Below are 52,494 nucleotides of genomic sequence, written 5' to 3'. Positions count from 1 at the left end.
CGACGCAGCCCAGAACGTCAAAGCCGAAGGCCAGCACGCCGCCACCGACGTCAAGGACCGCGCCACCGACGCCAAGGACCACGTCCAGAACACCTAAAACGGTGTCCTAGGCAGACAGGACAGGCCGGCTCCCCCACGGGAGCCGGCCTGTTGTCATGTCCGGTTAGCGCTTGCCCTTTTTGCGTGAGCCCTTGCCGCGGCCCTTGTCCGGGTTGGGGGCGTAGCGCTGGGCCACCTTGGGCGCCTTCTTGGTGCCGCTGCCGCGCCGGTCCGGTTTGGGTTCCTTCTTCACCTTGACCGGCTGCGCCGACGGCTGCCGTGAGCTTTGCGCGGTGCGGCCGCGGACGATCCCGATGAATTCCTCCAGCACCTCGTCGGTGGAATCCACCGGCCACACGAGGGCAATTTCGGTTGCGGGTGCGCCGGTAAGCCGTCGCGCCACGGTGTCCTTCACATTGAAATGGCGGGCCACGGACATGGGCAGGATCACCAGCCCGGCTCCGGTGGCAACCACCTCGAGGGCCGGTTCCGGCCCGCCCAGCGCGTCGACGTCCAGGAAGGCTTCCTGCCCCAGATCGTTGTAGGCAACTTCCTCGAACACCGAGATTTCGTGGCCCTTGGGAGCCACCACCACGGGCTGCTCCTCGTACAGGGGGATGACACTGAGGCCGTCGCGCTCGATGGGGAGGCGGACAAAGGCCATGTCCGCGGAACCGCCGCGCACTGCCTCGACGCTCGTGCCGCCGTCGTGCATAAATGCCTGCAGGGGAATGTCCGGCATGCGCTCTTCCCACCGCCGGATCCACTTTCCGGGCGTAACCCCTGCCACGTAGGCGATGCGGAGGGTCCGGGGCGCAGCCTGCTCCGCGGAGTCGTCAGGCTCAGTGGAAGCGTCAGGTGGGGAGATGTTGTCGGAGGGCACGTCTTCACAGTACCGTCCGCCCGGATACCCTTGAAGCATGACCTCTGCAAACTCCCAGTCCATGAAGCCGGCCACCGTTGCCAAGAAACTTGGCATCTACCTGCCCGCAACACCCCGGGAGTTCCAGGAATCAACCATCACCCGGGAAGAATTCGCCGAACTCCAGGCCAACCCGCCGGAATGGCTCGCCGAACTGCGCCGCAACGGCCCGCACCCCCGTCCCGTGGTGGCGCAGAAACTGAACGTCTCCATCAGCGGCCTGGCCCGCGGCGGCGTTGAGGAAGCGCTGACGACGGCGGAAATCACCGCGCTGCTGCAGGCTCCCCCGCAGTGGCTGGTCACCGAGCGCGCCACACACGCCGCGGTGCGCGCCGAAGCCCAGCGCGTGAAGGAAGAAGCCGCCAAGAAGGAAGCGAAGAAGGCCCGCGCCAAGGCGGAGTAGCCCTCCTCCTATCAGAGGCTTGTTCGCGGATCCGGACCTTAAAGGGTGGGATCCGCGAACAAGCCTCTGGCGTTTAACGGATCAGTCCTGGTGCAGCTGGACGAAGTTGCCGCAGCCGTCGTCGAACACGGCGCTGATGCCGGACGGGTCCTCGGCCGGCTCACCCTTGAACACCACGCCGGCTTCCCGCAGCCGGTCATACTCCGCCTGCACGTCCGGGACGCCGAAGACGATGGCCGGCATCCCGGCGTCATGGAGGGCATTCATGTAATTGGCGCCGATCGGGTTGTCGCTGGGCTCAAGCAGAAGGCCCACGGACCCGGCGTCAGCACCCTGTTCGTTGGTGCCTGGATCCTTGATGATGAACAGGTTGTACTCCGGCATGGCCATCAGGGTCTCGAAGCCCAAGGTGCCGGTGTAAAAGGCGTGGGCTGCGGCGGGGTCCTTGACGTGGATGCTGCACATTTTAAGTCTCATGGACCCCACGGTACGCGGCAGCACTGACAGCGGAAAGGGTGCCCCGGCCGGGTGCAGGCTTGGAATCCGCCAGCCCATTGACGCTGGTTCCCGGACACTGTGCAATGGAATGACCAGCCCGGGAATCCGCGGCCCGGGCGTCCGCTGGAGGTCAGGTGGCAGCCATGGGGGAAATGTTCGAGGGTTTGATCCAGGGAGCCTGGGCGCTGCTGCTCTGCGGTCCCGTACTGGTGGCCAGCATTGCCGCGACGGTGTTTGTGGTCCGCCGCCGTGCCCTTGCCGGCGGGGACACCCAGGCTGAGCGCTCGGACCAGCTGTTCTGGGACCTGTTCCTGGGGTCTGCCGTTGCGGTTCCAGCCCTGCTGATCCCCACCCTGATGTCGCCGTGGACCGGCCTTTTCCTGGGCGGCGCGGGCGTGGCGGCCGGCATCGCCGCCTACCGGGGCACTCCCCGTTACCTGGCGCGGCGGGCCGCCCGGCGTGACTACCAGGCGCTGGAATCGGCGCACCTGGCAGCGCAGGCGCAGCATGATGCGTTGATTGCCCGGTGGCGGCGCTACGAGCTGGACCCTGCCTGCAGCATCGACTACCCGTCCCTGACGGACGTGCGGCTGCCGGAGACGTCCGCACTCATCAAGGCCATGAAGGCTGCGGACCAGTTGCGCGGCAATCCGCACCAGGGATATCCCGACGCCGTCACCAGCCTGGCCGCCTCCCTCGCCGCTGCGGAGCGGGCAGCGGGAATTCCCGCCGAGCAGGCCTAGGCCGCGGACATCGGGGGCCGGACGTTAAGTGGTGTGTCGGTCCCGGTGGAAGGGGCCGCGGCCGCGGGGATAGCATCCGAAGATGAAGCCAGAGGAAATACCAGCACGTGACCAGTTCGGCCGGCTGCTGGAGGACCGCGGAGTCTGGCGGCAGGCCACCACCCTGGAAGCCGCCGGCGAGCTGACCGCGCGGTGGCTGGAGGGTGGCAGCTCCTACCAGCCGGGTCACCTGGCGGCGGGCTTCGACGAGGAAACGCGTCCCATCGCCGGAGCTTTGGCAGAGCTGAACCGGAACGGCCTTTTCACCAAGGAATCCCAGCCTGGCCTGCTCACGGCTTCAGCGGCCCAGCGGCAGTATGTCACGGGATTCTGCGGTCCCTCCCTGGCCGGCGAATTGCTGGCACTGAGCACCCGGACGGAACTGGTCACCGTGGCCCACGCCCCCGGTGAGGCCAGCAGCGCGGCCATTCCTGTGACGTTGGCCGGAACGGAAGTAACCACCGTGCTGGGGTCCAGCGAGAACCCCGTGGACGACGACCAGATCAGTGACTGGGCCGACGAGACAAATGACGCCCTGGCACTCCTGCTGGCCGATTCCTGGTACGTGGAAATCCTGGACCCGGTCTGGGGACGCAATGACGTGCTGCTGCCGGCAGTCCTCGGGGCGCTGACGGGCCAGGGGTAGCGCAGCCGGCTGTCAGCCCGCCGCGACGCCCGCGCCTTAGCGGAAACATGCGAAAGGCGGGGCAGCATCAGCTGCCCCGCCTTTGTTTCACGTAAATCTACAGCTCTACCGTGCCGCTTTCACCGACGCTCATGCGGCTGTTGGTGACCTTGGACTTCACCCACTGCAGCACGGTTGCGGCGGTGCCGCCGGGGCTGGTCCAGTACTCCGCCGAGTCCGAGTCGATGTGGAGCAGGCACACCTCCGGGGTGTCCGGCCCGTCCGGGAACCAGGCCTCCACCGCCTGGTTCCACAGCTCGTGGATCTTGGCGCGGTCCGTCACAACCTCGGCCCGGCCTGCCACCGACACCCACTCGGTGTTCTTGCCAAAGGCGACGTTGACGCGGGAGTCGGCCCGGACATGCGCAACCTGCGACGTGCCGAGCCCGGTGAAGAACCACATGTCGCCGTCGTCCTTTACTTCCTGGACGGCCAGCGGACGGCTGACGAGGGCACCCTCTTCGTTGATGGTGGTCAACATTCCGATCTTGGAATCGTTGATGATTTCCGTAACCTTGCTGATGCTTTGGGCGTCAGTCATGCCTCACCTCTTTCGTCTGGGGTCGGGGACGTTCCCCATCGGCCAGCCTATTAGTAAGCATGCTTATTTACCACCCGGCAGGAACAGCTACTTTCGCTTTTTCGGCGACCCGGGCGGCGGTGCGAAGGCCCATCCGGATGGCGCCGTCCACGTGCTGGTAGCCCTCCGCCGCCAGGTCGGAGGAGGACCAGTAGATGGGCCCGACCGGGGCGTGCTGGTCCTTGCCATAGCGGTGCAGTCCGCCCAGGTCGTAGCTGGAGGCATAGGCGCCGCGGGTCCATTCCTCCGAGCCCCAGTCGGACTCGTAGTAGACCTCCGGCGTCAGCGCCTCTTGGCCCAGGAAGCCGGCGATGGAGTTGAGGACGGCCTTCTTGCGGTCTTCGGCACTGAGCTCGAACACGGCGTCGGCCTTTTCATCGGAGATGAAGCCCACCAGGGTGCCGCGGGTATCGCCATAGTTGGTGTTGTCGTACACCTCCTGCACCAGGGCGTCGGCGCCGAAGCCGGTGCCTGAGAGCCCGGCGTCACGCCAGAACGGCCTGCTGTAGACGGCGTGGACCTTGATGACCAGCCCCAAGGACTGGTGCTGGTGCATCTGGTGCTGGCGGCGCGGCAGCGGCGGGTTGAAGGAGACTCGTGAGTAAAGGTTGGGCGGCACGGCCATGATCACGAACCGGGCATTGACGGTGGCCTGCTCTGATTCGACGGTGACGCGGTGGCCGCCGTCCGCGTCCGGCCCCCAGTTGATGGTGCGCACGGGGGTATTGAGGACGACGTCGTCGCCGAGTTCCTGCGCCAGCAGCAGGGAAACCTGCTGCATGCCGCCCACCACGCGCCGGTCCAGGATGAAGTCCTCGTCCGTGAGGTGGGTGAAGGAACCGGCCGAGGCTGCCATCAGGACAGCCTGCAGTGCGGAGAAGGCGTGCGCGGGCTTGGTAAGCATGCCGCCGGCGATGAACAGGCCGATGTTCTTGCAGGCCTCCTCGTTGGCGGAGTTCTGCCGCAGCCAGTGATGGAAGGAAATGGTGTCCAGCTCGCGCGCCTTGGGATGCGCCCAGGGTTCGGTGGCACCGATCTCCGCCGCGAGCCCGTCCAGCAGTGCCACCAGCCTGTCCATTTCGACGGCGGTGGCGGGGTCCACCGGGAAGGTGTCGCCGGTGTAGCGAACGGGAATGCCGTCCGAGCCGATGTAGACGGACTCGCCCTGGCGGTACCGGGGGTAGGTCTTGAGGCCCAGCTCGTCCAGGAGCTCCAGGAGTACGGTCTGGTCCGGCGAGACCCATTGGCCGCCGATCTCCAGCATGGCCCCGTCCACGGTGTCGGTCCAGGTGCGGCCGCCCACGCGGTCACGGGCCTCGAGCACGGCGACGGTAAGGCCGGCCTTTTTCAGTTCACGTGCCGCGGTCAATCCGGACGGCCCGGCTCCAACGACCACAACGTCGCGGTTCAGGTTCAGCATGATGTCCTTTCTGCGGCCCGTCAGGTGACCGGGACCACTAAATGAATGCCATTCATTTATTAGAACTATAGCGGCTCTTGGCAGGGACCGGAAGTGCCCGGGTGGAATAATGCTGGAGACCACCAAAGAAAGGGCGGGAATGCCGGCAGTATCAGCCACACAGGGGCGCGCCACCGGGACCGCCGCCGCGAATGGGTCCGGCAATGCCGAGACACGGCGGCGGCGCGCCGGCAGGCCCTCGGCCGCCGTGCTGGACAAAACCGGTATCACCGCCGCCGCATTGGAGCTCGTCAGCCGGAAAGGCTACGACGGGCTGACCATGGCCGCCCTGGCCAAACAGCTGGACGTCGCCCCTTCGGCCCTGTACAACCACGTGGCATCCAAGCGGGACGTGCTGCTCCTGGTGGAGGACCACCTTATGTCCCTGGTGGACGTCTCCGGGTTCGGCGCTTCGGTGTGGGAGGAGGCCGTGCGGACCTGGGCGTGGAGCTACCGGAATGTGTTCGCCGAGCATACGCCGCTGATTCCGGTGATTGCCGTGCTGCCCGTGACGGACGCGCCGCAGACCCTGGCGATGTATGAGGCCATCAGCAAGGGCTTCCTCGACGCCGGTTTTCCCGAGTCGCGGGTTGTGTCATCGATCGTGGCGTTGGAGTCCTTCATCTTCGGCTCCGCGTACGACGTCACCGCGCCGGAGGACATCTTCGAGCCCGGCACCATGGCTGAATCAACCCCGCACTTCACCGCCGCCGTACGCAGCCTGGGCGGGCCGCCGTCGTCGGAACGTCCGGCGGACACGGCGTTCAGCCTGGGACTGGAGGCGCTGATTTCCGGTCTGGGGGCCCTGCGGGGCTGAAGCCTTTTTTACCCGGCCGGCGGACGGGGCGCGGCATCCCGCTCGCTGATGGTGCCGGCGTCGGCGTCGCTGCCGTTACCGGCCGCGGTGTCGCTGGCATTCTCCGCGGCGGCCTGGGCATAGGTGGCTGAAACACGGCGGTACACCGGGGTCAGGAAGGCGAGCAGCGCGGCGGCAATCATGATGATCCCGGCGATCAGGAACACCAGCGCGATGCCGCGTGAAACGCCTTCGCCCAGCAGCGGGGCAAGTTGCGCAGATCCTTCCTCCGACCGCGCGTACGGAATGATCCAGAACTGGGCGATCGGTGCGATGAGGAACGCGGTGATCGGCGCCGCCGCGGACTCGAAGGCCATGGCGAACCCGAACACGCGGCCCTGCCGGTTCAGCGGCACCACCTGCTGGATGACCGTTTGCTCGGCCGCCTCCACCACAGGAATCAGGATCAGGTACAGCCAGATGCCGGCGATGTAGAGCCACGCCCACTCCCGGATGGTGAATACGGCGCCAAGGAACCCCATCACCACCACCGCGAGAAGCAGGCTGCGGAGCGGGTTGGCGCCAAGTCCGAACTTGCCGATCAGGGCGCCGCCGATGATGAACCCGGTGGAACCCAACGCGAAGACGGCTCCCCACACCTCCACGGGGAACATTTCGAGGCCGTACGGATCCATCAGCGCCATGTAGACGCCGCCGATGAAGTTGTTGAACGTGGAGAACAGGATCAGCGCGAACAGTCCGGTGATGGCCATAACGGCTGCGATGGACCCGCGCAGGTCAAACGCACCGTGGGCGTCGGTGGCGGCAACGCGTACTTCCTCCGGCATCCGCAGGGTCAGCAGGTGCGCGAAGGCCAGCACAGTGAGGACGACGGCGACGACCACCGTCCAGCCCATGCCCAGCAGCCCCACCGACAGGCCGGAGAGCACCGAGGTGACGATAAACGCGAGCCCCTGCACCATGCCCACCATGCCGTTGGCGTTGGCCCGGCGGTCCGGTTCGATGAGGATGGTGACCGTGGTGGAGAGGGCGACGTTGCGCATGTTCTCCACCACCGCGCCCACCAGGATGATCATGGTGAAAATCCAGAACCACGGCTGCGTCAGGTCCAGCAGCCGGGGCGTGGGCGTCAGCAGGAACATGACTCCGGACAGCACGAACATCACCAGGGTGAAGCCCGCGGCGAAGCGCATCACGGCCAGTTTCCGGTAGCGGTCCACGAAGGTGCCGAAGCTGATGCTGGAAAGGGCGATCAGGAGCATGTACGCGCCGCCGATTACCCCGGTGGCAATGACGTTGCGGGTCTCCAGGTACACCCAGAATGTCAGGGCGAACCACAGGTAGCTGGTGGTGATGTTGGCCAGCGCGGTGTTCACCAGGATTCCCGTGACGGTGCGGGACCGCTGTTCCGGGCTCCGCAGGGACGTGTCGACGGCGGCAGGATCGGTTGGGCGGTCTTCCCCACCCTGGCTGAATGGTGCCGCCGCTTCCTCCGAAAGGTTCGCGCCGCCGTCGTGAGCTTCAGCGGCCCCGGACGGAGCCGGTTCGTGCCCGGTCATGCGTCCCAGTGTAGTTATCGCCGGCGTCCGGGGACATGGTTATTCCGGCAATTAGGGGTAAGGGCCCTGGAAACACTTGTAATACAAGTTAGTAACTTATATCCTAAGGGTGTGGGCGAAGGAGCCCAGCCCCGCCTTTAGGAGAATCCATGAGCACCGTTGACCTGATCCGGCACGTCAAGCTGTCCACCGCCCGCCTTCCCCTCACTGTTCCCATCAGTGACGCCAAGGTCTTCACCGGCCGGCAGAAACCCATGACCGAGGTGGTCTTCCTCTTCGCCGAGATCACCACCGAACTGGGACACACCGGCGTCGGCTTCAGCTACTCCAAGCGCGCCGGCGGTCCCGCCCAATACGCCCACGCCAAGGAAGTGGCCGAGGGCATCATCGGCGAGGACCCCAACGACATCGCCAAGATCTACACCAAGCTGCTCTGGGCAGGCGCTTCGGTGGGCCGCTCCGGCGTCGCCACCCAGGCGCTGGCTGCCATTGACATAGCCCTTTACGATCTCAAGGCCAAGCGTGCAGGCCTGTCGCTTGCCAAGTTCCTCGGCTCCTACCGCGACTCCGTCCAGACCTACAACACCTCCGGCGGCTTCCTCAATGCCACGCTCGACGAGGTCAAGGCCCGCGCCACCCAGTCCATTGAAGAAGGCATCGGCGGCATCAAGATCAAGGTGGGCCTCCCGGACAGCAAGGAGGACCTCCGCCGCGTTGCTGGGATCCGCGAGCACATCGGCTGGGACGTCCCGCTGATGGTGGACGCCAACCAGCAATGGGACCGCGCCACCGCCCTCCGCATGGGCCGGCAGCTCGAGGAGTTCAACCTCATCTGGATCGAGGAACCCCTGGATGCCTACGACTTCGAAGGCCACGCCCACCTGGCCCAGGTCCTGGACACACCCATCGCCACCGGTGAAATGCTCGCCTCCGTGGCGGAGCACAAGGGCCTCATCACCGCGAACGGCTGCGACATCATCCAGCCGGACGCCCCGCGCGTCGGCGGCATTACCCAGTTCCTGCGCCTGGCCGCCCTTGCCGACGAACGCGGCCTGGGCCTGGCCCCGCACTTCGCCATGGAAATCCACCTCCACCTCGCCGCCGCCTACCCGCGCGAGCCGTGGGTTGAGCACTTCGACTGGCTTGATCCGCTGTTCAACGAGCGCCTCGAAACCAAGAACGGCCGGATGATCGTCCCGGACCGCCCCGGCCTCGGCGTCACCCTCAGCGACCAGGCCCGCGCCTGGACAACCGAGTCCGTGGAGTTCGGCGCGTAATCTTGAAGCCATGAGCCGGAACCTCACCGCGGACCTCGCCGCCGACCTTCGAAACCGCATTGTTGACGGCGTGATCCAGCCAGGCGAGAAGCTTCCGAGCGAAAACACGCTGATCAGTGATTTCGGCGTCAGCCGCACCGTGGTCCGCGCCGCCCTTACCCGGCTCCAGGCCGAAGGGCTCGTGGAAACGGAGCGGGGACGCGGCAGCTTTGCCCTTACTCCGCCCTCCGAAGGGCCCTCGGCAGCGCCGGGGGCCCGTCCGGTAGCCACCACCGAGGACCGGCTGCACATGCTGGAATTCCGGATGGGGGTAGAAACGGAAGCCGCCGCGCTGGCTGCCCGCAACCACTCCGAGCGCCAACTGCGGGCGGTGACCTCGGCGCTTGAGGAGTTCACGGCCAGCGCCGGACATCCGGCCCACGCCATGAAGTCAGACTTCGAATTCCACCGGGCCGTGGCCGCGGCATCGGGCAACCCCTTTTACTCGGACTGCCTCGCCGCGCTCGGCCAGACCATGATCGCCATGCCCCGCACCCGGCTGATGACCGACGTCGAGCATTACGCCCGGGACCACTTCGACCAGGTGGTGCAGGAACACCGCTCCATCGCGGACGCCATTGCCGACGGCGATGAGGCAGCTGCCGCGGCCGCCATGCGCAGCCACCTGGCCAACTCCCGACGCCGGTTCAAGGCTTCCGCGCGCCCCTAGCCTTTGCCGGGGTGAGCCTCCCCTGCCGAAACCTAAGCTTGTTCGCGAATCCGGACCATCAAGGCCCGGATCTGCGAACGAGCTTAGGTCCGGCACCCCTGGAGAATGCAAAAGAGCCCCGGTCCTAAGACCGGGGCTCTTTCATTTGCGTGCGCGAGGGGGGATTTGAACCCCCACACCCTTTCGGATACTGGCACCTGAAGCCAGCGCGTCTGCCGTTCCGCCACTCGCGCGCAACTTCTTTCGCCTGACAATGGTCGGTTTCCCGGATCCGCAGTCTTGCAAAAGCAGCGAGATCAAGCATAACGGACTGATGCGGAAAAACACCAATCGGGGTCCGGAAGGGCTCCGGAAGCCCGGTTCAACGCAACGAAAAGAGGCCCTTTCGTGCCGCGGCAACCGGTGCCAACCCAGGGCCGGCCGTCCAGGAAAACTGAACTTTTCCCGGCGCCCGGCCGTTGTGGATTAAGGTCATTCACAGGCCTGCCCAGTAGTATCGGATGTAGAGGCGGCTGCTGCAGGCAGGCGCACTGTTGAGTTGTGAACTGCACGGCAAGTGGGGTTCCGGTACGCAAACGGCCCCGCACGCGGGGGGAAAGGAGAAGAACCATGGGACTGCTGGACAAAGTTGAACGCGGCATTGAAAAGGCTGTCCGGGGCGTCTTCTCCACCGGCTCAAAGGCCCAGGTTGAACCCGTGGAGATCGCCAGCCGGCTCCGCCGCGAAGTGGACCACAAATCCCTCACGGTAGCGGCTGGACGGACACTGGTACCGAACGTCTTTGACGTCCGGCTCAGTGACGACGACTTCCGCCGGGCCCAGGAATGGGGCACTCCGCTTGCAGAAGAACTGTGCGATGTTGTGATCAACCACGTGCGCAGCCAGGGCTACACCCTGCAGGGCTCCGTGCGGATCTCATTCCGCCGCGATGCGGAACTGCGCGCCGGGGACTTCGAAATCGCCTCCTCGACCGAAAAATCGACAGGTGCCCCCGGCAATCCACCGGCCCGCCCCAACCTTCCGGCCGCCCCCAGCCGCCAGCCCGTCAGGCTGCAGCCCGTACTGGACATCGACGGGCAGCGTTACTCACTGAACGCCCCGTCCATCGTGCTGGGCAGGTCCTCGGAGGCCGACATCCACGTCGAAGACACCGGGGTTTCACGCCGGCACCTGGAAATCCGCACCGCAAACGGCGTCACGAGCGCCGTGGACATGGGCTCCACCAATGGAAGCTACGTCAACGGGCAAAAGGTTTCCGGAAGTACCGAACTTACTGACGGATCCACCATCACAATGGGACGGACAAAGATCATCTTCCGCCTGCTTCCTGCCAGCCCTGGTGGCAACGCATGAGCGACCTGACCATCACCGCGCTGCGGTTTGGCTTCCTGCTGCTCCTCTGGGTTCTGATCTTCAGCATTGTGTCGGCGATGCGCCGCGACCTCATGGTGGGTCGCAAGGCTGCTGCCGGGGCACCCACTGCCCGCCAGGTCCGCAAGAATCCTGAACTCGCCGAGGCCCCGCCGCAGCCCGTAAAGCAGCAGGCCCGGCAACTGGTTGTGGTGGAGGGTCCGCTGAAGGGAACCACCCTTCCGCTGGCTGCCAGCCCCATCCTCCTGGGACGGGCGCAGGAGGCCACCCTGGTACTCGAGGACGACTACGCCTCCGGCCGTCACGCCAGGCTGTTCCCGCAGGGCAGCCGCTGGTTCATCGAAGACCTGGGCTCCACCAACGGAACCTACCTGGCGGACCAGCAACTTACCCGTGCCCTGCCCGTTGAGCCAGGCGTACCTGTGAGAATCGGCAAGACGGTCATTGAATTGAGGCCATAGCCGTGGCCGTCCCCGAGAACCCCGCTAACGGGCAAAAGCCCGCGGAGCGGCCCCTCATCATGCGGTTCGCCGCCCGGTCCGACGTCGGCCGGATCCGCTCCAAAAACGACGACTCCGCCTACGCCGGGCGCCACCTCGCCGTGGTGGCTGACGGCATGGGCGGCCATGCCGGCGGTGATGTCGCCTCCGCCGCCACCGTCCTGGACATGATCCATCTGGACCGCGATGACTACGACGGCGACGCCGGCACCATCCTGGCCGACGAGATCCAGACGGCGAACTCCCTGCTCTCCGAACTCGTGCACATCAACCCCAAGCTGGCGGGCATGGGCACCACGGTCACCGCCCTCCTGCTGGCCGAGGGCAAACTGCACTTCGCCCACATCGGCGACTCCCGGGCGTACCGCCTCCGGGACGGCGAGTTCGAGCAGGTCAGCATTGACCACACCTTTGTGCAGCGGCTCATTGACGAAGGCAGGCTCAAGCCCGAGGAAGCGGAAACGCACCCGCACAAGAATGTCCTGATGCGCGTGCTCGGCGATGTTGATGCCAGCCCCGAGTTGGACCTGGACACCCTGGACGTGAAGCCGGGCGACCGCTGGCTGCTCTGCTCCGACGGCCTCAACTACGTCGCCGGCCATGCCGTGGAGCGCACCGTCAAGGAAACCAAGGACCTCCGCGAGTGCGTGGAAACCCTCGTTGACCTCACCCTTGAAGCGGGATCCCCGGACAACGTCACCGTCGTGATGGTGGAGATCGTGGAGGAAACGCCCGACGACGTCAGCACGGCCGCCGTCGACGTCATCCCTTCCGTCGGCGCCGCCAAGCCCGCTGCCGCGGCTGAGGCTCCCGGCGCACCTGCCGGGAACCAGTCCGAGGACGACGGCGAGCCCGATGCGGACAGCGCAGCGGAGCCGGCTTCGGAAAGGTCAGGGTCCAGCGTTGTGGAGCCGGCTTCCACCGACCCCCACCTGGGTGAACATCTGACCGCAGAGGTCCTCCGGGAAGAATTGTCCTCGCGTCCCCATGAACTTGTGGGGGCTGCGGCCTCGGCGGCCGAGACCGGCTCCATCCCCACCATCGGCGGACGCACCGTCGCTCGACGGGCGGCCACCCTCCTCACCCACAAGGCAGAACCGGCACAGGGCGACGAGGACGAAACCCTCGTCCCGCTGAAGCCCCGCCGGTGGATTACTTGGTCCATTGCCGGCCTGGTCCTCCTGGTTCTTGGCGTCGGACTGTGGCTGGGCTATGCCTGGACCCAGACCCGCTACTACGTGGGAGAGTTCGATTCGCGCGTAGCCATCTACAACGGCGTGTCCCAGCGGCTCGGGCCCATCCAGTTGTCCCGCCTTGAAACTGTCACGGAACTCCCGATGAGTTCCCTGCCTCCGTTCTCCCAGCAGCGGGTCCGCCAGACCGTTCCGGCCAATGACCTTTATGACGCCCAGCGGATCGTAAAGAACCTGGAGCTCACCGGCACCACGTCGCCGGAGGAGGGGTGCCCCACGGCGTCGGCTTCCGCCCCCGCTACGCCGTCCGCTCCCGCCCCAACACCGACGGATCCGGCGGCCAGCCCCGCTGCCGAGGCATCTGCCTCTACTCCGGCAAGCCCGTCCCCCTCACCCACTCCCACTGTTACCTGCGAGGTGGGCCAATGAGCCAGCTCAGCACTACTCCGAAACCACGCCGCAATGTGGAGCTTGCATTGCTCCTGCTGGCCCTCACCATCGGCATCGGCGCGAACATGCTGGTGGGCGTGGACCAGGAGAAGGCCTTTGACTCCGATTTCTGGTTCCAATCCAGCCTCCTGGCCGTAGCCGCGCTGGTCTTCCACGGCGTCCTCCGCTTCCGCGCTAAATATGCTGACCCGGTAATACTTCCGCTGGTGGTCGCCCTGAACGGTATTGGCCTTGCCATGATCCACCGGCTGGACGCGCCGGGCGACGACACCGGCAACAACCAGCTGCGCTGGACCCTGATTGCGATGGCCGTGGCCATTGCCGTGATCTGGTTCCTTAAAGACCACCGGATCCTGCGCCGGTTTACCTTCATCTCCCTTGCGGCCAGTGCACTGCTGCTCATCCTGCCGCTGGTTCCCGGCATCAGCGCCGGCGAGATCCTGGGCGCCCGGGTGTGGATCAGGCTGGGCCCCATGACGTTCCAGCCCGGTGAGGTCGCCAAGATCACCCTGGCCATATTCTTTGCCGGGTATCTTTCCTCGAACCGCGACCTCATCCTGCTGGCGGGCCGGAAGATCGGGCCCCTCCAGTTCCCGCGGTTCAAGGACATGGGTCCCATGATCACGGCGTGGCTGGTCAGCATCGGCGTGCTCATCTTCCAGCGCGACCTGGGCTCCTCCATCCTGTTCTTCGGCCTGTTCATCGTGATGATCTACGTGGCCACCAGCCGGATCAGCTGGGTAGTCATCGGCCTGGCCCTCATCGCGGGCGGCGGGTTCGTGGCAGCCCAAGTGTTCTCGCACGTGCAGCTGCGCATCGACGGCTGGCTCAACGCTTTCACGCCAGAGGTCTACGACCGCTTTCCCGGCGGAAGCCGGCAGATCATCCAGGGGTTGTTCGGCATGGCCAACGGCGGCCTGGTGGGCACCGGGCTGGGCCAGGGGCGCCCCGACCTGGTTCCCTTCGCCAACAGCGACATGATCATTGCCTCCCTGGGCGAGGAGCTGGGGCTGATTGGCCTCTTCGCCGTCGTCCTGATGTACCTCCTGCTGTTCACGCGCGGCTTCCGCGCTGCGCTGGGCACCCGGGACGCGTTCGGGAAACTCCTGGCGTGCGGCCTGTCCTTCGCGGTGGCGCTGCAGTGCTTTGTGGTGATCGGCGGTGTGACCCGCCTGATCCCCCTGACGGGCCTGACCACGCCGTTCCTGGCGGCCGGCGGTTCTTCCCTTCTGGCCAACTGGATCATTGTTGGCCTGCTGCTGATGATTTCGCATACAGCCCGCGGCCCTGTGGACACCACTCCCTTGCCTGCTGGCAAGGGTTCTGAAGCAACCGGCATTGATACTCCTACCGAGGCGGTGAAGCACCTGTGAACCAGGCAATACGGCATTCATGGGTGGCGGCCATCGCCATGTTTGTCCTCATCTTCGGGGCCATCAGCTATGTCCAGGTAATCGGCGCCGACGAACTCAAGGCGAACCCCTGGAACCAGCGCGCTGTCCTGCAAAGCTTCTGCAACGACCGCGGCGCCATCATCGTGGGTGGATCACCCGTGGCAGAGTCCGTGGAGACCGGTTCGGAGACCTGCGCCTTCCAGCGCACGTACCCGCAGCCGGAACTGTACGCGGGCATCACCGGTTACTTCTCGCAGAATTTTGGTGCCACCGCCCTGGAGCAATCGATTGGAAGCGAGCTGGCCGGCGAGTCCGACCAGCTGTTCCTGGACCGGGTGGGGCAGCTGTTCCTCGGCAACCAGCCCAAGGGTGCGTCCGTGGAACTCACCATCGACCCCGAAATCCAGCAGCTCGCCTACAGCCTGATCCCGGACGGGCAGCGCGGATCCATCGTGGTCACCAACCCCAAGACCGGCGCCATCCTGGCCATGGTGTCCAAGCCCTCCTACAATCCGAACCTGGTGGCCACCCAGGACCTCACCGCGGCTGACGCCAGCATGGATGAACTGATCAAGGTTCCCGGAATCAACCTGAACCCGAACGTCAGCGGACCCACCGGTGAACAGCTCGCCCCCGGATCCGTGTTCAAGCTGGTGGACACCGCAGCGGCCCTTGCATCCGGCAAGTACAACAAGGACAGCGTGCTGCCCAACCCTGCGGAACTCCCGTTCGAAGGCATCCAGTACCGCCTGCCCAACTATGCGGGCGGAAACTGCTATACCCGGGACACGGCCAGCTTCGCTTTCGCGCTCCAGCAGTCCTGCAACACCCCCTTCGCAAGCATTGCCCTGGACCTGGGACGGGACGCCATCGCCGAACAGGCGGAGAAGTTTGGTTTCGGCCAGGACATGGGCGACCAGCTGAAGCTGGACTATGCCAGAGGCAACACCTTCCCCGACGACCTCGACGGCCCCGGGCTGGCGCAGTCCGTCATCGGCCAGAAGGACGTCCGTGCCACGCCCCTGCAGGTGGCCATGATGACTGCCGCGATCGCGAACGACGGCGTCCAGATGCAGCCCACCCTCATCAAGACCCTGCGGTCTCCGGACCTGCGGGTGATTGACGAACCGCAGCCGAAGTCCCTGCGGACCTCCACCACCCCGGACATCGCCAACCAGATCACGGAATGGATGGTGAGTGCGGTCAGCGAAGGCATCGCGAACCGGGCCGCCGTTCCCGGTGTCCAGGTGGCGGGAAAGACCGGAACCGCCGAACTGGGCAACGGGAGCAACAACTCCTGGTTTACCGGATTTGCCCCCGCAAACAACCCGCAGGTGGGTGTCACGATCGTCATGGAGGGCGTAGACATCACCACCGGCGCACAGCTGACCAGTCCGAACGCGAAGAGAATTTTTGAGGCGGTGTTGAATAAGTGAGGCCTACAACCGGAATCACCCTCGGCGGCAGATTCCAGCTGACCACGCGGATCGCGATCGGCGGCATGGGGGAAGTCTGGAAGGCGAAAGACCTCGTCCTGGGCCGCATCGTCGCCATCAAGGTGCTGAAGGAGGAATACACGGGTGATCCCGGGTTCCTTCAGCGTTTCCGTGCGGAGGCCCGCCACACAGCACTCCTGAACCATGTGGGCATCGCCAATGTCTTTGACTACGGCGAGGAAGAAGGCTCGGCCTACCTGGTCATGGAACTCGTTCCGGGCCAACCGCTGAGCAGCATCATCGAACACGAGCAGGTGCTGTCCCCGGACCGGACCCTGTCCATCATCGCGCAGACCGCCCGTGCCCTGTCCGTGGCCCACGCCCAGGGCCTCGTGCACCGCGACATCAAGCCGGGCAACCTGCTGATCACGCCCGAAGGGCGAGTCAAAGTCACGGACTTCGGCATTGCCCGCCTTGCCGACCAGGTGCCCCTCACCCAGACGGGCCAGGTCATGGGCACCGCCCAGTACCTCGCTCCCGAGCAGGCAACGGGCCAGACCGCCACGGGATCCTCGGACATCTACTCCCTGGGCGTCATTGGCTATGAATGCCTCAGCGGGCACCGCCCCTTTTCTGGGGAATCGCAGATCGCCATCGCCCTGGCCCAGGTCAACGATGCTCCGCCGCCGCTGCCGGAAACCCTGCCCACGCCGGTACGTGCCCTCCTGATGTCCATGCTGGCCAAGGATCCCAAGGACCGGCCGGCCAACGCCATCAAGCTGGCCGAAGCCGCCGAAGCCATCCGCAACGGCGACGTCAGCGCCGCGCGCGCCGCCGTCCCCGGCATGCTGCTTTTTGACGCCCCGGATACGGGCCCCATTACTGCCCCTGTGGATACAGCCACGGCACCGACCGGAATCATCGGCGCCTCACGGGATTCATCACCAACTCCCACGTCTGCCTTGCCGGTGCTTGGTGCCGGCGCGGCCGGTGCAGCTGCCGGGGTGGCAGCCGGCGCTGCCGGTGCCTCGGCGGTTGATCCGGAGGGCCCCCAGAGCCAGCTGGCCCGCGCGAATGCCTTGGCCGCTGAGCGTACGTGGGTTCCGGAAGAAACAACGTACGACGACGAGCCCGCCGATGAGCCTGAACGTCGCGGCCGCAGCCCGTGGACTTGGCCGCTGATCGCGCTGATCCTGCTGGTGCTGTTCGCCCTGGTGGGGTTTTTCCTGAACCAGCAGGGAGTCCTCTTCCCCTCCAATAACGCCACGTCCAGCGCGCCGTCCAGCAGCCCGCCCGCCACGAGCGCAACCCCCACCAGCGCAACACCAACTCCCACTCCAACCCAAACGCGGAATACGCCGACGCCCACGCAGGAGCCCACGCCGGAGACTGTCAACGTGATACCTGCTGCTTACCTGGGCAAGGATTACCGCCAGGTCCAGTCGGAGCTGTCAAACCTGGGGCTTGCCGTGACGGTGGAGCCGCTGCAAACCAGCGAGGCCGCACCGGGAAGGGTAGTGGGGCTAAACCCGACTGGTCCCTTGCCTGTGGGATCGCCCATCACCGTAACTTACGCCGTGGCACCGCCACCGGCCACGACCAGCAGCGCTCCAGTTCCGGTCCAGACTGCGTCGCCCACCACCGCCCAATCTGCTCCTTCGCCCCGGCTGACCCTGCCCGCTTGTGCCCCCGGCGAGACCCCGGGAACGCCGCCCACCTGCACGCCTTAACCGCCAGGACGATCAGTGAACGAGTCACCGCGCACACCGTTGCACCGTGAGGACAGCCTCCCGGTGGATAACCAGCGTGTCCTGAGCGGCCGCTACGAACTGGGCGGCCTGATTGGCCGTGGCGGCATGGCGGACGTGTACCGCGGTGTGGACACCCGGTTGGGGAGGACCGTCGCCATCAAGCTTCTGCGGCCGGACCTCGCCCGGGATCCGCAGTTCCAGGCGCGTTTCAAACGCGAGGCCCAGGCCGTTGCCGCCCTGAACCACTCGTCCATCGTCGCCATCTATGACACCGGCGAACACCTGGTTCCCGACGGGTCGGCGGAAAACGTCCGGGTGCCCTACATCGTGATGGAGTTCGTTGAGGGCAAGACCATCCGCGACCTCATCCGGGCGAACGACGTCACCATTGACCGGGCCATCGACTACTGCCTCGGGGTCCTCGGTGCGCTGGAATACAGCCATAAGGCGGGCATCGTCCACCGGGACATCAAACCGGCCAATGTCATGTACTGCGAGGGTACCGATTCCGTGAAGGTGATGGACTTCGGCATCGCCCGCGCCATCGCCGATTCCTCAGCCACCATGACCCAGACACAGGCAGTGGTGGGCACCGCACAGTATCTCTCGCCGGAGCAGGCGAGGGGCGAGACCGTGGACGCCCGGAGCGACCTGTACTCGGCCGCCTGCCTGCTCTACGAAATGCTGACGTCCCGGCCCCCGTTCATCGGCGACAGCCCGGTATCCGTTGCGTACCAGCACGTCCGCGAAATCCCCGCGCCTGCCAGCAGCCTGAATCCGGAAGTAACGCCGGCACTGGACACCGTGCTGGCCAAGGCCCTGCAGAAAAACCGGGATGACAGGTTCCAGGACGCTGCCGCCTTCCGGCGTGCCCTGCGCGCCGCACGGTCCGGCGTTCCGGTGCCTGCCGTGGCCGCCTCCGAGGCTCCCACCGACCCGAACGACCATGTACCGGCAGCCGCTCCGGCGACCCAGGCTTTTGCGGCCACAGGAGCCAGCTTCCTGGACGATGCGCCCACTGGCCGGCTGGCCGTCACGGCATACGAGCCCGACGGCGGACCGGCCGTTGGGATGGAGGATCCCCGGGACGCCGAACCGCTGCCCCTGGGCCTTGTTCCGGAACGTGAGCCCACCGCCCGCCAGAAGTCACGCCGTCGTGCGTGGATCGCCACCCTGGTGGTTCTTACCCTGCTGGTCCTGGCCGGGGGCGGGCTGTGGCTGTACAACACGGTAAACCGGCCCGAACCGGCACCGCCCAAGGTGCAGATTCCGGTGGTGGCCACCATGACCGAATCGGCGGCACTGCAGGAACTCTACAACGCGGACCTGAAGCCGCGGATTGTCCGCAGCCAGAACGACACCGTCCCCAAGGGCCAGGCCATCGGCACCGACCCGGCGTCCGGTGTTTCCCTGGATCCCGGCGCCGAAGTGGTCCTGAATATCTCCGAGGGGCCCAGTGCGGTCAAGATCCCGGAGAGCCTGCCGGGCAAGACAGAAGCGGCAGCGCGGGATATTTTGCGGCAAAGCGGCCTGGTGGGCGCGCCGTCTACCACGACGGCCAACAGCGCCTCTGTACCTGCCGGAATCGTCATCACCACCAGCCCTGCCCCCGGGCAGATGGTGGGAGTGGGAACCAGTGTTGAACTGGTGGTGTCCACCGGCAAGGTGGCTGTCCCCGAACTGCGCGGGCGTACCCGTGAGGAGGCCGAGGCTGCCCTCAAGGAGCTGAGCCTGGTTCCCGCCGTCATTGAGGCGGAGAACGCCCAGGTGGAGCCGGGAAGGGTGATGGAGCAGAGCGACCCGGTCAACGCCGCCGTGGAGCAGGGCAAGACCGTGACCATCGTGGTGGCCAAGGCGCCGCCTCCGCCGCCGTCGCCCTCCCCGACACCAACCCCCACGCCCACGCCGACGCCCTCACCCACGTCGTCCCGGAGGGGATGAGCCGGAGCGGGGCGCCCGGGGGCGTGCCAGGGTCAGTGCTGTCAGGTTGGTGCTGCCAGGTTGGTGCTGTCAGGTCAGTGCTGGATCAGCGGGCTCAGTTTGGCTGCCCGCGCGGCCGCGCCCGCCATGCCCAGCGACTCCAGCCAGTTGCCCAGCATCTGGTAGCCGCCCTCGGTCAGGACCGATTCCGGGTGGAACTGCACCCCGCAGAGGGGGGCGGTGCGGTGCTGGAGGCCCATGATGACGCCGGAGGCCGTTTCAGCGGTGACCTCAAGGACATCGGGAATGGACTCCCGGACAGCGGCAAGCGAGTGGTAGCGCGTGGCCGTGACGGGGGAGGGGAGCCCGGCGAAAACGCTGGTGCCAATGTGTTCAACGAGCGACGTCTTGCCGTGCATCAGCTCGGGGGCGTGTGTCACCTTGCCGCCGAATGCCTCCGCCAGCGCCTGGTGCCCCAGGCATACGCCGAACATCGGGACGCTGTTTTCGCCGCACCATTTAATCAGCTCAATGCAGACGCCGGCCTCGGCCGGGTTGCCGGGGCCGGGCGAGATCAGGACGCCGTCGCGGGTGCTGGCCAGCTCGATGGCCTCGGCCAGGGTGACGTCGTCGTTGCGGACCACGGTGGTCTCGGCGCCGAGTTCCTGGAGGTAGCCCACCAGGGTGTAGACGAAGCTGTCGTAGTTATCCACCACGAGGATCTTGGTTGTGGTCATGGCTGGCTTGCTGCACCAATCGTTGAGTCAGTGAACTGGGTGTACTCGGACATCCACGGAAAAAGGAACTGCACCATCAATACCAGTGCGACGGCGATGAGTACCAGTGAGGTGACGATCCTGAGCCACAGCGGACCGGGAAGGTGGCGGAAGATCCAGCCGTACATGCTCAGTCCTTTCCGATCGCTGCGGCCACCTGGGCTGCGATTTCCGCCGGCGGCCCGGCCGACGCGGGGCGCCAGCTGTCCAGCAGGGCGTAGGCAATGATTCGTTCTTCCGCACCGAAGCGCGGGTTGCAGCTGGTCATGGTCAGGAAGCTTTCGGTGGGGGTGACGCCCGGAAGGGTCGGCACCGGTTCCAGGACGTCGGTGCGGGAGGGCATCACGATCTGGTTGTTGCGGAACACGTAGACGTAGTAGCCGTCCTTGGTCTGGACGTAAATCTTGTCGCCGGGGACCAGGGTGTGGATATTGTCCAGCACGGCGCCGTGCGTCTGGCGGTGCCCTGCGACCGCGAAGTTGCCCACGGCGCCCGGCATGGCGGTGTTGGCGTAGTGGCCCAGGCCCAGGGTGTCCAGGACGTCACCGGTGGTTCCCTGCACGATGGGCCGGGTGTAGTTGGCGCCGAAACGGGGGATGTACATGATGCCGATTGTCCCGGCGTGGCCGGGGGCGGCCGTCACTACGGGCGCCCCGAAATCCTCGACGGCCGGCGGAGCGGCAGCATCAGGGCTTTCGGGGGCTGCGCCGCCGAAGTCCTGGGCGAAATCCTTGATGACTTCACTCTGTTTGGCGTCGGATTCCACGTTGGTCCACCACAGCTGCCAGGCGACGAACAGCAGGAGGATGATGCCGGCGGTAATCAGCAGCTCACCGAGCACCTGGATGGTTCCGCGCAGAATCCCGCCGCCGGCAGCCGGCGCAGCGGCTGGCCTCACCTTCTCCTGCAATACCACGCGTTCTCCTCGGGGCGGTTCCGGTGGGCACCGGCGGCCCGTGAACTCCGGCTAGAATTGGCTGCTAGTAAGAATCCAGATTTGACCAAGATCGCGCAGACCGCTGGCAATTTCCTTCTTGCAGGATATCAAGCCCGGGACGCCGAGCTTGCCTCAGCCCGCCAAGGAGAGCCAGTGCCCGAGTCAAAGCCGCGCAAGAAGACTGCCAGCACAGCCGAGAAGGCTTCCCCCCAGGCATACAAACCAAATCCGGTGTGGTTCAAGCCCGTGATGTTTGGCCTGATGATTATTGGCCTGTTCTGGATCATCACGTTCTACATCAGCGAGGGACGTTTTCCCGTCCAGGCGTGGGAATCATGGAACATCGTGGCCGGCTTTGGCATCGCCATCGTGGGCTTCCTGATGACCACGCGCTGGCGCTCCTAGCCTTTCCTCACCGCCCACGGGCCCATTCCGCCGGGAGATACGTATGGCAGCTGACACGTCAGGCGTGGTGGTGGGCGACGACGGCCTGGCCCGGCCGGCCTGGGCATCAGTGGATCCGCTGATGCGGGATTACTACGACCATGAATGGGGCCTTCCGGTCACGGACGAACGTGGCCTGTACGAACGTATTTGCCTGGAAGGCTTCCAGTCGGGGCTTTCCTGGGCCACCATCCTGCGGAAGCGTCCGGCTTTCCGTGCCGCCTTCGCGGACTTTAATCCCGATGCCGTGGCGTTGTTTACCGACGCTGACGTGGAACGCCTCCTGCAGAACCCCGGCATCGTGCGGAACAGACTGAAGATCCTGGCCGCCATCAGGAACGCCCGGGCCACTCTCGCCCTGCGGCAAGAGGGCGGCCTGGTGGACTTCGTCTGGAAATTCCAGCCTGCAAAGACTCCACAGCCGGTGGTACACACCGATATCCCCACCCAGTCCGAGGAGTCCGTAGCGCTCTCCAAAGCCCTCCGCAAAAAGGGCTTCTCCTTCGTTGGGCCAACCACCATGTTCGCCTTGATGGAAGCCATCGGGATGGTGGACACACACCTCGTGGACAGCCACCGGAGGGGTTCATCAGGGGTTTGGACCGTTTCTACGGGGTAGCGGGTTCTCCCCAGCTGTTGGGAAAGTTATCCACAGTGTTGAAAACCTGCGGATAACCAGGCGCAGCCCGGGCCGAGGGCCAGAACTGGGGCCAACTTCCGAATCACGCCCCCGAAATGCAGTTATTAACAGTGTGGAATACCTGTGGATAATCAATCGCGGGCCCGGAGAGCCTCCAGGTTAGCGCTCCCGGCGCACAGGGTGGTGGCTGGTGATGGAGATGCGGTTGAAGGCGTTCATGCTGGCAGCCGCCCAGCTCACTACCGAGAATTCCTCTTCGGTCAGATAGTCACGGGCAAAACCCTCCTCCTGCTCACGCAGCCGCTCGGAGGGGAGTTCGGTGATGCTTTCGACCAGGGCCAGTGCGGCGCGTTCCTTCTCCGTGAACAGTGCCGTGTCCCGCCACGCCGGAAGCACGGCCAGCCGCTGGGAAGTTTCACCCGCCTTGAGCGCGTCCCTCACGTGGAGGTCCAGGCAGTAGGCGCAGCCGTTGATCTGGGAAATCCGCACGTTGAGGAGTTCCAGGGTCTTCGCGTCGATGCCGGCGTCCTGCGCAGCTTCCTTGATTTTGAGCGCCAGCCCGTTAATGGCCCGCCAGAGCGCCGGATGCTGCTTGTCGAGGAAGATGTGCTTGGTGGTGGCGGTCAAGGTTTCCTCCTGGAAGCCGGCGGCAGGATAAGAGCATCAGAAGCTTATCCACTTACCAACATCCCGATACCCACAAGTTATCCACAACTGTGGAAACAGCTGGGGGAAAATTCGGCGTCCGAGGCCTGCACGTTGCCATCCGCCGGGATTCTCCAAGCGGAATGACATGGGCGGAACTTATTAACAGTGTGCATAAGGCTGTTGATTGACACCCTCTCGCGGCACGGCGGGCACGGAAAAGCCACAGCTAAGCGCGACTTTTCCACAGTTCGGCGCAGCAGGGGCATTTTGTCCACTTAAGCACATGCCTATCCCCAAGAGTTATCCACAGGTGTGGAGAAATACAGGCGCCAAACGGGGAAAACCCCGGCAACGCGGCGCGAAAGTTGCTGGTTCTTATGAATCACAGGCGTGTAAGTTACCAACACTGTGGATAACGGCTGTGGAAAACAAAAACCCCCGGCGCCGTGAGCGCCGGGGGTTTTGTGATGGAAACTGTCCAGGTGGGGGTTCGCGGGTATTACATGGAGACGCGGGCCCATACCGCCACTGCGAGCAGGACCAGTACCGCCACCAGGCCTGCGGCCTGGATCAGCCCCTGGCGGCGTCCGCGGGGTGTGTAGGCGAGCACCGCAGCACAGAGCCCGCCCGTGATGAGGCCTCCAAGATGCGCCTGCCAGGCGATTTGGGGGATGAGGAAGCCGACGACGCCGTTAATCGCGATCAACACCCACAGCTGGCGGGTGTCGCCGCCCCGGTGCCGCTGGACCAGCAGCATGGCGCCGAAGAGCCCGAAGATGGCGCCGGAAGCACCCACCACACCATAAAGCGGCAGGCCCGGCTGGTACAGGGGAGTGAGCAGGAGATAGCCCACAGAGCCGCCGATCGCGGAAATCAGGTAGAGCGCCAGGAACCGGGCCCGCCCCAGCAGCGGTTCAAGGGCCTGGCCAAACGCCCAGAGCATGTACATGTTCAGCGCGATGTGAAGGATGAACCCCTGGGAGTGCAGGAATGCGGCCGTGAGCATCCGCCATGGCTCAAACTGCCCGTAACGCGGCTCGGCATAGATATTCGCAAAGCCCAGGCTCTGGTAGACGGCGTCGTTGGGGATCAGCCACTGCAGGACGTACAGCACCGCGCAGACGGCGATGATCCCAAACGTCACCATAGGTTTGCCGGTGGCAACGGCGCCGCCGTAGACGGTCCGTACCTCCGGCGTCGTACGCCTTGTTTCGTTGACGCAGTCAACGCATTGGAATCCGACGGCGGCCGCCCGCTGGCAGTCGGGGCACGCGGGGCGCCCGCACCGCTGGCATCGCACATACGAAGGCCGGTCCGGATGCCGGGGGCACACCGGGACCTGGGCGGACGGCTCAGCCGACGGAATTCCGTAACTCATGGTGCGGTATTACAGCTGTTCGATGTCGATGCTGTTAATGGTGACGTCCTCCACCGGGCGGTCGCCCATGCCGGTGCGGACACCCTCGATGGCGTCAACAACCTTCTTGGATTCGTCGTCCGCCACCTCGCCGAAGATGCTGTGCTTGCCCTGGAGCCAGTCGGTGGGGATGGTGGTGATGAAGAACTGTGAGCCGTTGGTGCCCTTGCCCATCTGGATGCCGGCGTTGGCCATGGCCAGCTTGTAGGGCTGGTTGAAGCTGAGCTCAGGGTGGATTTCGTCGTCGAACCGGTAACCGGGGCCACCCGTTCCGCGGCCCAGCGGATCGCCGGCCTGGATCATGAAGTCCTTGATGATGCGGTGGAAGATGGTTCCGTTGTACAGCGGGGTGCCGGTCTTGTCCTCGCCGGTTTCGGGGTGGGTCCACGCCTGCTCGCCGGTGGCGAGGCCGATGAAGTTCTTGACGGTCTTGGGCGCATGGTTCCCGAAGAGGTTAACCCTGATGTCGCCGAGGCTCGTGTGGATGGTTGCTTTTGCAGTTGCGATGGCAGTCATAGGGCCCATTCTTCCACGCCGTCCAAGGGCGCAGGCGGCCTCGGCAACAGTTCCGCGCTGGGTGAAATCTGCCTCAAATCCGCCGTGTGAATAGCCGGTGATGACCAAGCCACGTAGGCTAACCACAAACCGTCACATTAATCGGGAGGTAGTTGTGAAGAAATCGGATCGTATTGCCCGTGACCTTGAGCTGTCAGTCATTGGCGCCGTTGAGAATGCCAAGGATTGGGCGGGCCCCCGAGTGGAAGCAGCTGTGGACTGGGCTGTTCCCCGCCTCCAGCACAGCCTGGACACCGCATCTCCCAAGATCCAGGAAGGCCTGAAGTCGGCGGCGCACAACCTGGCGGACGGCGTGGCCACCGTGACTCCCCGCATCCAGGACGGCCTGGCGCAGCTCGCCCCCAGGATCAATGACGCCGTGGAGGGCGCCTCCCCGCGGCTGCATGAAGCGCTGGACAAGGCCACCCCGGTGGTCCTGAGCGCCCGCGACCGCGTCGTCGTGGAGTACCTGCCCCGGCTGTCGGACCAGATCGGCCACGCTTCCGAGGCCGTGCACCGCACCCTGGAGAACACCCCGGCCCGCGTTGACGCCGTCGCGCAGAAGCTTGGTGACGTGGGAATCGTCCACATCATCCAGGAGCAGGCCCAGGCCACGGGCAGCCAGCTGAAGGCGGCCGCCACCGGAGCCGGACGTACCGTCGGCATCCAGCTGGCACAGCCGGAGCCGCCCAAGAAGCAGCGCGGCTGGCTGGTCTTTGGCGTCATTGCCGCAGCGGTCGCTGCTGGCGTTGCGGCCTGGAAGGCCTCCAAGCCGGTCGAGGACCCCTGGAAGACCCCGTCGCCCGTCACGTCCACGCCGGCTCCGGTCCCCGCAACGACGGTCAATGACGTCAAGGAAACCGCCCTGGACGCCTCGGACAAGGTGGCAGACGCCACCGCGTCCTTCGCAGCCGCCGGTGCGGACAAGACCTCCGGGGCTGCGGACGCCGCCAAGGAAAAGGCCGAGGACGCTGCCGACAAGGCCAAGCACGTGGCCGAGGATGTTTCCGACAGCACTGCCACGGTTGCCGCCGACGCCAAGTCGGCCACCAGGAGCAACGCAGACAAGGGCAGCACCCAGGCTTAGTCACAGCATCACCGGAAGGGGTCCCGTTGCACGGGGCCCCTTCTGCTGTCTCCGGGACTCCTAATCTTCATCCGATGTCCTGCTTCCCCTTCCGGGCAGGACTGCCGGGCGGTGCTAGATTTGAGGTGATGTCAGCCGATCAATCCCTTGGGGATGCCTTGAACGACGCAGCCGAGCTGCCCCGTGTGTCCATCGTTATCCCGGCGTACAACGAGGAGAGCGTCATCCGGCAGTGCCTTATAGCTGCCATCTACCAGTCCGTCCCCGCCCACGAAATCATCGTGGTGGACAACCTTTCCAAAGACCGCACAGCTGACATCGTGCGGCAAATGCAGCTTGAGTATCCGGAAAGCCCCCTTATCCTGCTGAGCCAGGACCGGGAACAGGGACTGATTCCCACCCGCAATTTCGGCCTGGACAACGCAACGGGTGACGTCCTGGGCCGCATCGATGCTGATTCGGTGCTGGAGCCCGACTGGGTGGAGCAGGTGCAGCGGGCGTTCCTCGATTCCTCGGTCCAGGCAGCCACCGGCCCGGTGGTCTACTACGACATGCCCATGCGCCGCTTCGGGCTCAAGGCCGACGACAAGATGCGCCAGCTGATGCTGAAGCTGGCCAAGCACCAGTACCACTTCCTGTTCGGGTCAAACATGGCCTTGCGCGCCTCCGCCTGGGCAACCATTCGGGCTGAGACCTGCCGCGATGAGCGGGACGAGATGCACGAGGACATCGATTTGTCCCTGCACCTGGCCGACCACGAACTCAAGATCCAGTACTGCCCGCAGATGGTCTCCGGGATGTCCGCGCGGCGGCTGGAGGACTCACCCCGCGACTACCGCTACTACGTGACGCGGTTCGACCGCACCTACAAGGCGCACAACGTCAAGAAGATGGCGCTGAAGGCTCCCATGGTGGTCTTCTTCTCGGTGTATTTCCCGGCCAAGATCCTGCGGGCAATCCACACCGTCAATACAGCACAGCCGGTCCGCCGCGGCGGCCAGTAGCCGCCCCTCTGCCCGGGCCCGGGCCTGATCCTTCCGCGCGCTGCTGGTCGGTGCCTAGCTAGTGGGTGCCTAGCTAGTGGGTGCCCAGCTAGTCGGTGCCCAGCTCCGCCAAGGGACGGTCCGACGGCGGTTCGTCCCCGGGTGCCCTGTTCCGCCGCCCTGCCCTCCCGGGCCTCTGTCCGAGGACGACGACGGCTAGTCCCGCAAGGATGAGGCCGAGCCCGGCATAGGTGCCGGCGGGAAGCGTCTCGCCGAGGAAGACGGCCGCCAGCAGGGCGGCGCCCGGAATCTCGAGGAGGATGATCATCGAGACCAGGAGCGGGCTCATGGTGGCCAGCAGGTGGTTGAAAGCAGTATGGCCCACCAGTTGCGCGCACACGGTGATGGCAAGGATTCCCAGCCATCCCGCCGCCTCGAAGCCCGCCAGCGGCTGGCCTGCCAGCACTGCCATCAGTGCCACCAAGGCAGCGCACATCCCGTAGCACAGGGTTGTGTACGTCCCCGTGGTCATGCTCTGCCGGGCCTTGCCCCCTGCCAGGGTGTAGAGGCCGGCAAGCGCTCCGCCGGCCACGGCGAGGAGGTCACCCAGCAGCGCGTCCGGGGACGAGCCCATGTCGAACCCTGTGATGGCCACGACTCCCGCGAAGGCGATGCTGAGCCCCGCCATCACCTGCCAGCGGTGGCGGATGCCGCGGAACAGCTGGAAGACGGCAATCCAGGCTGACTGCAGGCAGACCAGCGCGGTGGCCGCGGCAACGGACGTCAGTTGCAGTGAGGTGATGAAGCAGGCGAAGTGAAGGGCCAGTGCGACGGCGGCCAGCAGCGACCAGCGGAACTCGCGGCGGGTGACCCTGCCGAACTGGCCGGGTTCACGGACAAGGGTGGGGGTGGCCATAACGGCCGCTCCGATGGCATTCCGCCAGAAGGCGATGGCCAGGGCACTGACGCTGGTGGCACCCAGGGTGGCCGCAATCAGCGGGCCGGAAGAGGCAACACCCAGGACACCCAGGGCCGCGAGTAAGAGGTTCACTGTCCAACCCTAATGTCGGTACCTGCGGGGCAAAACAAAAGTCCCGGCCAGCGTTTCCGCTGACCGGGACTTTCCTATGGTGGAGGCACGGGGACTCGAACCCCGAACCCCCTGCTTGCAAAGCAGGTGCGCTACCAATTGCGCCATGCCCCCATAAGAAGCAACCCGTCAATCATACCCTAGAACCGGAGAGCCTTTGACCAGCTCCCGGGCCGGGCGTCCAGGCTAGTCCACCGTATCGGTTGACTTGCTCCAGACATCTTTCCGGGCTTCGGATTCCTGTGCTTTCCGGTAGACCAGGACGCCTGCGATTGCAGCTGCAAGTACCAGCAACTTCTTCACATGCTCCCCGTTCCGGCCCGGCTGCGGGTTACCCCGAACCAAACCTCCACTTGAACCTGCACAGGTTCCGTGGGCGTACCAGGACTTGAACCTGGGACCTCTTCGTTATCAGCGAAGCGCTCTAACCGCCTGAGCTATACGCCCCGATGCCTCATCGGGCCGAGACATGACTTTACAGCACATCCCGGCCCGATCTCAAATCGGGCCTTTCCGCCGGCCTGAAGCCGTCGGAAACGGGGTCCTAATCGTCGGTGAGGGTAACGCCGATGCCGCCCACAAGGGTGGCGGAGATGTTGTACAGCACGGCCGACAGCATGGACAGCGCCGTCAGGAGGACCACGTTCACCACGGCGATGATGGTGGCGAATGAAGCCACCTGTCCCAGGGATGCGACCTTCTTCAGTTCGAAGCCGCCGCCTTCGGAGCCGGCCAGCGTGCCGAGCAGGCTGTCCACCTGGTCGAAGATGCCGGTGAGGTCAAGGACGGTCCACAGGACGATGGCAGCCACCACTGTGACGATTCCCAAAGCCACGGACAGCAGGAACGCCATTTTCAGGACGGACCAGGGGTCAACCCTGCTGACCAGCAGCCGGGCACGCCGGACTTTTGCCTTTGGCGCCGGCTTGACCAGCCCCGGCGTTCCCTGCCCGGGAGCCACAGCGGCAGGACGGGGGCCCTGCGCCGGCCGCTGGCCGGGCTGGCCCTGCGGGCCCTGGACGGGACGCTGGCCGGGGACGGCCGGACGCTGGCCCGGAGCACCGGCAGGCGCTGCCGGCCGCTGCTGCGGACGAACGGGCGCGTTCACGCGGGGCGCCGCCGAGGGCCGGTTTCCGTCGGGAACAGTACTGTTCGGCTTGGGAAATGAGTCGGAATTACTCACTCGTTACCTCCGTGTTGTCTTCGTTCGGCTCAGCGTCGCCCGAGGCGTCCTCTGACTCAACGGCCGGTGATTCTTCTGCCATTGCTGGCGCGGCGGATTCCCCGGGGGTCCCGCCATCTTCAGCCAACGTTACGTCATCCTCCAGCGATTCCTCGCCCTCAAGACCCCGTTCGCTGTTCCGTGCCACTTCGATGATCCGGTCGTTCTTGTCCGGCTTCGCGAAGATGACGCCCATGGTGTCGCGCCCCTTGGCAGGCACGCCGGCCACCGAGGACCGCACAACCTTGCCGCCTTCCATGACCACCAGCACTTCATCTTCCTCCTGGACGATGAGCGCCCCCACCAGGTCGCCGCGTTCCTCGGCAAGCTTGGCCACCTTGATGCCCAGGCCGCCGCGGCCCTGGAGGCGGTATTCCTCCACTGCGGTGCGCTTGGCGTAGCCGCCCTCGGTCACGATGAACACGTAGGAACCGTCTGTGACCACGTTGGCGGCGAGCAGCTCGTCGTCTTCGCGGAACTTCATGCCGGTGACACCGGACGTGGCGCGGCCCATGGGCCGGAGCGCGTCCTCGGTGGCAGTGAAGCGGATGGACTGGCCCTTGCGTGACACCAGCAGCAAATCGTCGGTTTCGGACACCAGCTGCGCCGAGACCAGTTCGTCGCCGTCGCGGAGGTTGATGGCGATCACGCCGGCGGAACGGTTGGTGTCGTAATCCTCAAGCCGCGTCTTCTTGACCAGGCCGCGCTTGGTGGCGAGGACCAGGTATGGTGCCTGCTGGTAGTCCTTCAGGTCCAGGACCTGGGCAATGTGTTCGTCGGGCTGGAACGCCATCAGGTTGGCCACATGCTGGCCCTTGGCGTCCCGGCCGGCTTCCATCAGCTCATAGGCTTTGGCACGGTACACCCGGCCGAGGTTGGTGAAGAACAGGAGCCAGTGGTGGGTGGTGGTGACGAAGAAGTGTTCCACCACGTCGTCACCGCGGAGCTGGGCACCCTTGATGCCCTTGCCGCCGCGCTGCTGGGAGCGGTAGTTGTCGCTCCGCGTGCGCTTGACGTAGCCGCCGCGGGTGATAGTGACCACCATCTCCTCTTCGGGGATGAGGTCTTCCATGGACATGTCGCCGTCGTAGCCCATGAGGATCCTGGTGCGCCGGTCATCGCCGTGCTTGTCCACGATCTCGCCAAGTTCGGTGCTGATGATCTCGCGCTGCCGCTGCTCGGAGCCCAAGATCGCGTTGTACTCGGCGATCAGTGCCTCGAGTTCGGCGTGCCGGTCCTGGATCTTCTGGCGTTCCAGGGCGGCGAGGCGGCGCAGCTGCATGTCCAGGATGGCTCGGGCCTGCAGTTCGTCGATGTCCAGGAGCTCCATGAGTCCGTCGCGTGCTGCTTCGGTGGTGTTCGACGCGCGGATGAGGGCGATGACCTCGTCCAGCATGTCCAGGGCCTTGAGCAGCGCCCGAAGGATATGCGCTTCTTCTTCCGCCTTGCGCAGGCGGTAGCGGGTGCGCCGGGCAATGACGTCCATCTGGTGCGTCACCCAGTGCCGGATGAAGGCATCCAGGCTCAGGGTGCGCGGCACGCCGTCAACAATGGCCAGCATGTTGGCGGAGAAGTTGCTCTGCAGTTCAGTGTGCTTGTAGAGGTTGTTCAGGACAACCTTGGGCACGGCGTCGCGCTTGAGGACGATGACCAGCCGCTGGCCGGTGCGGCCCGACGTTTCATCGCGAAGGTCGGCGATGCCCTGGATCTTGCCGTCCTTGACCAGTTCGGCGATCTTGATGGCCAGGTTGTCCGGGTTGGCCTGGTACGGAAGCTCGGTAACCACCAGGCAGGTGCGGCCCTGCAGTTCCTCAACGTTGACGACTGCACGCATGGTGACGGAACCGCGGCCGGTACGGTAGGCGTCCTCGATGCCCTTGTGGCCCAGGATGGTGGCGCCGGTGGGGAAATCGGGGCCCTTGACCCGCAGCAGGAGTTCTTCGAGCAGTTCCTCGCGGCTGGCGCCCGGGTTGGCCAGGTACCACTGCACGCCGTCAGCCACTTCGCGGAGGTTGTGGGGCGGGATGTTGGTGGCCATGCCGACGGCGATGCCGGAGGACCCGTTGACCAGCAGGTTGGGGAACCGGGCCGGAAGGATGGTGGGTTCCTGGTTTTTGCCGTCGTAGTTGTCCTGGAAGTCGACGGTCTCCTCGTCGATGTCCCGGACCATCTCCATGGCCAGCGGCGCCATCTTGGTTTCGGTGTAACGCGGTGCGGCAGCGCCGTCGTTGCCGGGGGAACCGAAGTTTCCCTGGCCGAGTGCCAGCGGGTAGCGCATGGTCCAGTCCTGGATCAGGCGGACCAGGGCGTCATAGATCGCGGTGTCGCCGTGGGGGTGGTACTGGCCCATGACTTCGCCCACCACGCGGGCGCACTTGTTGAAGGAACGGTCGGGGCGGTAGCCCCCGTCGAACATCGCGTAGAGAACGCGTCGGTGGACGGGCTTGAGTCCGTCACGGACGTCGGGGAGGGCACGGCCCACGATGACGGCCATGGCGTAGTCCAGGTACGACCGCTGCATTTCCGTCTGCAGGTCCACCTGCTCCACACGGTCAATCAGCACGTCGCCTTCAAGAACGGTGTCCGGGGTCCCGGCGTCTGATGCCGGGGTCTCGGGTGTTTCGTCGCTCATTTATTTATTTCCGTTTCAGGTATATGTCAGATTCTGAATATTTAGGAGCGGCGCTCTAGATATCCAGGAACCGGACGTCCTTGGCGTTCTGCTGGATGAAGTTGCGGCGTGATTCCACGTCTTCGCCCATGAGGACAGAGAAAATCTGGTCAGCGGCGAGGGCGTCGTCCATGGTGACCTGCAGCAGCGTCCGGTTGTCCGGATCCATGGTGGTGTCCCACAGCTCGGTGTAGTCCATCTCGCCAAGACCCTTGTAGCGCTGGATGCCGTTGTCCTTGGGAATCCTGCGTCCTGCGGCCTGGCCGGCCACCAGCTTGGCGTCGCGTTCCCGGTCGCTGTAGACGTAGTCGTGGGCCGCATTGGACCACTTGATCCGGTACAGCGGGGGCTGCGCCAGGTAGACGTAGCCGTTTTCGATGAGGGGCCGCATGTAGCGGAACAGCAGGGTCATCAGCAGGGTGGTGATGTGCTGGCCGTCCACATCGGCATCGGCCATCAGGACGATCTTGTGGTACCGCAGCTTCGAAAGGTCGAAGTCTTCGCCGATGCCCGTGCCGAAAGCGGTGATCATGGACTGGACCTCGGCATTGCCCAGGGCCTTGTCCAGGCGTGCGCGCTCCACGTTCAGGATTTTGCCGCGGAGGGGCAGGATGGCCTGGGTTTCCGGGTTGCGGCCGCGCTTGGCGGATCCGCCCGCGGAGTCACCCTCCACGATGTAGACCTCGCACTTCTCCGGGTCCTTCGAGGAGCAGTCGGAGAGCTTGCCGGGCATGCCGAAGGATTCCAGGGGGCTCTTCCGGCGGGCGTTGTCCCGTGCCTTGCGGGCCGCCATCCGCGCCTGGGCTGCGGAAATTGCCTTACGGATGACATCGCGGGCCGGGCCCGGGTTGCGTTCCAGCCAGTCGCCGAGGCCGTCAGTGACCACGCGCTGGACGAAGCCCTTGACCTCGGAGTTGCCGAGCTTGGTCTTGGTCTGGCCCTCGAACTGGGGCTCGGACAGCTTGACGGAGATGACGGCGGTCAGGCCTTCACGGATGTCGTCACCGGTGAGGTTGTCGTCTTTTTCCTTGATGATCCCCTTTTCCCGCGCATAGCGGTTGATCAGGGAGGTCATGGCAGCGCGGAAGCCCTCTTCGTGGGTTCCGCCCTCGTGGGTGTTGATCGTGTTGGCGTAGGTGTGGACGCTCTCGGAGTAGGCGTTGGTCCACTGCATCGCCATTTCCAGGGCGATCCGGCGTTCCTTGTCCTCGGTTTCGAAGGCGATGACGTCCTCGTGGACAACGTCCACCTTCTTGCCGGAGTTCAGGTGCTTGACGTAGTCCAGGAGGCCTTCGTCGTACTGGTACACCACGGTGCGGTGCTCCGCGCTGACCTCGCCTTCGGTGGCGATCGCGTCCAGGTCAAGGTCGGCGTCGGCGTCATCCTTGGCGGGTGCGCGTTCGTCCGTCAGAGTGATGCGCAGGCCCTTGTTGAGGAAGGCCATTTGCTGGAACCGCGCGCGGAGGGTCTCAAAGTCGAACTCGGTGGTTTCGAAGATTGCCGGGTCCGGGTAGAAGGTCTGAGTGGTGCCGGTGCGGTCGGTCTCTTCGCCCTTGACCAGGCTGCCCTGGGGCTTGCCGCCGTCAGCGAAGGACATGCGCCAGACGTGGCCCTGGCGGCGGACCTCGGTGTCCACGCGGCTGGACAGCGCGTTGACCACCGAGATGCCCACGCCGTGCAGGCCGCCGGAAACCGCGTAGCCCGCGCCGCCGAACTTGCCGCCGGCGTGCAGGATGGTCATGACCACTTCGACGGTGGGCTTGTGCTCTGTGGGGTGCATGTCCACGGGGATGCCGCGGCCGTCGTCCACGACTTTGACGCCGCCGTCGGCCTGCAGGACGATTTCGATGTGGGTGCAGTACCCGGCCAGGGCCTCATCGACGGAGTTGTCCACCACTTCGTACACCAGGTGGTGGAGCCCGCGCGGTCCGGTGGAACCGATGTACATGCCCGGTCGCTTCCGGACTGCTTCGAGGCCTTCAAGGACAGTGATGTCGCTGGCGCCGTACTCGCGCGGCTTCGCGGATTCCGCCGGGGTGTCTGGGGTACGGGCATCCTCGACTGCGGGTTCAACTGCCAGAATATCTGTATTGTCGTTAGCCACAGGCGCTGTCGACTCCTCTGTTCTCGATGATGGCCGGCCGGTTTCCCTTCCGTCCGGAAAAGTCACCCGCCAACAGGCACAAACTTATGGCGCCGGTGACTTGCTGACGGTTGGGGGCCCGCACTCCGTGTGCCGGATGCGCACGGAGAACGGACTCAGTCAACGTTTCACCCGCGCCCAGTTATCTGCAACGATTCTACCGCGAAACAGGCCATAACCCCGCATTCCAGGGGTGTGGACCGGCGGCAACGTGGCTGTGTGAGGCCGTTGACCGCGCCTAGGGCGCCCCAGAAGGACGGCCTCCGGGTGCCTATACACCCTCGGGCCCTTTCAGCGCTCTACACGCCGTTGGGGGTATTTTCAAGAGTCGGCAGCGAACCTAGCCGTAGGTATCCCGGGGGCCGCGGCCATTGACGGTCCGGCCGCCTTTGCGCCAGCTCGGGGCCGAGGGGCCCAGCACCTGGATGCTGGTGACCACTCCGTCGCCGAGCTCCACCCTGAATTTCTCGAGCAGGCTGGCACTCAGCAGGCGGAGCTGGGTTGCCCATGCGGTTGAATCGCAGCGGACGTGGAGCGTGGTGGCCGTAAAGCTTTCAGGAGTGCAGTGGGCTGAGATTTCCGGTCCCACCAGGGTGGCCCATTCGGCCATGACGGAGCCGACGGCCACAGGTGATGTCCAGCCGCGTTCGGCTACCAGCCGGCCCACCACTTTGCCCAGTCCCAGGGGGTCGCGGCCGGTGGCGTGGAACTGGCTGAAGCCGCGGGTGTCCCGGATTCCGTTTTTGGCTTTTGCGGACCCCGGGCGCACTGCCTTCCTGCGGATTTCGCCGCGCGCCGCGGCGGCCTCCCGCATTCTGTTCAGTGCTGCCTGCGGGGCATCAATGTTGTCGGGATCGCGGCCGGGCTGCAGCCCGCCGTCTTCACTGTCCCTGACCATCAATTCCTCCCGGGATGACTTTCACCCGCCGTCCGGACAGCTCTTCCGGGATATCGGCGTCGACGGCGGCGGTCACCAGGACCTGTTCCGCGCCGGAGACTATAGCGGCCAGTTTACGCCGCCGCTGCACATCCAGTTCGGCAAAAACGTCGTCGAGGATCAGGATGGGGGCGGACCCGCCCGTGCGGGCGTCGTCGAGCATCACGTAGTAGGAAGCCAGCCGAAGGGACAGGCACATGGACCAGGTTTCACCGTGCGAGGCATAGCCTTTCGCCGGCGCCTGTCCCAGGACAAGTTCCAGGTCATCGCGGTGCGGGCCCACCAGCGAAATACCGCGTTCCACCTCCTTTTTCCGTGATTCGGCGAAGGCCCGGACGTAGCGTTCGGTGAGCTCTTCCACGGATAAGGCGCGCAGGTCGTCCGGTTCGACGGCGGTGCCTGGCACTGTGGTGCGTGGCCCACCTGGCAGCGGCGCGCCGTCGTCGTCCATCTGGTTCTGCAGCGTGGAGCGGTAGGTGGCGTCAGCGGATTTGGACCCGTCCGTCAGTTCGGCATAGGCGCGTGCCAGGTGCGGGCGCAGGCGCTCCACCAGTTCGAGGCGCGCGTGGAGCAGTTCGGCGCCCGCTTTTGCCATGTGCTGGTCCCATACGTCCAGGGTTGCCTCGTGTCCGGAGGTGAACTTTCCGCCGCGCGCCGATTTGAGCAGGGCGTTGCGTTGTTTCAGCACCCTGTCGTAGTCGCTGCGGGTGGCAGCGTGGTGCGGGATGAGGCTGGCGAGCAGTTCGTCCAGGAAACGCCGGCGGTTCGAAGGGTCACCCTTGACCAGCGCCAGGTCCTCCGGAGCGAAGAGGACGGTCTGGCAAATGCCCAGCAGATCGCGGGCACGTACCGGGTTGCTGCGGTTGATGCGGCCGCGGTTAGCCCGCCCGGCGTTGATTTCCAGTTCCAGGACGGTGGTTTGCCCGCCGCGGACAAGCCGTGCCCTGACGAGTGCGCGGTCTGTACCGAACCGCAGGAGGGGTCCGTCTGAACTGACCCGGTGGGAGCTCAGCGTGGCAAGGTAGCCAATGGCTTCCATCAGGTTGGTTTTGCCGATGCCGTTGTATCCCACCAGGACGGTGACGCCCGGTTCGAAGGCAAGGTCAACCTGGGCGTAGCTGCGGAAATCGGTCAGGGAAAGGTGTTCCAGATACACGCGGGTTTCGACAATTCTGGGGACAGCAGCGGTCCCCGGTGGATGCTACTTGGCCGGACGGGTTGCGTGTCCGCCGAATTGGTGCCGGAGGGCAGACACCATTTTCATGGCAGGGGAACTATCTTCACGGGACTCGAACCTGGCAAACAGTGCGGCCGTGATGGCCGGGGCGGGGATGGCGTTGGCGATGGCCTCTTCCACCGTCCATCTGCCTTCGCCGGAATCCTCGACGTAGTCGTCGATGTTCTGCAGCCCAGGGTCCTCTTCCAGTGCCTTGACCAGCAGGTCAAGGAGCCATGACCGGACCACGGTGCCTTTTTGCCAGGCGCGGAAGGTGCCGGGCAGGTCGTTGATGATGTCCTTGGAAGCGAGCAGCTGGTAGCCCTCGGCGTAGGCCTGCATCAGGCCGTATTCGATTCCGTTGTGGACCATCTTGGCGTAGTGGCCGGCGCCGATGCCGCCTACATGCACAAAGCTGTCCTCGCGTTCACCTTCGGGACGCAGTGCATCGAAGACCGGCAGTGCACGTTCGATGTCTGCGGCGTCCCCGCCGGCCATCAGGCCGTAGCCGTTCTGCAGCCCCCAGACACCTCCGGATACTCCGCAGTCAACGAACCGGATGCCTTTGGCGGCGAGGAGCTCGCCGTGCTTCTGGTCCTCGGTGAAGCGGGAGTTGCCGCCGTCGACCACCAGGTCGCCCTCGTCCAGCTTCTCCGCCAGTTCCATGATGACGGCATCGGTGACCGCGCCGGCCGGAACCATCACCCAGACCAGCCGGGGCGCCGGGATGGCGGCGAGGAGTTCATCCACCGAGGCGACGTCGGTGACGTCCGGGTTGCGGTCATAACCCGTGACCTCGATGCCGCCCTTGCGCAGCCGTTCGCGCATGTTGAATCCCATTTTGCCAAGGCCGATCAGTCCAATGTGCATGGTGGAACTCTTTTCTGCGAGGCGAGGGTGGCGGTGGTTGGGGCCCCATCGGCGAGGGGCCCGGCCTGAGCTTGCGAAGGCTGGGAGCCGATGGGGACTAGTTGGGGAGGCGGACGGGCATCACCAGGTAACGGTAGTCATCCTGGTCCTCGCCGTCGGCGTCTGCCTGGGCGGTGATCATTGCGGGCTTGGGAGCAGAGGTGAAGGAGAACCGGACGAACTTGGTTTCGATGACGCTCAGGCCTTCCACCAGGTAGTGCGGGTTGAAGGCCACCGTGATGTCCTCACCGGAAAGCTGGGCCTCAAGTTCCTCTGATGCCTGGGCGTCTTCGCCGGTACCGGCGTCCAGGTTCAGCTGGCCCTCGGTGAAGGCAAGCCGGACCGGGGTGTTGCGTTCGGCCACGAGCGACACACGGCGGACAGCCTCCACCAGTTCCTGGGTCTGCACCGTGGCGTGGATGGGGGTGGATTCCGGGAAGAGCGAGCGGATCTTCGGGTAGTCGCCGTCAACCAGCAGGGACGTGGTGGTGCGTCCGCCGCTTTCGAAGCCGATCAGGCGGCTGTCGTCGTCGGAGAGGGCCAGGTTGATATCTCCGCTGTTGCCGAGCGTTTTCGCTACTTCGTTCAGGGTTTTTGCCTTGACCAGGGCGCTGGTGGAGATGCCGGGGGTCACCGGCTTCCACGGAACCTCACGCATGGCAAGGCGGTAGCGGTCCGTGGCGAGAAGGGTGATCAGGTCGTCTTCGATTTCCATCCGGACACCGGTCAGGATGGGGAGGGTGTCGTCCTTGCTCGCAGCGATGATCACCTGGGAAACAGCCTGGGCGAAGGAGTCCCCGGGCACGGTTCCGCTGATAGCCGGCAACGCCGGCAGCGGCGGATATTCGGCTTCAGGCATTGTGGCCAGGTGGAAGCTGCTGCGGCGGCAGGTGAGAGTCACCTTGTTGCCGTCGGTTTCGACGTCGACAGGAGCCGACGGGAGGCTTCGGCAGATATCGGCAAGCAGGCGCCCGGACACCAGGATGGTGCCTTCGTCCCGGATGTCGGCTGCAATTTCCAGGCGGGCGGAGGTTTCGTAGTCAAAGCTCGAGAGGCTGACTGTTCCGGCCTCAGCCTTCAAAAGCAGCCCGGAAAGTACGGGCACAGGCGGCCGCGGAGACAAGGACCGGGCTGTCCAGGTGACGGCTTCTGCCAGGACGTCCCGATCGACTCTGAACTTCACGGAAGGGTGCCGCCTTTCATTGCTGCTGCCATGTGGACTGGAAACTCCCGTGGGGGAATCCCAAAAAGTGGTGCCCCACACACGGAACGTGCATGGTCCCTGCTGATGGAAACCACGCAGGAACCCGAGGATGGGAGCGCTGCTGACAGCTTAGCCGGAAGATCCGGGATTAACCCATCCCCCGAGTCCGTCCTGGGGAAGGCCGGGGCGGCCCGGCCCGACCCTTGCGGGGTGCGGATCGATCTTGTTGTTTGAGGGATTTCAATTTTTTGGGATTAGTAGTGTTAATAACTGCTGTGGAAACTGTGGATAACCTCGTCCCGCCCCGCGTTCCGGCGGTTAAGCCCTGTTCATGGACTGTGGGCGCAGCAGGTTTTAAACAGGGTGTGGATGGGGATAAGAATTTTGGCGATTTTGCCGATCCACAGGCGGCTTAAGGGTTTTAAGCCCATTAACCGCGGTTGTCCCCTTAACTATCCACAGGCTTATCCACATGCACCTGTTAATAAGGTATAGGCGGGGCGCTTAGGAGTCGCGCTGCTGCTGCTTGATGCGGTTGGTCAGCTCTGTTACCTGGTTGTAGATCACACGGCGTTCGGCCATCAGCTCGCGGATCTTCCGGTCGGCGTGGATGACGGTGGTGTGGTCGCGGCCGCCGAGCTCCTGTCCAATCTTGGGCAAGGACATGTCCGTCAGCTCCCGGCACAGGTACATGGCGATCTGCCGGGCAGTCACCAAAGTGCGGGTCCGTGACTTGCTGCAGAGCTCTTCCATGCTGAGCTTGAAGTAGTCGGCCGTCTGCTGCAGGATCTGGCTCGAGGTGATCTCCTGGGCGCCGTCGTCGGTGATGAGGTCCTTGAGGACCATTTCCGCCAGCGCCACATCCACGGCCTCCCGGTTGAGGCTGGCGAAGGCCGTGACGCGGATCAGGGCACCTTCGAGTTCACGGATATTGCTGGAGATCTTGGAAGCGATGTACTCGAGGGCATCATCGGGCGCGGACAGACCTTCGCTCAGGGCCTTCTTGCGGAGGATGGCGATGCGGGTTTCAAGTTCCGGCGGCTGGATATCTGTCAGCAGGCCCCACTCGAAGCGGGACTTCATCCGGTCTTCGAACCCCGCGAGCAGCTTGGGCGGCTGGTCCGAGGTGATGACCACCTGCTTGTTGTTGTTGTGCAGCGAGTTGAATGTGTGGAAGAACTCCTCCAGCGTCCGGTCCTTGCCGGCCAGGAACTGGATGTCGTCGATGAGCAGGACGTCCACGTTCCGGTACGTGGTCTTGAAGCTGGCGCCTTCGTCATCGCGGATGGAGTTGATGAAGTCGTTGGTGAATTCTTCGGAGTTGACGTAGCGGACGCGGATACCGCTGTACAGGCGGCGGGCATAGTGGCCGATCGCGTGCAGGAGGTGGGTCTTGCCCAATCCGGAATCGCCGTAGATGAACAGCGGGTTGTATGCCTTTGCCGGGGCCTCGGCGACGGCGACGGCGGCAGCGTGGGCGAACCGGTTGGAGGAACCGATCACGAAGGTGTCGAAGACATACTTCGGATTCAGCCGGCCAAACTCATGGGAGGTGCTGGGAAGCATGGGCTGCGGCTTTTGCTCGATCAGCTGGTCCGAAGCGAAGGACGGCTCGACGGCGGGTTCGGGCTCCTCGTGGATGGGAACCAGGTCTGTGTCGACGTCGATGGCGCACCGGATGTCCTCGGAGAAGACGTTGTGCAGGGCATCATCGAGGGCGTCCTTGACCTGCGTCTGGAGGACTTCACGGGTGAGTTCATTGGGAACCGCCACCAGGAGGGTGGAGCCAATCAGGCCCTGCGCCTGGGCGAGGATGACAAAGCCACGCTGCCGCGGTGAAACACGGTGGTCCTGTTCCAGCAGGCTGACAACGCGCCGCCAGGAACTTCCGACAGTATTGGCGTGGTTGGCTTCGTCTACTGTCATCAATCGGTTCCCTCAAAACTTGCTTTGCCTGCATTGCCTGCAGCCGCAAGTCGTGAACCGCTATCGGTTCAGCTTCATCCACAGGGTTATGCACAGTCCGTGGATAATCGGCTACTGAGCCACTCTAGGGGATGAAAAGCCTAGAAGATAGCTGGCAAGTAGCTTGTGGATAATTACACGGTTGTTGTTCGAAAAAGGGGCTTGTGAGCCACTTCATCCACAGGCACGGCGGGTGGGTTAGGCACAGCTGGGGATAGCGTGGGGGCGACCAGCCGGTTTGACTCGAAGGCTTAAATTGCCCTAACGTTGTGAAGTCCTTTGTGTCCGCTTTTTGGCCCCATCTGAATCTCTCAGGCGCTCCGCGTTTGAGCAGCCGGGGGAAGCGTGCATATACAAAACTTAGCGTCGGCCAGTTCTTCCCCATACTGATCGGGTGGGCGCACCTTTGATCCACTGGAGTAACTAACGTGAGCAAGCGGACTTTTCAGCCGAATAACCGCCGTCGAGCCAAGAAGCACGGCTTCCGCCTTCGTATGCGTACCCGTGCCGGCCGCGCCATCCTGGCAGCCCGTCGTGGCAAGGGCCGTACCGAGCTGTCGGCTTAAATAACTGAACTTTTCGGTAGACATCTCTTTGCGAGTTTAAGGTGCTGGCCACCCGCAACCGCTTAAGGACTGCATCCGATTTTTCAACAACTGTACGTTCCGGTGTCCGCAATGGGCGCCGGAACGTAGTGTTATATGCGGCAGCTATTGCTGCCGACGAACCCAGCCGGATCGGGTTCATCGTTTCCAAGAGTGTAGGGAACGCTGTGGTCAGGAACCTCGTTAAGAGGAGACTAAGAGAAGCAGGTGCTGCGTCGCTGCGCGAGCATGGCACAGGCTTCGCCATAGTGGTCCGGGCGCTTCCTGCGTCCGCGACTGCCAGCTGGGATCAGCTGCTGTCGGACTACAACGCTGCACTGGAATCGACGCTGACCCGGCTGGCCGGCCGCCTCCCGAAGGCTGCCGCCAACGGTTCGGCCGGTACAACACAGGAGGGGACCCCGCGTGCGTAACGCCACCGCCGTCGTCGCCCGTCCCCATCCTGTTGCCGCCGCCGTCGGGATGTTCTTGTGGAACCTGCCCAGGAACATCCTCATCGTGTTGCTCAAGGCCTACCGCAAGGTGATTTCTCCCTTCTACGGCCAGGTCTGCCGATTCTTCCCTTCATGCTCGGCCTACGCCCTTGAAGCGGTTACTGTCCATGGAGCCGTCAAGGGCAGCTGGCTCGCAGTCAGGCGCCTTGGCCGCTGCCATCCATGGAATGCCGGCGGCGTGGACCATGTCCCCGCCGGTAAGCGGGATTGGCCGGAGAGCCAAGCCCCCACAATTGTTGTGCTGAACAACCCGGACAAGTACTTGGCTGCTCGGACTGATGAAGAAGGCCGCAGTGCGGCCTGACGAATAGGGATAAGTATGGACTTCTTTGAAACAATCATGTTTCCGTTCAAATGGCTTGTGTCCATCATCATGGTGGGCTTCCATGAGGGCCTGACTGCTATTGGGCTTCCTGAAGCCTCCGGCTGGACCTGGACCTTGTCCATCATTGGCCTCGTGCTGGTGATCCGTGCCGCCCTGATTCCCGTCTTCGTCAAGCAGATCAAGGCCCAGCGCGGCATGCAGTTGCTGCAGCCGGACCTGAAGAAGCTCCAGGACAAGTACAAGGGCAAGACGGACCAGCTGTCCCGCCAGGCAATGGCGCAGGAACAGATGGCCATGTACAAGAAGCACGGGACCAACCCGTTCTCGGCCTGCCTGCCCATGCTGATCCAGATGCCGTTCTTCTTCGCCCTGTTCACTGTGCTGTCCGGCATCTCCGGTGCCCGCGACAAGGGCGAGGGCATCGGTGCCATGAGCCACGACCAGGTGGTGCAGTTCGACGACTCCACCATCTTCGGTGCACCGCTGAATGCAACGCTGCTGCACGGCGGCGGCGGCGATAACCAGATCACTGTTGCCATCCTCTCGATTCTGATGATCCTGGCCATGACGGCCTCGCAGTTCATCACCCAGAAGCAGATCATGGCCAAGAACATGTCTGAAGAAGCCATGGCCAGCCCCTTCATGCGCCAGCAGAAGATGATGCTCTACATCCTGCCCATCGTCTTTGGCGTGGGTGGCATCAACTTCCCCATTGGCGTCCTGATCTACTGGACCACCACAAACCTGTGGACCATGGGCCAGCAGTTCTTCGTCATCCGCCGCATGCCGACGCCGGGATCCCCCGCCGCAAAGGCCCTCGCCGAACGCCGTGCCGCCAAGGGCCTTCCGGCCCTTTCGATCCTGAGCGGCAAGAAGGATGAAGCAGCGGACGCTGCTGCCGCGGCCGCCGTCGCTGAATCCAAGGGCCAGCGTGTCCAGCCACAACGCAAGAACAGGAAGAAGAAGTAATGTCAGCCGAGAGTACCGAACACGCCCTTTCTGAAGAGATCCTCGAAGATCAGGACGAGTCCGTGAACGAAGAAGCTTCCTCCCCCAAGGTTTCAGCTGTCAGCCGTCTTGAAGAAGAAGGCGACATCGCGGCGGATTACTTGGAGGAACTGCTCGACATCGCTGACATCGATGGGGACATCGACATTGAGGTCCGCAACGGCCGCACCTATATTTCGATCGTTGCCGAAGAGGAGACCGAAGGCCTGGACAGCCTGGTGGGCGAGGACGGCGAAGTCCTTGAAGCCCTTCAGGAGCTCACCAGGCTTGCTGTGCTGTCCGCGACGGAGAACCGTTCACGGCTGGTCCTGGATATCAACGGCTACCGGCAGGAACGCACCGGCCACCTGCAGAAGATCGCGGAAGACGCTGCGGCTACGGTGAAGGAAACCGGCCAGTCCGTGGCGCTGGAACCGATGAGCGCCTACGAGCGGAAGATTGTTCACGACGCTGTTGCTGACCTGGGCCTCGTCAGCGAGTCCGAGGGCGAAGGCACCGGACGCCACATTGTTGTTTCCGCAGACTAGAGAATTGCTGACCCGCTAATCATGGTTGACATCACGGCAGCTGAGCTTCTGGCCGCTGAGAAGATTTTCGGCGACCGGCTGGACCTGGCCAAGCGCTACGTCGAACATCTGGCTACTTCCGGAACAGAGCGCGGGCTGATTGGCCCACGGGAAATTCCGCGGCTCTGGAGCCGGCATGTACTCAACTGCGCCGTCATCGAAAGCGAGATTGCCCAGGGCAGCCACGTGGCCGACGTCGGAAGCGGCGCCGGGCTGCCCGGCCTCTGCCTCGCGATTGCGCGGCCGGACCTGGAACTGACCCTGATCGAGCCGCTGGAACGCAGGGTGATCTGGCTTCAGGAAGTGGTCGACGACCTCGGACTGGATAACGTGACGGTGATGCGGACCCGTGCTGAGCTGGCAGTGGGCCAAGTGGAAGCCGATGTGGTGACAGCGCGGGCAGTTTCTGCCTTGAGCAACCTGGCCGGCCTCACCATCCCCCTCCTGGCCGGCCATGGCGAGGTTGTTGCCATTAAAGGCCGCAGCGCGGCCGAGGAAATCGAGAAGGCCGCCAAGGTCATTCGAAAATTGGGCGGTGTTCAGACGTCTGTCCTTACAGTTGGTGACAACCTGCTTGAGGAGCCCACCACCGTAGTCCGCATCGTTGTGAACAAGTCCCAAAAGAAATCCTAATCAAGGCCCGGTGACCGAAGTCTGCCGGGTCAAGCAGTTAGGCTAGTCAACGGCAGCAAAATTGGCTGAACGAGAGTGAGTGTGCCCCAGTGACCAGTAGTGAAGCCTCCGCACAACGGATACCGCCGTTTGTGTCATTGGGGTCAGCTCGTTCTGTCGCTGGCCCGTTTTCGGTCCCCGGCAGAGGGGGAATTCACCCAAAACAAGTATCAAACCTTGGAACCTCCTCGCTTGTTTCACGTGAAACAACCTCAGCAGGTCGAACCAACATCATTGATGCAATCGACGATTCCAGCCCTATTGCGCGGGAGCTGGCCCATGAAACGAAGCGCCGTGAGCGCCTGATGGGACGTAAGCTGCCGCGTCCCGAAAAGACACGCATCTTCACCGTGTCCAACCAGAAGGGCGGCGTGGGTAAGACCACCACCACCGTCAACATCGCCGCCGCTTTGGCAGCAGCGGGACTGAACGTCCTGGTGATCGATATCGATCCCCAGGGCAATGCCTCCACCGCGCTGGGTATTGAGCACCATGCCGATGTGGACAGCATCTATGACGTCCTGATCAACGATGTTGCCCTGGCAGATGTGGTGGCCCAGTGCCCCGATATCGACAAGCTCATCTGCGCGCCGGCCACCATTCACTTGGCAGGTGCCGAGATTGAGCTGGTATCGCTGGTAGCACGGGAGCAGCGACTGCGCCGGGCGATCGACGTCTATGCAAAGACCCGTGAAAAGAACGGCGAAGAGCGTCTCGATTACATCTTCATCGACTGCCCGCCAAGCCTGGGGCTCCTCACCGTCAACGCCTTCTGCGCAGCCAATGAAGTCCTGATTCCTATCCAGTGCGAATACTATGCCCTCGAAGGTTTGAGCCAGCTTCTCAAAAACATCGAGATGATTCAGAAGCACCTCAACGCTGATCTCGTCGTCTCAACCATCCTGCTCACCATGTACGACGGCCGCACCAACCTGGCTGCGCAGGTTGCTGCCGAGGTGCGGACGCACTTCCCCGACCAGGTGCTGTCTGCAGTGGTGCCCCGTTCGGTACGGATCTCAGAGGCACCGAGCTACCAGCAGACGGTCATGACGTACGACCCATCCTCCAGTGGAGCCCTGTCTTACTTGGAAGCCGCTGCTGAAATAGCAGAACGCTAATATCTTCAACACTGCAACGACCGGAACCGGCTCACGCCTGGTTCTACCACTGGAGGGATTTACCCATGAGCGAGAAGCGACGGGGCCTAGGCCGCGGTCTTGGCGCGCTGATTCCAAGTTCCGCCGCGTCCAATGGGCAGGGTAACGGTGCAGCCGTATCCCGTCCTGTAGATCTCTTCTTTCCCGAGGGCAGAAGGAAGACCGAACCCTCGGACGAAAATGCCGCGGGCACAGCAAAGACCGTAGCCGAGAAGCTGACTGCCCCGCCGGCCCGGAAGGCCCCGGCGAAGTCGACTGCCAGGAACACCGCCTCCCCGGCTACCGATGCTACTTCCCGTACTTCCAGTGCTGCCACAGCCAAGAAGGTCGCCACTCCACCGGCTCCTCCAGCCGGGAGAGGTGAGTCTGACAATGCTGAGTCCGGCCAGGAGCCTGAGGTATCCCCCGAGGTCCGCCCGGACGTTGCTGCCGCCGAGCCTTTGGATGAGTTCGCCGGATCCAAGGCCGATGTTGAGCTTGTTGAAGTTCCGGGTGTCCGTTTTGCCGAAATACCCGTTTCCGAGATCCATCCCAACCGGAAGCAGCCGCGTTCCGTCTTCGATGAAGACGACATGGCCGAGCTTGTTCACTCGGTTCGGGAAATCGGCGTCCTCCAGCCAATTGTCGTCCGTAAATCAACCGAATCCCGTGGTGAGCCATATGAGCTCGTCATGGGTGAGCGTCGTTGGCGTGCCGTTCAGGCTGCGGGACTCGAAACCATCCCCGCGATCGTCAGGGATACCACCGACGATGATCTCCTTCGCGACGCATTGTTGGAGAACCTGCACCGCAGCCAGCTGAATCCCTTGGAAGAAGCTGCGGCTTACCAGCAGCTTCTGGAGGACTTTGGCACGACGCATGAGCAGCTGGCTGACCGTATCGGTCGCTCACGGCCCCAGGTGTCAAACACACTGCGGCTCCTCAAGCTTCCTCCGTTGGTGCAGCGGCGCGTTGCTGCGGGCGTTCTGTCCGCCGGTCACGCCCGCGCGCTGCTGTCCCTTCCAGATGCTGCCGCAATGGAGCGTCTGGCCCAAAAGATCGTCGCTGAGGGTATGTCGGTACGGGCCACAGAAGAGGCTGTCACTCTTTACCAGGACCCGACGAAGCAGCCGAAAAACAATGTGCCCCGTCCCGGCGCGCGTCATGAGCGTCTTGACTACCTCGCATCATCCTTGTCAGACCGCCTGGATACCAACGTGAAGATTTCGCTGGGTGTCAGGAAAGGAAAGGTCAGCATCGAATTCGCAAGTGTAGAAGACCTGAACCGCATCATGGATGTGTTGGCTCCCGGTTCAACAAACTAATCTTTTCCTAAAGGCCCGGTTCACCACGAACCGGGCCTTTTTTCTGCCTGAATATAGTTCTTTTGAATACGGGCGATCATTCAGATCCACATGCTGACCGTCGTCCGTTCGGTCATACGCAAAGGAACTTCAAGGATCCTCTCCAATCTGCTGCATCAAGTGCATGCGCAGTCTTTTCATGGATGGGACAGACACCGATATGTGAAGCATATGGGCCAGCATGGAAGCCCTGCCGGCGCGTGTACACCCCCTCAGGTCGCACTGCTTCATCGCTTCTATGGCAAGTGACAACTGGTCCACATGTTCGCAGCACAGTAATTCAGGTGAGACTTATCGGAGATGGCACCCGTGTGCTTGAGCGTCCTGGATAACGGGTCGTATGGCAACGCTACTGTTTCACGTGAAACGGCCCCGCTAGACGGGTGGCGGTGTTCGGCATGGTGCCCGCCATGGAGCGGACCGGAGTATCCATCCTCAGATCATTCAAGAGTCTCGAGGGCATCATGGTCCTGAAGGGCGATCAACAACGTTAGGAGCTTTTGATGGCCGCCGCAGGGGGTAGGCCGCTCCAGCGTATCGGCTTTGGAGCATCAGAACACGCGCTCGATCACGTGGTCCAAAGCGAAGGATGGCTCGACGGCCGGTTTCGGGCTCCTCGTGGATGGGGAATCGTTCCGCGCGAGGCTCTCGACCCTGATCGTTCGGCCTAGCAGAATCCTTGATGGGGTTCCTGGGGCCGCACCTATGCAGGCGTAGGGCCAAGCTGAATGCAGGTGTCACTGGACGCGGATAACTCCTGGCATCGCGTTGCCCTATTAGGCGAGCACCATTGTGCGTCCGGCACGGCGACAGCTGTACTGCACGTGTGCCGTCCCGAGGAGATCAAGCTGGAGTTTGTTCATGCGGCTTAGCACCAAAGGTGTTGGTAGCCTCTACGCATCAGCGCTTCCTAAGCATGATGCGGAGAAGGCCATAGTCGACACCTACGCAGTAGGCCGCGTACCCATCGTTCGCATGCTCCTTATGTCAGTATGGTGTTTTTCGCTCTGAGCCCGTGAGCCCCTGCCGCTCATTTGGCGCGGGAATTTGAGGCTCTCCATCCCCTCTCTCATGGACGGTGACGCGTCAGTGGTCGCGGCGCCCTCGATGTTTCACGTGAAACGGCGCCAGTCTCGCTGGCACCTTAGGGCGCCATCCCTGTCCCCTAGTGCTTTCCGAGCTCACTGGTGTCTAAACTCTCGATAGACCTCCGCTCCAAGGGCTGCCATCACTAGAACTGATGGTCGCCATGGCAAATCTTCGTAGGCCCCGATCGATGGCACCACACGGAAGGCTGCACTAGGAAGAAGGATCAGACGCCACCAGGACGACCCGGTCCTAGCGTTATGCCTTGATGAGCGGATTGGGGTCGCGCGGCAAGTGCGCAGGCCTCACAGGGCGGAGGGGGCGTCCGGGAAATTTGGAGTTGCAGCGAAGCGGCCGCGAGACGACCATATCGTCCGGCGTGGCCCCCCATCTCTGACGTACTCCTGTCAGTCCTGACTGAGTGTTTCACGTGAAACATAATGCCCGCCCTATTCCTCTCCCCCGATTGGATTCCACTAACCCCGCGCTGCTTTTGTGGTCGTCGATGCAGAACCCCTGCGCCGAGATCACATCAAGCCTGCGTTCACTATGCTCCGACGTGAAGGCACCAGTCTCAAAATGGACACTAGCTCTATGCTCTTTATCCGCCGCGGGAACTGGCGCCGACAACGGCGGAGTTCTACGGAGACCACTCCTTGCATTCGCGCTGTCTTTTCAGTTTGGCGTACAAGGACGCGAATGAAGGGTTGCAGTGATCAGGCACCCTTGGAAGCTGGGTGAACTACTTTCGTATGGTGCCGCGGCTGGCGATCAGCAGGGCGGCAGCACGGTCGAGACCTACGGCGGACCAACAACGTGTCGCAGTCGGGTGAACTTCTGGTCACAGCCAGCATTTCCAGTACAACGCCTTGTCACGAGCCCTTAGGTCGAACGGGACGACAAGGCCAGTCGAATTTCCACACTGACCTGCGAGTATGAGCAACATCATAGGCAGTGGATATCGCTGTGGATAACTTTGTGGATTACAGGGCGCCCAACCGTGGATAAGCGGCAAGGACTGTATGCGGGTGCGGGGCGCCTGGAAGGATAGGTCCCAATTTAGTGACATCCAGTTCGCCTAGCGCCCGTTCCCCGCGCACTCCTGTTTCACGTGAAACACCAAAGACGACACCGGAATGGGGACTATACCGCCAATATTCGCATGAATACGGTGGTTTAGAGGCGTTTAGCTGCGTCTTGTAATGCTGTCGGTTCAGATTGAAGGGCGGACCCTAGGCAGATAGAGCCACCTACCCTGCCCGACGCTACGCCAATGAGGGGAGGCGGTCTACCCGGACCACAACAAGCACGCATCGTAGGGCTGTGGATAACTACGTGGATAACCAGGGTGACCGCTTGTGGATAACCTGTGGATTAGAGTTGCGCATAGGAGTCTCCTGACCCGTATCAGGGGGGTATCGGCAGCGCGTCTCTCGCCGGACAAGGACGACTTGGAGTCGACTTTGTCTCCGTGTCGGGTCGGTAGGTGTGGTCGTCGGGACGGCGTGATGTACCGGGAACATGGATGTTTGAAGTGGAAGGCCCGGCTGAGCTTGTGTCTACTCGCCGAGGTGTGAATGCCCATATGGTAGGAACGCATCTGCCTACGAAGCGAAGGAAGTTCGGGGGCGAGTCCTTCCGATAGACGAAGTTGTCTTCCTCTGGAAGCTCGTTGTGCAATATGACTCAGGCAGTAACTGTAGTTGAGCCTCCAGTGGTACTGCATGTAGGTTCCGCTCTTCCGCTCATCTCCCCCAGTTCTTGGTACGGCGCCCCATCTTGGCCCTGTAGATCCTTCTTTCGCTACGGAGAGCCATTCCCGGCCTGTGCATTGGCAAGGTGCCGAGCGTCGTGGTTATCCACCGACAGCGGGCGGCCAGTGGTAGGCCGGGTTACGGGTGACTTTCTGGATGTCGGCCGACTTGAAGATTTGGCGTGGTTCAAGAGCGGGTGCAGCTCGTGCTTCTTGGCACCTCCGGCCGGCGGCCTTTCGTTTCACGTGAAACATTTAAAGATGCCGTTCCTCTATGGCTTCCTTGCGGGGTCTGCTCGGTCGCACTAGTCGGTCCTTGCTGAGGCAAGGCTGCCTAGGCCGGTACCGACTGTCGTGCCCTGATCATCTAGATCCTTTGTGTTTCGGCCAGCACGATCATCACACACGTTAGCGGTGGGTTCCACGTCGATGCCGCCGGCCAATCCCCTGGTGTTTCTGAAAACCGACAGGGCGGCAATCGTTGCTAGTGGCAGCGACGGATCAGGCGCGTGGTTCGAAAGCCTCGGCTGAAGCTCCAGCCTTTCGTTGACGTGACGACGCTGCCGGCGGCTACGATGTTATGTCACGACGAAGATGACGGCAGGCAGCTGAAGCTGTGTTCGCCTTCTTGCGGTGCAGTTGGAAAGACCATTCGACTCATCCAGTCTTTAGGCACAACATGCTTCTCTTGCCTGAGTAGACTCTTTGTCGTTCAGCACCCCGCTGATGATGGTCCTTCTTGACGCCTAGTCCCGGGCCCGAATGGTTTTAAAAGTTGGACGTTTGTAACGTGCTCTCGCATTCTGCGCTTGGAGCTGGCGCGTCGAAAGCGTGTGTCGACGGGCTGCGCCGGTGAAGAAGGGGGCGAGAATGCGAGACTCGTCCGGGTTCCCCCTGATTCGGGTCAAACGAAGAAGCTGCGATCGACGTGCGCGCACTCTTCGAACTAATGGTCCCCTATCGCTTGTCACCCGAGCGATCCAGTAATAGCTCCTAGGGGATGTATGATTCGCTTCGCCGTTGGCTGCGAAGGGCGTCGAGTATGCGATCAAGCTTGTATACGTGAAAGTAGGAAAAACGGCACTCAAGCATGCTTGCATGCCTCCTAGTCACTTTCCCCCGGTGTTGCGCTGTTTCACGTGAAACATGTTTTGCTCGCACCATAGCTGGTATCTCGGCACCAGCGGAGACTGAAAGGTTCGTGGATATACGCAAAGAGCACAATCGGGCTGTCAGCGGCGCTTATGAAGCGATGTGCAATTTACCTGGCGGTCGATGATGACGGTATCAGGTGCATCGGCAGAAGGCGCCCTTCCCCACGGCGGAGCTGGGGAGTGCGAAAATGGTGGGTCCTATGTTTCACGTGAAACAGTACAACAGCAAGCGAGTCGTCGGCCTGAGCCAATGCGAACCGTCCGCGCGCCCTCCGTCATGGGGGCGCCAATTGCAGGCGTACGAGCAGCACTCGGCTCGTCAAGCCCTATTTGACCATCCCAGTGGTCGCCAACTGATTCCCTTGACGATGCTTACTTGAGGTTGTGACAAATACCGCCTGCTTGCCGTACTCCGGACCATAATGAGAGCACACTCGTGCAGTGCATAATTAGCATCCGCTGGGTTCGCGGCAGCCGTAGGGACACCAGGACGCAGCTCTTCCCTGTCATCTTCGCGAACCCGCGGCCAGCTGTATCGGGGAGCAGAAGTCCATCTGCCGCCATCTAACAGGAGTAGCGCCTTACGGTCCGGCTTGTTTCACGTGAAACATAAGTATGGGTGCACGTTTGCATCCCGTGACACGTCTAATCCCCAATATGGTCGATTTGGTGCTGCTAGCGTTTCGAAGGGCAACCCAAGGGACCATCGCACACGAGAACACAGGATCCTGATGTACCGAACAAACAAAAAGTGGCCACTACCCGAGGGCAGTGACCACTTTCGAATGTCTCAGATAGTAATCCGAGAATCGGAATCCCTAGGAAAGGACGTCGGAGAATTCCTTTTCAAAGAACTGCTTCGGCTTCGCACCGATAACCGTGTTCTTCACTTCGCCGCCCTGGAACAGGTAAACGGCAGGAATGGACGTGATGCCGTACTCCGCGGCGATGGCGGGGTTGTCATCAACATTCACCTTCACGACATCAACCTTCTCGCTGTACTCAACGGAGATCTCGTCGAGAATCGGACCGAGCTTGCGGCACGGACCGCACCATTCCGCCCAGAAATCCACGATAACCGGCTTGTCGGAGGACAGTACGTCCGTCCCGAAGCTTGCGTCAGTTACATCTTTTGCGTTGCTCATATACCTTGTCTTTCTTTCCAATAGGGATGGGCGAAACTTATGCGGCCAGATCTGCCAGGTAGTGCTCCACGTCGATGGCGGCTACACAACCTGAGCCGGAAGCTGTGATTGCCTGCCGGTAGGTGGGGTCGACAACGTCGCCGGCAGCAAATACTCCGGGAATGCTGGTACGGGAGCTGCGCCCCTCCACGGCAATGGTTCCCTCCGGGGTCAGTGCCAGGACATCCTTCACGAGGTCCGTCCTCGGGTCGTTGCCGATAGCGACGAACACACCAGTAACGGCAAGATCGGAGACAGTTCCGTCAACCAGGTTCTTCAACTTAAGTCCGGTGACTTTGTCTTCGCCAATAACGTCATCCACAGTGCTGTTCCAGATGAAGTTGATCTTCTCGTGGGCCAGCGCACGGTCCGCCATGATCTTGGAAGCCTTGAGCGAATCACGGCGGTGTACAACCGTTACTGATTTCGCGAACTTGGTCAGGAACAGTGCCTCTTCCATTGCGGAGTCTCCGCCACCGATCACAGCGATGTCCTGGTCCTTGAAAAAGAAACCGTCGCAGGTTGCACACCAGCTGACACCGTGCCCTGAAAGGCGCT

Annotated in this window: 48 protein-coding genes and 3 tRNA genes (1 of these 51 cut by a window edge); 25 read left to right on the top strand and 26 right to left on the bottom strand. The window is 63.5% G+C overall.

Going from position 1 to position 52,494, the window contains the following annotated elements; translation table 11 throughout:
- Nucleotides 1-163 precede the first annotated feature (163 nt).
- Nucleotides 164-997, bottom strand: coding sequence for a LysR family substrate-binding domain-containing protein (locus tag B5520_RS15505; protein ID WP_254865591.1), 834 nt, complete (start codon nucleotides 995-997; stop codon nucleotides 164-166).
- Here B5520_RS15505 and B5520_RS15500 point away from each other — a divergent pair.
- Nucleotides 960-1,364, top strand: coding sequence for a DUF5997 family protein (locus B5520_RS15500; protein ID WP_079597973.1), 405 nt, complete (start codon nucleotides 960-962; stop codon nucleotides 1,362-1,364). The genes B5520_RS15505 and B5520_RS15500 overlap by 38 nt on opposite strands.
- Before the next feature lie 81 nt (nucleotides 1,365-1,445).
- Here B5520_RS15500 and B5520_RS15495 read toward each other — a convergent pair whose 3' ends face one another.
- On the bottom strand, nucleotides 1,446-1,841 hold the full coding sequence (locus B5520_RS15495) for a VOC family protein (RefSeq protein ID WP_079597979.1): 396 nt from the start codon (nucleotides 1,839-1,841) through the stop codon (nucleotides 1,446-1,448).
- A 164-nt stretch (nucleotides 1,842-2,005) separates the two neighbouring features.
- On the opposite strand from B5520_RS15495, the gene B5520_RS15490 reads away from it, so the two are divergent.
- Both B5520_RS15490 and B5520_RS15485 read left to right on the top strand, forming a co-directional pair.
- Nucleotides 2,006-2,605, top strand: coding sequence for a hypothetical protein (locus B5520_RS15490; RefSeq protein WP_079597978.1), 600 nt, complete (start codon nucleotides 2,006-2,008; stop codon nucleotides 2,603-2,605).
- 82 nt (nucleotides 2,606-2,687) lie between these two features.
- Nucleotides 2,688-3,290 (top strand): DUF6919 domain-containing protein, encoded by a 603-nt coding sequence (locus B5520_RS15485; protein ID WP_079597972.1) that lies wholly within the window; start codon nucleotides 2,688-2,690, stop codon nucleotides 3,288-3,290.
- Nucleotides 3,291-3,387: 97 nt separating this feature from the next.
- On the opposite strand, the gene B5520_RS15480 is transcribed toward B5520_RS15485, so the two are convergent.
- Together B5520_RS15480 and B5520_RS15475 are read right to left on the bottom strand one after the other, a co-directional pair.
- On the bottom strand, nucleotides 3,388-3,870 hold the full coding sequence (locus B5520_RS15480) for a pyridoxamine 5'-phosphate oxidase family protein (RefSeq protein ID WP_079597971.1): 483 nt from the start codon (nucleotides 3,868-3,870) through the stop codon (nucleotides 3,388-3,390).
- Nucleotides 3,871-3,937: 67 nt separating this feature from the next.
- Nucleotides 3,938-5,329, bottom strand: coding sequence for a flavin monoamine oxidase family protein (locus B5520_RS15475; protein ID WP_079597970.1), 1,392 nt, complete (start codon nucleotides 5,327-5,329; stop codon nucleotides 3,938-3,940).
- A gap of 139 nt (nucleotides 5,330-5,468) precedes the next feature.
- On the opposite strand from B5520_RS15475, the gene B5520_RS15470 reads away from it, so the two are divergent.
- Nucleotides 5,469-6,185 carry a TetR/AcrR family transcriptional regulator gene (locus tag B5520_RS15470; RefSeq protein WP_079597977.1) on the top strand — a complete coding sequence of 239 codons (717 nt, stop codon included), beginning with the start codon at nucleotides 5,469-5,471 and terminating at the stop codon, nucleotides 6,183-6,185.
- A gap of 8 nt (nucleotides 6,186-6,193) precedes the next feature.
- Here the strand turns inward: B5520_RS15470 and B5520_RS15465 are convergent, their stop codons facing one another.
- Nucleotides 6,194-7,744, bottom strand: coding sequence for an MFS transporter (locus B5520_RS15465; protein WP_079597969.1), 1,551 nt, complete (start codon nucleotides 7,742-7,744; stop codon nucleotides 6,194-6,196).
- A 149-nt stretch (nucleotides 7,745-7,893) separates the two neighbouring features.
- Between B5520_RS15465 and B5520_RS15460 the strand changes: the two genes are divergently transcribed.
- Nucleotides 7,894-9,021, top strand: coding sequence for an L-talarate/galactarate dehydratase (locus B5520_RS15460; protein ID WP_079597968.1), 1,128 nt, complete (start codon nucleotides 7,894-7,896; stop codon nucleotides 9,019-9,021).
- 10 nt (nucleotides 9,022-9,031) lie between these two features.
- Nucleotides 9,032-9,730, top strand: coding sequence for a FadR/GntR family transcriptional regulator (locus B5520_RS15455; RefSeq protein WP_079597967.1), 699 nt, complete (start codon nucleotides 9,032-9,034; stop codon nucleotides 9,728-9,730).
- A gap of 150 nt (nucleotides 9,731-9,880) precedes the next feature.
- Here B5520_RS15455 and B5520_RS15450 read toward each other — a convergent pair.
- Nucleotides 9,881-9,963: transfer RNA gene (locus B5520_RS15450), tRNA-Leu, on the bottom strand.
- A gap of 376 nt (nucleotides 9,964-10,339) precedes the next feature.
- Here B5520_RS15450 and B5520_RS15445 point away from each other — a divergent pair.
- The 7 genes from B5520_RS15445 to pknB are packed head-to-tail and all read left to right on the top strand — an operon-like array spanning nucleotide 10,340 to nucleotide 19,766.
- The gene (locus B5520_RS15445) at nucleotides 10,340-11,083 is read left to right on the top strand and encodes an FhaA domain-containing protein (RefSeq protein WP_079597966.1); all 744 of its coding nucleotides are present in this window, start codon (nucleotides 10,340-10,342) and stop codon (nucleotides 11,081-11,083) included.
- Nucleotides 11,080-11,562 carry an FHA domain-containing protein FhaB/FipA gene (locus B5520_RS15440; RefSeq protein ID WP_079597965.1) on the top strand — a complete coding sequence of 161 codons (483 nt, stop codon included), beginning with the start codon at nucleotides 11,080-11,082 and terminating at the stop codon, nucleotides 11,560-11,562. Before B5520_RS15445 ends, B5520_RS15440 begins: the two co-directional genes overlap by 4 nt.
- Nucleotides 11,563-11,564: 2 nt before the next feature.
- Nucleotides 11,565-13,223 carry a PP2C family protein-serine/threonine phosphatase gene (locus tag B5520_RS15435; protein ID WP_079597964.1) on the top strand — a complete coding sequence of 553 codons (1,659 nt, stop codon included), beginning with the start codon at nucleotides 11,565-11,567 and terminating at the stop codon, nucleotides 13,221-13,223.
- The gene (locus B5520_RS15430; protein ID WP_079597963.1) at nucleotides 13,220-14,617 is read left to right on the top strand and encodes an FtsW/RodA/SpoVE family cell cycle protein; all 1,398 of its coding nucleotides are present in this window, start codon (nucleotides 13,220-13,222) and stop codon (nucleotides 14,615-14,617) included. The genes B5520_RS15435 and B5520_RS15430 overlap by 4 nt, the downstream gene beginning before the upstream one ends.
- Nucleotides 14,614-16,074 (top strand): peptidoglycan D,D-transpeptidase FtsI family protein, encoded by a 1,461-nt coding sequence (locus tag B5520_RS15425; protein WP_079597962.1) that lies wholly within the window; start codon nucleotides 14,614-14,616, stop codon nucleotides 16,072-16,074. Before B5520_RS15430 ends, B5520_RS15425 begins: the two co-directional genes overlap by 4 nt.
- Nucleotides 16,071-17,804 carry a protein kinase domain-containing protein gene (locus tag B5520_RS15420; protein WP_079597961.1) on the top strand — a complete coding sequence of 578 codons (1,734 nt, stop codon included), beginning with the start codon at nucleotides 16,071-16,073 and terminating at the stop codon, nucleotides 17,802-17,804. Before B5520_RS15425 ends, B5520_RS15420 begins: the two co-directional genes overlap by 4 nt.
- Nucleotides 17,805-17,819: 15 nt before the next feature.
- The gene (gene pknB / locus B5520_RS15415; protein ID WP_079597960.1) at nucleotides 17,820-19,766 is read left to right on the top strand and encodes a Stk1 family PASTA domain-containing Ser/Thr kinase; all 1,947 of its coding nucleotides are present in this window, start codon (nucleotides 17,820-17,822) and stop codon (nucleotides 19,764-19,766) included.
- A gap of 74 nt (nucleotides 19,767-19,840) precedes the next feature.
- Here pknB and B5520_RS15410 read toward each other — a convergent pair whose 3' ends face one another.
- Genes B5520_RS15410 through B5520_RS15405 form a run of 3 tightly spaced genes read right to left on the bottom strand, consistent with a single transcriptional unit; the run spans nucleotide 19,841 to nucleotide 21,437 of the window.
- On the bottom strand, nucleotides 19,841-20,482 hold the full coding sequence (locus tag B5520_RS15410; protein ID WP_079597959.1) for an aminodeoxychorismate/anthranilate synthase component II: 642 nt from the start codon (nucleotides 20,480-20,482) through the stop codon (nucleotides 19,841-19,843).
- Nucleotides 20,479-20,649, bottom strand: a complete 171-nt coding sequence (locus B5520_RS22785) for a hypothetical protein (RefSeq protein ID WP_165976935.1) — start codon at nucleotides 20,647-20,649, stop codon at nucleotides 20,479-20,481. Before B5520_RS22785 ends, B5520_RS15410 begins: the two co-directional genes overlap by 4 nt.
- A gap of 2 nt (nucleotides 20,650-20,651) precedes the next feature.
- Nucleotides 20,652-21,437, bottom strand: coding sequence for a class E sortase (locus B5520_RS15405; RefSeq protein ID WP_079597958.1), 786 nt, complete (start codon nucleotides 21,435-21,437; stop codon nucleotides 20,652-20,654).
- Between the two features lie 174 nt (nucleotides 21,438-21,611).
- On the opposite strand from B5520_RS15405, the gene B5520_RS15400 reads away from it, so the two are divergent.
- Both B5520_RS15400 and B5520_RS15395 read left to right on the top strand, forming a co-directional pair.
- On the top strand, nucleotides 21,612-21,863 hold the full coding sequence (locus B5520_RS15400) for a cell division protein CrgA (protein WP_079597957.1): 252 nt from the start codon (nucleotides 21,612-21,614) through the stop codon (nucleotides 21,861-21,863).
- A 43-nt stretch (nucleotides 21,864-21,906) separates the two neighbouring features.
- Nucleotides 21,907-22,521, top strand: a complete 615-nt coding sequence (locus B5520_RS15395) for a DNA-3-methyladenine glycosylase I (protein WP_079597956.1) — start codon at nucleotides 21,907-21,909, stop codon at nucleotides 22,519-22,521.
- A gap of 180 nt (nucleotides 22,522-22,701) precedes the next feature.
- Here the strand turns inward: B5520_RS15395 and B5520_RS15390 are convergent, their stop codons facing one another.
- The 3 genes from B5520_RS15390 to B5520_RS15380 all read right to left on the bottom strand — a co-directional run bounded on the left by B5520_RS15390 (nucleotide 22,702) and on the right by B5520_RS15380 (nucleotide 25,123).
- Nucleotides 22,702-23,169, bottom strand: a complete 468-nt coding sequence (locus B5520_RS15390) for a carboxymuconolactone decarboxylase family protein (RefSeq protein WP_079597955.1) — start codon at nucleotides 23,167-23,169, stop codon at nucleotides 22,702-22,704.
- Between the two features lie 520 nt (nucleotides 23,170-23,689).
- Nucleotides 23,690-24,568, bottom strand: a complete 879-nt coding sequence (locus B5520_RS15385) for a rhomboid family intramembrane serine protease (RefSeq protein ID WP_079597954.1) — start codon at nucleotides 24,566-24,568, stop codon at nucleotides 23,690-23,692.
- A 9-nt stretch (nucleotides 24,569-24,577) separates the two neighbouring features.
- The gene (locus tag B5520_RS15380; RefSeq protein ID WP_079597953.1) at nucleotides 24,578-25,123 is read right to left on the bottom strand and encodes a peptidylprolyl isomerase; all 546 of its coding nucleotides are present in this window, start codon (nucleotides 25,121-25,123) and stop codon (nucleotides 24,578-24,580) included.
- 154 nt (nucleotides 25,124-25,277) lie between these two features.
- Here B5520_RS15380 and B5520_RS15375 point away from each other — a divergent pair, with 154 nt between their 5' ends.
- Together B5520_RS15375 and B5520_RS15370 are read left to right on the top strand one after the other, a co-directional pair.
- On the top strand, nucleotides 25,278-26,249 hold the full coding sequence (locus B5520_RS15375; RefSeq protein ID WP_079597952.1) for a hypothetical protein: 972 nt from the start codon (nucleotides 25,278-25,280) through the stop codon (nucleotides 26,247-26,249).
- A gap of 128 nt (nucleotides 26,250-26,377) precedes the next feature.
- A complete protein-coding gene (locus tag B5520_RS15370; RefSeq protein ID WP_079597951.1) occupies nucleotides 26,378-27,253 on the top strand; it encodes a glycosyltransferase in 876 nt (291 codons plus the stop codon).
- 88 nt (nucleotides 27,254-27,341) lie between these two features.
- Here the strand turns inward: B5520_RS15370 and B5520_RS15365 are convergent, their stop codons facing one another.
- The 12 genes from B5520_RS15365 to dnaA all read right to left on the bottom strand — a co-directional run bounded on the left by B5520_RS15365 (nucleotide 27,342) and on the right by dnaA (nucleotide 40,550).
- Nucleotides 27,342-28,283: a DMT family transporter gene (locus B5520_RS15365; RefSeq protein ID WP_079597950.1), complete on the bottom strand. Its 942-nt coding sequence runs from the start codon at nucleotides 28,281-28,283 to the stop codon at nucleotides 27,342-27,344.
- Between the two features lie 77 nt (nucleotides 28,284-28,360).
- A tRNA-Ala gene (locus B5520_RS15360) sits at nucleotides 28,361-28,436 on the bottom strand.
- Nucleotides 28,437-28,508: 72 nt separating this feature from the next.
- Complete coding sequence (locus tag B5520_RS22915) at nucleotides 28,509-28,625, bottom strand: DLW-39 family protein (RefSeq protein ID WP_217700331.1); 117 nt, start codon at nucleotides 28,623-28,625, stop codon at nucleotides 28,509-28,511.
- A 70-nt stretch (nucleotides 28,626-28,695) separates the two neighbouring features.
- Nucleotides 28,696-28,769, bottom strand: a tRNA-Ile gene (locus B5520_RS15355).
- A 97-nt stretch (nucleotides 28,770-28,866) separates the two neighbouring features.
- A complete protein-coding gene (locus B5520_RS15350) occupies nucleotides 28,867-29,505 on the bottom strand; it encodes a DUF3566 domain-containing protein (RefSeq protein WP_079597949.1) in 639 nt (212 codons plus the stop codon).
- On the bottom strand, nucleotides 29,498-32,176 hold the full coding sequence (gene gyrA, locus B5520_RS15345; protein WP_079597948.1) for a DNA gyrase subunit A: 2,679 nt from the start codon (nucleotides 32,174-32,176) through the stop codon (nucleotides 29,498-29,500). The genes B5520_RS15350 and gyrA overlap by 8 nt, the downstream gene beginning before the upstream one ends.
- Nucleotides 32,177-32,231: 55 nt before the next feature.
- The gene (gene gyrB / locus B5520_RS15340) at nucleotides 32,232-34,319 is read right to left on the bottom strand and encodes a DNA topoisomerase (ATP-hydrolyzing) subunit B (protein ID WP_079597947.1); all 2,088 of its coding nucleotides are present in this window, start codon (nucleotides 34,317-34,319) and stop codon (nucleotides 32,232-32,234) included.
- Nucleotides 34,320-34,698: 379 nt separating this feature from the next.
- Nucleotides 34,699-35,256 (bottom strand): DUF721 domain-containing protein, encoded by a 558-nt coding sequence (locus tag B5520_RS15335; RefSeq protein ID WP_079597946.1) that lies wholly within the window; start codon nucleotides 35,254-35,256, stop codon nucleotides 34,699-34,701.
- Complete coding sequence (gene recF, locus B5520_RS15330; protein WP_079597945.1) at nucleotides 35,240-36,451, bottom strand: DNA replication/repair protein RecF; 1,212 nt, start codon at nucleotides 36,449-36,451, stop codon at nucleotides 35,240-35,242. The genes B5520_RS15335 and recF overlap by 17 nt, the downstream gene beginning before the upstream one ends.
- 45 nt (nucleotides 36,452-36,496) lie before the next feature.
- On the bottom strand, nucleotides 36,497-37,381 hold the full coding sequence (gnd, locus tag B5520_RS15325; RefSeq protein ID WP_079597944.1) for a phosphogluconate dehydrogenase (NAD(+)-dependent, decarboxylating): 885 nt from the start codon (nucleotides 37,379-37,381) through the stop codon (nucleotides 36,497-36,499).
- A 97-nt stretch (nucleotides 37,382-37,478) separates the two neighbouring features.
- Nucleotides 37,479-38,603: a DNA polymerase III subunit beta gene (gene dnaN / locus B5520_RS15320; RefSeq protein WP_079597943.1), complete on the bottom strand. Its 1,125-nt coding sequence runs from the start codon at nucleotides 38,601-38,603 to the stop codon at nucleotides 37,479-37,481.
- Nucleotides 38,604-39,128: 525 nt separating this feature from the next.
- Entirely contained in the window at nucleotides 39,129-40,550 is a 1,422-nt protein-coding gene (gene dnaA, locus B5520_RS15315) for a chromosomal replication initiator protein DnaA (RefSeq protein ID WP_079597942.1), read from the bottom strand.
- 467 nt (nucleotides 40,551-41,017) lie between these two features.
- On the opposite strand from dnaA, the gene rpmH reads away from it, so the two are divergent.
- The 8 genes from rpmH (at nucleotide 41,018) to B5520_RS15275 (ending at nucleotide 46,720) form a co-directional block, all read left to right on the top strand.
- Nucleotides 41,018-41,155 (top strand): 50S ribosomal protein L34, encoded by a 138-nt coding sequence (gene rpmH / locus B5520_RS15310; RefSeq protein WP_003800212.1) that lies wholly within the window; start codon nucleotides 41,018-41,020, stop codon nucleotides 41,153-41,155.
- Nucleotides 41,156-41,196: 41 nt separating this feature from the next.
- Nucleotides 41,197-41,607, top strand: a complete 411-nt coding sequence (gene rnpA / locus B5520_RS15305; protein WP_079597941.1) for a ribonuclease P protein component — start codon at nucleotides 41,197-41,199, stop codon at nucleotides 41,605-41,607.
- The gene (yidD, locus tag B5520_RS15300; protein WP_079597940.1) at nucleotides 41,600-41,992 is read left to right on the top strand and encodes a membrane protein insertion efficiency factor YidD; all 393 of its coding nucleotides are present in this window, start codon (nucleotides 41,600-41,602) and stop codon (nucleotides 41,990-41,992) included. Before rnpA ends, yidD begins: the two co-directional genes overlap by 8 nt.
- 15 nt (nucleotides 41,993-42,007) lie before the next feature.
- Nucleotides 42,008-42,982: a membrane protein insertase YidC gene (gene yidC, locus B5520_RS15295; RefSeq protein ID WP_079597939.1), complete on the top strand. Its 975-nt coding sequence runs from the start codon at nucleotides 42,008-42,010 to the stop codon at nucleotides 42,980-42,982.
- Nucleotides 42,982-43,548 (top strand): Jag family protein, encoded by a 567-nt coding sequence (locus B5520_RS15290; protein WP_079597938.1) that lies wholly within the window; start codon nucleotides 42,982-42,984, stop codon nucleotides 43,546-43,548. Before yidC ends, B5520_RS15290 begins: the two co-directional genes overlap by 1 nt.
- A 21-nt stretch (nucleotides 43,549-43,569) precedes the next feature.
- Nucleotides 43,570-44,220, top strand: coding sequence for a 16S rRNA (guanine(527)-N(7))-methyltransferase RsmG (rsmG, locus tag B5520_RS15285; RefSeq protein ID WP_079597937.1), 651 nt, complete (start codon nucleotides 43,570-43,572; stop codon nucleotides 44,218-44,220).
- A gap of 89 nt (nucleotides 44,221-44,309) precedes the next feature.
- Nucleotides 44,310-45,377: a ParA family protein gene (locus B5520_RS15280; RefSeq protein ID WP_303048429.1), complete on the top strand. Its 1,068-nt coding sequence runs from the start codon at nucleotides 44,310-44,312 to the stop codon at nucleotides 45,375-45,377.
- A 65-nt stretch (nucleotides 45,378-45,442) separates the two neighbouring features.
- Nucleotides 45,443-46,720, top strand: a complete 1,278-nt coding sequence (locus B5520_RS15275) for a ParB/RepB/Spo0J family partition protein (protein ID WP_079597935.1) — start codon at nucleotides 45,443-45,445, stop codon at nucleotides 46,718-46,720.
- 4,850 nt (nucleotides 46,721-51,570) lie between these two features.
- Here the strand turns inward: B5520_RS15275 and trxA are convergent.
- Nucleotides 51,571-51,897: a thioredoxin gene (gene trxA / locus B5520_RS15270; RefSeq protein ID WP_079597934.1), complete on the bottom strand. Its 327-nt coding sequence runs from the start codon at nucleotides 51,895-51,897 to the stop codon at nucleotides 51,571-51,573.
- 37 nt (nucleotides 51,898-51,934) lie between these two features.
- Nucleotides 51,935-52,494: the 3' portion of a thioredoxin-disulfide reductase gene (gene trxB / locus B5520_RS15265; RefSeq protein WP_079597933.1), read on the bottom strand. The gene runs 397 nt beyond the window's last position; 560 of the gene's 957 nt are visible here — the last part of the coding sequence; the start codon falls outside the window, past its right edge; the stop codon is at nucleotides 51,935-51,937.

Origin of the sequence: Arthrobacter sp. P2b (assembly GCF_900168295.1) — a bacterium.
Classification (GTDB): domain Bacteria; phylum Actinomycetota; class Actinomycetes; order Actinomycetales; family Micrococcaceae; genus Arthrobacter.
Note: the sequence above shows the minus strand (reverse complement) of the source record. Positions and strands in the feature narration are given on the sequence as shown.

What these genes read in the sequence shown, in the direction of transcription:
- B5520_RS15275 (WP_079597935.1), top strand. Translation starts at nt 45,443, where the DNA reads ATGAGCGAGAAGCGACGGGGCCTAGGCCGCGGTCTTGGCGCGCTGATT.
- B5520_RS15485 (WP_079597972.1), top strand. Translation starts at nt 2,688, where the DNA reads ATGAAGCCAGAGGAAATACCAGCACGTGACCAGTTCGGCCGGCTGCTG.
- B5520_RS15370 (WP_079597951.1), top strand. Translation starts at nt 26,378, where the DNA reads ATGTCAGCCGATCAATCCCTTGGGGATGCCTTGAACGACGCAGCCGAG.
- B5520_RS15500 (WP_079597973.1), top strand. Translation starts at nt 960, where the DNA reads ATGACCTCTGCAAACTCCCAGTCCATGAAGCCGGCCACCGTTGCCAAG.
- B5520_RS15385 (WP_079597954.1), bottom strand. Translation starts at nt 24,568, where the DNA reads ATGAGTTACGGAATTCCGTCGGCTGAGCCGTCCGCCCAGGTCCCGGTG.
- B5520_RS15465 (WP_079597969.1), bottom strand. Translation starts at nt 7,744, where the DNA reads ATGACCGGGCACGAACCGGCTCCGTCCGGGGCCGCTGAAGCTCACGAC.
- B5520_RS22785 (WP_165976935.1), bottom strand. Translation starts at nt 20,649, where the DNA reads ATGTACGGCTGGATCTTCCGCCACCTTCCCGGTCCGCTGTGGCTCAGG.
- B5520_RS15490 (WP_079597978.1), top strand. Translation starts at nt 2,006, where the DNA reads ATGGGGGAAATGTTCGAGGGTTTGATCCAGGGAGCCTGGGCGCTGCTG.
- rsmG (WP_079597937.1), top strand. Translation starts at nt 43,570, where the DNA reads ATGGTTGACATCACGGCAGCTGAGCTTCTGGCCGCTGAGAAGATTTTC.
- B5520_RS15440 (WP_079597965.1), top strand. Translation starts at nt 11,080, where the DNA reads ATGAGCGACCTGACCATCACCGCGCTGCGGTTTGGCTTCCTGCTGCTC.
- B5520_RS15380 (WP_079597953.1), bottom strand. Translation starts at nt 25,123, where the DNA reads ATGACTGCCATCGCAACTGCAAAAGCAACCATCCACACGAGCCTCGGC.
- B5520_RS15470 (WP_079597977.1), top strand. Translation starts at nt 5,469, where the DNA reads ATGCCGGCAGTATCAGCCACACAGGGGCGCGCCACCGGGACCGCCGCC.
- B5520_RS15445 (WP_079597966.1), top strand. Translation starts at nt 10,340, where the DNA reads ATGGGACTGCTGGACAAAGTTGAACGCGGCATTGAAAAGGCTGTCCGG.
- gyrA (WP_079597948.1), bottom strand. Translation starts at nt 32,176, where the DNA reads ATGAGCGACGAAACACCCGAGACCCCGGCATCAGACGCCGGGACCCCG.
- dnaA (WP_079597942.1), bottom strand. Translation starts at nt 40,550, where the DNA reads ATGACAGTAGACGAAGCCAACCACGCCAATACTGTCGGAAGTTCCTGG.
- B5520_RS15480 (WP_079597971.1), bottom strand. Translation starts at nt 3,870, where the DNA reads ATGACTGACGCCCAAAGCATCAGCAAGGTTACGGAAATCATCAACGAT.
- B5520_RS15475 (WP_079597970.1), bottom strand. Translation starts at nt 5,329, where the DNA reads ATGCTGAACCTGAACCGCGACGTTGTGGTCGTTGGAGCCGGGCCGTCC.
- B5520_RS15430 (WP_079597963.1), top strand. Translation starts at nt 13,220, where the DNA reads ATGAGCCAGCTCAGCACTACTCCGAAACCACGCCGCAATGTGGAGCTT.
- B5520_RS15290 (WP_079597938.1), top strand. Translation starts at nt 42,982, where the DNA reads ATGTCAGCCGAGAGTACCGAACACGCCCTTTCTGAAGAGATCCTCGAA.
- B5520_RS15410 (WP_079597959.1), bottom strand. Translation starts at nt 20,482, where the DNA reads ATGACCACAACCAAGATCCTCGTGGTGGATAACTACGACAGCTTCGTC.
- B5520_RS15395 (WP_079597956.1), top strand. Translation starts at nt 21,907, where the DNA reads ATGGCAGCTGACACGTCAGGCGTGGTGGTGGGCGACGACGGCCTGGCC.
- B5520_RS15460 (WP_079597968.1), top strand. Translation starts at nt 7,894, where the DNA reads ATGAGCACCGTTGACCTGATCCGGCACGTCAAGCTGTCCACCGCCCGC.
- yidC (WP_079597939.1), top strand. Translation starts at nt 42,008, where the DNA reads ATGGACTTCTTTGAAACAATCATGTTTCCGTTCAAATGGCTTGTGTCC.
- B5520_RS15335 (WP_079597946.1), bottom strand. Translation starts at nt 35,256, where the DNA reads ATGGTCAGGGACAGTGAAGACGGCGGGCTGCAGCCCGGCCGCGATCCC.
- B5520_RS15495 (WP_079597979.1), bottom strand. Translation starts at nt 1,841, where the DNA reads ATGAGACTTAAAATGTGCAGCATCCACGTCAAGGACCCCGCCGCAGCC.
- trxA (WP_079597934.1), bottom strand. Translation starts at nt 51,897, where the DNA reads ATGAGCAACGCAAAAGATGTAACTGACGCAAGCTTCGGGACGGACGTA.
- B5520_RS15455 (WP_079597967.1), top strand. Translation starts at nt 9,032, where the DNA reads ATGAGCCGGAACCTCACCGCGGACCTCGCCGCCGACCTTCGAAACCGC.
- gnd (WP_079597944.1), bottom strand. Translation starts at nt 37,381, where the DNA reads ATGCACATTGGACTGATCGGCCTTGGCAAAATGGGATTCAACATGCGC.